The organism is Desulfobulbus alkaliphilus (genome assembly GCF_016918545.1).
Taxonomy (GTDB): domain Bacteria; phylum Desulfobacterota; class Desulfobulbia; order Desulfobulbales; family Desulfobulbaceae; genus Desulfobulbus; species Desulfobulbus alkaliphilus.
This window is the reverse complement of the sequence record NZ_JAFFQC010000005.1, coordinates 115344-158033: the sequence shown is the minus strand read 5'-3', so window position 1 is coordinate 158033 and position 42690 is coordinate 115344. Positions and strand designations below refer to the sequence as shown.

Sequence of the window (42690 nt, the reverse complement as noted above, 5' to 3'; positions counted from 1 at the left end):
ATGTATTGGCGGCCCGATGATCGGGCACCCGCTGCAGATCCTTACGGATGATGGCAAAGAGGGCATCGGCATTGAGATGAGCACGCATTTTGATTCGACGGAATGTTTGGGTTTCCTGGCGGGTACGTTTGACGATTTTTTTGACGGACATGGCGCTTCTCCTTTGTAAGTGTTTGATTTTACAAAGAAAAGGCGATTCGACCTTTTATAGATTGTCAAGAAAAATCGACAAGCCACCGAAAAAAATAATGATGTAATTTTAATATGTTATAATAGCCCTCCTCCTTGGCGGGCTGGAAAAGTTTGCGAAAACTGTTTTAAGGAACCACGTATTCACTGGGGTTCAGGACAAAGCGGGAACTGCTGGGTGGAAGTTGAACTCAATGAATTCAGCGGGGATAAACAGTTCTTCACCATCCTCGCCGTTGCCACCATCAGTGATATCGACAAGAAGAGCATCGTCTCACGAAAATCTTTTCGACAGGCGCTGACCATGGACACCCCCGATTACCCAGGATATGTGGACGCCGCTTCCCGGGCAATCGCCAACCTGAGCGAGGAAATCGCCACGGCTCTCCGGACCGACCATCAGTTGGCACAAAAGAGCGATGATGCTTCTGAACAAACCCTGGATCCGTGAGCTGATCAACACTCGGATCATCAGTGATACGCGCCGAAGAGAACCAATTCGTCGCTCATCTGAACAGTCACAGAGTTTTTAGTCGTGTAGCTGCATCGTTGATGTTACCGGCTGGTTTTGACGACAACCTTTTTGCAGGAAACCATGCATTTTTTCCGTCCCCTTCTTTTACTGCTGCTGCCGCTCGCCCTATTGATGCAGGGATGTTCACTACCGCATCCCATGTCCCTGACCAGTACAGAGAGACACCAGGCTGTTCTCAGGATCGGAATCGCCCCGGATGCCCCTCCCTATGTGTATCGCAAGGATGGCAGAATTACCGGCCTGGAAATCCAGTTCGCCGCTGATCTGGCCCGTTTCACCAACTCTTCACCCGCTTTCATCGAACTGCCCCGCTCGGATCTGTTCCAGGCCCTTGCCGACGGCACCATTGATATCATCATGTCCGGAATCACCACCGATGAAGCTCAGGCAAAGGGAGGACGCGCCACTGATCCGTACCTGGCATCCGGCCAGGTCGCATTGGTCCGCGTCACCGATTTCACCCGGCTCGGCCTTGATTCGCGTCATCTGGGTGACAGGGACGTCCGTCTCGGTGCTGTTACCGGCACCGCTGGCGAACATTTTGTCAATACCCTCGACCGAAAGGGGAGAACCTTCATGTTCCCCAGCGTTCCGGAGGGGGTCCAGGCCTTACTCAGCTATTCCATTGATGCATTCATCCATGAAATGTCCACCAATCTGTACTACGCTTCACTCCATATCGACCGAGGCCTGACGTCCGGGTGGACACCGATGACCAGTGAGAAACTGGCCTGGGTCGTCCATCCGGACAATGAAGACCTGCTGCAGGCTGCCAGAAGCTATCTGCTGGACCTGCGGCAAAGTGGTGAACTGGGACCGCTGCTTGAACGTTTCATCCCTTTGTATCAACATGCCGAGGACGGTTCCGGCTCGTAAACCCGATCGGGCGGCACAGTCTCCTCTTCCGGCCCACGTTCACCAGGGGCAAGCAAGAGGCTGTCTGACCTGTGCCCGCCAACCGTGCGGTGGTGCCTTGCCCGGGGACGTGCTCATCCCGCATCCTGCGTATCCATCTTTACCAGCCGGTAGTACAGGGATTGATGTCGCATCAATTCATCGTGGCTGCCCTGTTCCACGATTTGCCCCTGGTCAAGAACCACGATCCGGTTCGCGCGGCGTATGGTGGAGAGACGGTGGGCGATCACCAGGGAAGTCCGCCCGTGGAAACCAGCCTCTATCGCTCGCTCGAGCATATTCTCCGATTCGGTATCAATGGAGGCCGTAGCCTCATCCAGCACCAGAATGGCGGGGTCGCGATACAGAGCCCGGACAAAGGACAACAATTGCTTCTCTCCCAGGGAAAGGTTGAGAGCACCTTCACCTATACGGGTTTCCAAGCCCTGGGGCAGTCGGTCGACGAAGGTGTTCAAACCGGTTTGCGCCAGGATCTGATGGAGTTTTGTTTCATCGGGCAAACCGTCAAGTACGATATTTGCCCGCACCGTATCAGGCAGGATGAAAATATCCTGCATAATGATACCGACATGCCGGCGCAGGGTCACCAGGGGCAGCGAACGAATATCACTGCCATCAATGGACACCGTGCCCTCCTGAGGATCATACAATCGAACCAGAAGGGAGATAAGCGTCGTCTTTCCGGATCCGGTCGAACCGATCACGGCAACAGTTTCTCCCGGGGCAATCGATAAATTAATATCCTTGAGTACCGGTTGATCCGGCTTGTACCCGAACCGCACCTGTTTGAATTCAACCGCACCGCTGCGGTTCAGAGGTTGCGATGAATCCGATGCAAGGACGGACATATGAGAACGGGTATCCAGGGTTTGAAAGATACGCTCTGCCGAGGCCATGGCCGACTGGACAATCGAATACTTCTGGGAAAGTTCCCGCAGAGGTTGAAAAAAGAGCCGCATGTAAAAGAGAAATGCCGCTAATTCACCAATGGTCAGTTGACTGCGGATGACCTCGCCGCCCCCGTACCAGAGAATGAGGGCTATGGCTACGGAACTCATCAATTCGGTCAAGGGCATGAAAATACCGAAGACCCTGATCTGACCAAAGCTGCGCTGCAGGTATTCGTCGGTCAAGCCACGGTGATCCGCACTGCTGTGTTTTTGGCCGCCAAAAACCTGAATTACACCGACACCAGCCAGAGATTCGGCCAGAAAAGAGTTGATTTTTGCGGTCTGGGTACGGATTGCCCGAAACTTTTCCCGGGCGAAACGGGAGAAGATAACGGTGACCACCAGGGCCAGGGGGACAAAGACAGCCATGATCAGGGCCAACCGCACGTTCATCAGGGCGAGAAAACAGAAGATGCCCACCAGTTTGAGACCGTCATTGAACAGGGTGACCATGACCGAAGTGAACATTTCGTGCATGTTCTGGATATCGTTGGTCAGCCGGGTGACGAGGCGTCCGGCGGGCTGGTCATGAAAAAACACGAGATCCAGGGTGAGCAGGTGAGCAAAGAGATGCTGCCGCAGGCGGTGCATGATTGATTGCCCGATCCATTCCAGCAGCACCATCTGGCAAAAGGTCGTGAAAAAAATCAGACCTATGAGGAGCCCATACCACAAGGCGATCCGACCCAGTCCGGCCACACGTTCGACACTGCCGAGGGCATCAATGACAATATATTGGTCGATACCCATCTGCATCAGTCTCGGCAGACTCAGGGTGGCAACGGTGACGATCAGAGAAAGGAGCACCGCTCCGCTCAGGCCGAGAACATGCCTGCGGCTGTAGGCCAGAATCCGCTGCCAGAGGCGGACATCGCTTATGGATGTGACCTGCCCTTCTTCCGAATAGCCGAAATTATGCATCGCCCTGCTGTTTCTCCGTCATGGCGCGATAAAATGAATGGTGGAGGAGAGCCTCGTGGTTTCCCTGGCCGACGATTCTCCCGGCATCGATGAGGACAATCCGGTCGGCGTGGCGCAGCACATTGATCCTATGAGAAACAAGCAGAACTGTTTTTTTCTGGAATAGGGAAAGAATGCCCTGCAGGACCTGTTGCTCGGTTTCAACATCAATGGCGGATAGAGCATCGTCGATGATCAGCATGGGCCGATCGCACAGCAGGGCTCGAGCCAAGGCCAGCCGCTGCCGCTGGCCGCCGGAAAGCTGCACGCCCCGTTCACCGATAACGGTCTGATACCCATCGGTAAAGGCGCGGATATCGGCGTCAATGGCTGCGGCACGCGCCGCGGCCTCTATCTCCTCCTTCGTTGCCTCCGGCCTGCCAAGGGCAATATTTCTCTCAATGGTCTCGGCAAATACCACCGGTTCCTGGCCGACATAGGCCAGACAATTGCGAATGTCGGCCTGGGCGAGGTGGTTGACGTCCTGCCCGCGAAAGAACAGGGTGCCATCGGCCACCGGGTACAAACGCAGGAGCAGTTTACAAAGCGTTGATTTACCTGACCCGGTTCGACCGGTTACGCCAAGGATTCCTGGCCCGATGTCCAGGGTAATGTCACTGAGCGCCGGCTGGGTGGCGGATGGATAGGTAAAGTGCAGACCTCTGCAGGAGTAGGTCGTGGCAGGCGTCGAAGGCAGAGGCAGAGTCGGGCCGGTGTCGACCACCGGCTGTTGTTCAAGGAGATGCTGAACCCGCCGCAGACTGGTCATACCCCGCTGAACAAGATTGGCAACCCAGCCTATAGCCATCATCGGCCAGATAAGCATGTACAGATAACTGATAAAAGCGACAAAGGAGCCAATGGTGAGGCGGCCCTCGATGACCAGGGTACCGCCGTAATAGAGAATGAGTAGCATGCCGATATTACCCACCAGGGTGGCAATGGGAAACAGCAGCCCCTGGATGACAGCGACCCTGAGATTGCCGCGCACATACTGTTCTCCCAGGACCTGAAATCGGCCTTCCTGAAACCGTTCCAGCGCATACCCCTTGATGAGACGAACAGACACCAGGGTGGTGCGGGCGAACTCGGTCAACAGCGAAAACTGTTCCTGAACCAGGTTGAAACGGTGATGGAGACGACCGGAAAGAACTCTGGTGCAGATTGCGAGCAGGGGCATGGGCAAGAGAGCGATCAGAGTCAACTTGACATCAATGGCAAGCATGAATCCCAAGGCCGCTGTCGACATGACAAGGGCATCGGCCGCCGCCACCAGCCCCATGCCGCAGGCCATCTGGACCGTTGCCATGTCGTTGCCCGACCTGGCCATGAGGTCGCCGACCGTATAGCGCTCGAAAAAGGGCTGGTCCATGCGCAGGACATGGGCAAACAGCCGATCACGTAGCTTCTTCTCGAGAATCCTGGAAAAACCGATGATCAGATAGCGCCAGATGAAGCGAAGAACAGCAACAAAAATCGCTACCAGGCAGACAGCGAGGCTGAGTTTGAGCAGCTGCGGAGAGGTGGCCGTTCCTGCCGCGAGTTCGTCCACCGCTGTTTTGACAAAAAGGGGAATAATAAGTTGGAGAAAATCCACTGCCACCAGGGCAAGCAGCCCCAGAGTCAGACGAAACCAGTACGTCCGAAAAATGGGCAGCACCACCTGCAGCGGGCGCCCTTGATCCTGATCGCCGCTGCCGCCGGGAGTAGAATCGGTCATGGAAGAGAGGGCAGCAGTTCATTATAGGCAGCGGTCAAACGGATAAACTGCTCGCTCTCGCCACCTTTGTCGGGGTGCAATTCATGGGCTTTGCGACGATACAGGCGGGTAAGATCGTTTTTCCGCAGAGCGGCTAGTTGAGTGCTGCTGAGTCCGAATATTGCCATGGCCTGCTGGCGGGACATCCCACCAGTGACAACTACGGAATGGAATGTCCGCCGTGAACGTGGCCGGGTAAATCCGGCCCGAAAAACCGGTCCATCCGGGGCGGCATCAAAATACATGATCAGGTAGCGGATCAGGTAGGCAGGCAAAGAGTCTCCCTGCGGGAATCCCTGCCAGAAATCCTGGTCACGGGCCAGGCGGCAGACAGCATCGACAAACAGGGTGTCAAGCTGCTCCCGATTAAGGGCTTCAGGCATGGAGCGGGCATAACTCTCCTTGAAATGTCGATGCAGATCAAAAACAGCGAACAGGTACTGCTGGTATTCCCTGGCCGGAAGGGCTTGTTCACGCTGCATGATCAACTGTTCAATCTCATCCCGTGATTTATCCAGGAGGACCGCATACATGGCCGGTGTCTTGGCAATCGTTTCCGCTGAGGTCCGGCCTAGACGGAGAAAATGCAGCCGCCTGCGATCAATGACGTGGGTCTCGGCCATGGCCCGTTCGCGCAAACGACTGCCCACCGGTGCCCAATTGCGGTATCTGTTCCGATGACGGAAAGGCTGCAGCCGGTTCTGGATATAGGGATCGACAAAAGGAAAGAGCAGGTCTTCCAGTTCGGTGTCCGGAACCTGGACCCCCTCATGCCGCAAGCGTTGCAGAAAATCCTCATCGATCATAAAGGAGGTCTCATCACTATAGACGATGAAACGCGAAGGATCGCGACCCAGATCAGCCAGGTCGCGAAAAACATAGACATCTCCCAGACGATAGGATTCGCGCAGTACATAGCGGTAACGCCATAACCCGGCGCCTGTTCTGGCTAAATACATGATACCAACCAATGGAAAAAAAGAACCGCTTACCTGCACTCCCTGTCTCCCGCTTCTTGTGGAGTACGCAGGTGGGAGGTGCCGGTAAACGTGCTTAAAAAACCCCTGAATCATCCGTGACAGCTGGACGTTTGTTTTGCATTTTCACTACTGTAATCATCATATAATTTCAGCGAAATGCTTGAAAACAACTTTCACTAGCCGCACTTGGGGGCGTGCGGATGGATGCTCACGGATCGAGAAAACCCGGTGCAACTCCGTCGGTCCACCTGCACCAGAAAAAACGGGGAGGAAAAAAGAGGGGCCACTTCGGTCCTCTTGCGGCCATCCCGACACGACCGCAGGACCCACAATCAGAGAAACCGCCTGATAATATCCTCGACAGCGTCAATGGAAAAGGGTTTCGCCAGGGCATCGGCAAACGGATACGCGGTGTAATCCTGAATGACCTCATGGTCGGTATCGCCACTGATGGCGATCATGACGGCTTCCGGATCGATTTTTTCAATGCAGCGGGCGACTTCCAGGCCGCCCATGCCCCCGCGAATCCGGAGATCAAGCAGGACCAGATCAAATCGTTGACCTGCTTCGATCATATCCCGATACAAGGCCTCGGCTTCCTCACCGTTTGCAGCCAGGCTGACGCGACACCCGAAATACTCAAACATTTTTTTGTTGATAAGGCGCATCATCTCATCATCATCCATAACCAGAACACGGCGGGCGGCATCCTTACCTGTTCCTGAAAAATAATCGGCATTTGTCATAAGGGGAGGATAACGGGGGAAATAGAGAGAAACCGTACAACCCTCGACTGACGATTCGATACGGACCCGGCCGCCATGTTTTTTCACAATGGCATGGACTATGGTCAACCCCAATCCCATTCCCTTTTGCGCCCCTTTCTGTTTGGTCGAAAAATAGGGATCAAAGACCTGATCGACAATACGAGAATCGATACCGGGGCCGCTATCATGAAAAGTCACCCGAACAACCTCTCCAGTGGTCTGGGGCAGACCAGAACGGGCTGATTCAGCCGCGCCATCAACCCTGTCAATTCGGACCGTAACCTGGCCGCTGCCTTCCATCGCATCCATGGCATTGCGGACCAAATTGACAAAAACCTGACGCATCTGAACAGGATCAAGGGAGATAGCCAGGTCTCCCTGCTCGGATTCTATATGATATTTGATATCGGTTCCCTTCAGTTCGTGCTGGAAAACATCCTCGATGAGATTGCCCAGAAGGACTTCGGATTTCCGCGGGAGGTAATTGTCGGAAAACGTGGTGAATTGACGGATCAACTGGACCGTCAGGTCGAGGGCTTTGGCGGATTCGTTGAGGAGTTGGGACACATTGTCGTCGTGGCAGACATACCGAGCCATCTCGATATTCCCGTTGATTATGGTCAACAGGTTATTGAAATCATGGGCAATACCGCTGGCCATCAGTGACATTGCATCCATTTTGCGGATTCGCTGCAGTTCTATTTCCAGTTGGCGCTGACGCTGCTCCAACATCTTGCGTCGGCTGACATCCTGGAGAATGCCGATGATGAAAAAACTGTCATCCTCGGCCACAGGGACCAGATTACAGGTAATGACCCGATCCTCCAAATGGATGGGATCATCATACCCGAAGACCAGCGGCAGATACTCAAACGAGGCTGCGCACATTTCCATCCAGTCGGCAAGCCGTTGCTGTGCCGCCTCCGGCAGAAACTGATCCAGGGGGCTCCCCAGAATCCTGGCCTCGGGCCGTCCGAAAAGGGTCACGGCAACACCGTTGGCCATAACAATCCGGCCCTCATGATTCAGTTCCACCACGCCCTCGGTCATTTTCGCCAGAATGATATCCCGATGTTTTTTACTGACCAGCAGTTCGTGGGTCACCTCACGGGGAAACAGCCCATCCAGACCTCGGATGCTGTTGTCACCAGGCCGGCCGCTACGATATTGCTCCAGAGCAGCCAGGACATGAGTCTTCATTATCCCGGACTGTCCCTTGGCAATGCAGATGTCAGCTCCGGTCTGCAGGGCATTATCATTATCCTCCAAGGCGACACCGGAAAGAACGACAAGAAAAATGTCTTTCAGCTCAGGAGAATGTCGGACAATGTAACAGAGTTTCTCGCCGTCGATGCGGGGCATGATCAGATCGGTGAATATGATATCAGGACGCCGGCGGGCAATGCAGTCCAAGGCATCGAGACCATCTTCAGCAACCTGGACTTCACAACCCTCGGCCTCGAGAACATACCTGAGAATCCTGCGGATGACAGGACTGTTATCGACAACCAGAACATGGGTTTTAGTCATTGAGCAGCTCCTGAACCGCATCCACCAATTGACGGATATCAAAAGGTTTACAGAACACTCTGTCCGCCCCCAGTTCACGGGCCGCCGGCAAGTAGGCATCCGGACCGATGCGTCCGCCACCTGAAATAGCGATGATCTTGATATCGGGATATTCTCTTTTTAACGTAGTGATGGTTTCCAGCCCCTCCTGTTCGGGCATGATCAGATCAGTGATCACCAGGTTGGCTGGCTGCTGCCGCTGTTTGAGCATTCCTTCACGGCCGTTGCCGGCCTCGCTCACCTCATGTCCGGCCCATTCCATCATCTGTCGCAGCAGGATCCGGATCTGTTCATCATCATCAATAACAAGAATCCTCATACTCCTTCCTCTTTCTGGTTCCGCTCAGGCAGAATTTCCCGAATGGTCATGGCGAGCATCCGCATGTCCACCGGTTTGGCGAGAAAACGGCTCACACCCGCGTCATGAGCCTCTTCCGGAGTCACCGCCTCACTGTAGCCGGAACACAGGATCACGGGGAGATCCGGTCGTCTGGCATGAACTTCTGCAGCAAGCTGCAATCCGGTCATCCTTGGCATGGTATGATCCGTGACCAGCAGATCGATCCTCTCATCCTCCTTGGCCAGATACGCCAGAGCCTGTTCCGGACTGGTCGCCGGCAACACTCGATAGCCCAGATATGTTAACATTCTCGTCCGCATCTGCACAATGTCTTCTTCATCGTCGACAAAGAGGATAGTTTCACTGCCCTGCGGCATGGTGTCCACATGATTTTCGTCCATCGGCTCTTTATCCTGAACCCTTGGAAAAAAGACCGTGAACACCGATCCTTTACCAACCTCCGATTGCACGTCGATAACGCCTTCATGGGAAACTATAATCCCATGGAGAACAGCAAGGCCCATGCCTGAGCCCTCCCCGACATCGCGGGTGGTGAAAAAGGGATCAAAAATTCGCTCGAGCATCTCGGCGGGAATACCTTTGCCTGTATCCTTGACGGTCAGCACGACATACCTGCCTGGGGTCAATTTGTGATAGCGAAGTTCTTCACCCTTACCGGTCTCAATTTCCCGCAAGGCAATTTCTATGACTCCGCCGGTCCGGGTGTCGATGGCCTGAGCGGCATTGGTGCACAGATTCATCAGTACCTGCTGGATCTGCGACGGGTCGGCATGAATCATGCCGAGTTCCCCGGCCACCGAGACTTTGAGTTCTATGGTCGCCGGCAGAGAGGCTCGCAACAATCGACAGGCCTCCTTAACCACCGGTCCAAGGAGGAGATTTTGGCGCTGGTTAGTGGATTGACGGCTGAAGGCCAGAATCTGGCTGACCAGATCCTTGGCCCTGTTACCGGCTCGCTTGATAGCCTGAACATGCTCGACTATCTCCTCGGGAGTTACAGGTGGTCCGATAGTCGGGCTGTCTGCAGTTTTTTTCGAGGGTAATCGATAGAGCAACAGATCAGCATTCCCAAGGACCGCCCCGAGAATATTGTTGAAATCATGGGCAATACCTCCGGCCAGGGTGGCGATGGCTTCCAGTTTGTAGGCGTGGACCAGTCGTTTTTCCAGGTTGCGCTGGAGGCTGATGTCCTTGGCTGTATAGACATAGCCGACAATCTTCTGCTCGCGGAGAATCGGGGAACAGGAAACTGAAAAGGTGCGGCCAAGGAACCGATGATAGATCTCCCGGCGCACAGGTTGCTGCTCCCGGCGGACAGAGGGTATGGGACAGAGTCGGCAAGGGGACTCGATACCCGCAAACAGCTGGTGGCAGGTTTTTCCCTCGATGGAGCCGTTATCCGCGGAAAGCAGTTCCACGGCGGCCCGGTTACTTTTGACAATGGCAAGATCGAGATCGAGAATGACAACCGGATCGAGAATAGCGTCAAAGGTGAGACGCCACTCTTCAGCCGGCAATTCACCGGCAGATTGCTCGGCAACCGGAGTCGGATCCGGTTGAGGAGATACCTGTTCTTTCGCAGCACCCTGCTCGGCAAGGCTTCGGAGCCGGGGGCGGATGGTGACCAGATAGAGAACAATGGTGACTGCCGCATAGCCAGACAGGAGGAGACAGAGAACCGTTAATACGGTGATGGTCATGTATTGCTTCCACTAAGCAGAGGGGGAGATTGCCTGAAGACTCTTTCCCGAAAAAAAGTGATCATCGCCCGACGGCGGCCATAAATCTTCGCCTGTTCAGGGATCAGATCGGAGACCGTATGACGCATGATGGACATCTTGTATTCTATATTGGGGGCAAACCTGTTGTCCAGATACCATGCGTAAAAAAGACCGAAAAACAAGCCCGGCGGGGTAAAACCCTCGTTAAAATTAATCGCCCGGGTGTATAACCGCTCTTGCGGCCGCAGATTATGCATGCGGGACAAACGCAGGTAGGTGTCAATGTCATCATAGGTGAGAAAACTCACCAGCAGCTCTGGTTCCGTGACCCACAACTGGTACATCCTGCCAACGAGATCCGAACCGGACAGGAGGTCGGTCATCTGCTTTTCCCGGGCATAATTTCCCAGCAGCGACTGGCCCAAAGCGACCAGAAAAACCATTTCGAACCGGTTGAGGTTTTCCGCCTGGTCACGGCGGATTTTGATCCGTTGATCATTCGGATCGTAAAAGGAGAAAATATTGTCCCATTGCTGACAGCGTTTCCAGGATTCCGGTGCAACGAGTGTAATACCCTGAATGTATTGCAGATGCTCAAGGGGAATATCCGGATGCAGCCAGATGATCTCGACAACCCTATCCAGCAGCCTTTTCCGCTCCGCTTCAGTCATTTTAACCATGGTGACAGATCCGGCGGACATCAGCTCGGTGCTCAGGTAATGAAGCAGGGAACGGATTTTCTCGTAGCGCTGGCTGGGCGTGGATCGGGGAAAATATTTCCTCCGGGAGGGGAAATCGGCATCGGGCAATGTCTCCCTGCGATCCGGCTGATCGAGAAACCCGGTCTGCTTCAGAGCCCAGAGGCCGCGTATCGCCGTTGCCAGAGCATCAGGGTCATGCTGAATAACTCCGCGTTGCCGCAACAGGTCTTCTGAAAAAATTCTCCCTTCCACCGAGCCGAAGCCAAGGCCGCGGATACGCCCACGGTCAACGTAGATCGGCGCTTTGTCTTCCAGGGCGTACCGTTGCAGAACAGAACCCGGTATATCGCCCATGTCGATGGACACCACATGAGAAAAAAGATGATCAACCCCGCCGGGAATATTGAGATGGTAGGCTCGAATCAGGTCGGAGACATAAAATTTTCTCTCCGGAGCATCGCGGGTTGCGTCGGTTTCCCCCTTCTGCACCCAGATATTGGCGACCAGCACCTTGAGAGCGGTCTGGTTACTTCTGATCACGTCCGCCAGCCCCGGGATCTGGAGAATGGGAATGATCGAGGTATACAGGCTGCCTGGTGCAAAAAGTATGATATCAGCCCGCTGGACCAGCTGCACGACCTCCGGCTGGAGAAAAGGGGCGCGGCTAAAATCCACCAGCACGCGGTCCACAGGGTACCCGCGCCGGGCGCGGCTGGATTTATATTCACTGGTGACCAGGACACCATTGCCATACAGCATCTGCAACTGAGAAAGCGTGGTGGTACAGGGCAGCACCGAATTGGGCTGCACCCCCAGCCGGGCCGACAACTCGGCCAGGCCCCGGATGGTGGCGGTGCGAACAATCTGGTGCGAGGCCAGCAATCGGGAAGTGGTCAATGAGCCATCCAGCTGCTTGTATATGGCTGATGCCAGCAGCAGATTTCCCAAACACTGGGGCCGGTACAGCGTTGGCGTCAGCCGGACATCGGTGTACAGCCGGGCGGTCAGCGCTTCGAGATATGCACCCAGGGAGGGAGGAAGGTCACCGGGGTCCATACCCGTATCGGCAAACATCTGTTGTGAAGAAACGGGGCAGGAGATGAAACGATAATTGAACAGGGTGTGCAGTGCGGCTGCTGTCTGTGCTGCAGTTGCGGCGTCAAGACCGTATTCCCTGGTCAGGTTTTCCCGACGAATGGATGATATCAGCACATGACGAAGATCACCCAGGGCGATGAGCGGTAAATCCTTCTGCAGCTCACCGGTGGAACCGCCGTCATCGGTGACGCAAACCACTGAATGGACCAGAGGGAACACCTGTTTCAGGCCGGTAAAAGGCTGCTCCGCCCAGCTCAATCGCCGGGAATCCCCCCCGATTGCATTGGACAGGCCGGTACCGCCTCCGAAGACCACGACCCGGGTTCGACTTGTATCCAGATTATTTATCCGATTTTTAAGGATATGGAACAGAGAAAATACTGTTGGCGCAAGCGAATCAGGGGCTCGACCCATGAGTATAGCTATGATTTTTTCCGCCAGGCTGCTTTCAGGCAAAACATCAAGAACGGAAAAACCCTGCGAGGTCAGTTGCTGCAACTGGGATCTGAGCTGCTGTTGTCCTCCCATATCCTGCGGTATGACTCCCCTTGGTACGAGGTTTTATCGATGTTGATCGATGGAACACTCGCTGATGCCCATCGAGAAAAGGCTCCATCCCACTGATTGTCGGTTGCGCTGGCAAATGTGCTCCGCGGCGGAGGACCTCTATGTCGGCGGAGGCATTTGCCGGTGCGCCTTGATGCAGTATGCAATATCCCCTTTGTGGGTAAACACCCGCAAAGGCCTCATAACCCTGAGAGCAGCTTTTTCACCCTGAGAAGATCGTCAGGGGTATCGACCTCCACGGAATCGTGATCGGACAGGACGACCCGTATGGTATACCCGAATTCAAGAGCACGGAGCTGCTCCAGCTTTTCGAAACGCTCCCATTGTCCTTCGGGAAGACCGACAAAGGTCACGAGAAAGCCTTTCCGATAGGCATAAAAACCGAGATGTTTATAATACGTCGGTTGAACTCCCGCACCGGGATCACGCTGGAAAGGAATCGGCGACCGGCTGAAATAGAGTGCGTTATGATGACAATCAAAAACAGTTTTCACATGGTTTGGATCACTGATTTCTTCCGGTCGGACGATTTTATAGATCAGGGTCGACATGGGCAGAGCGGGATCGTCAACGAGGGGACGGGCGACCTGTTCGACTATTTCCGCTGGAAACAGGGGTTGATCCCCCTGGATATTGACAATGATTTCCTGATCAGAGATATCCAGCAGCAGGGCAGCTTCCGCCAATCTGTCGGTGCCGGTGGCATGATCACCTCGGGTCATGACCCAGCTACCTCCAAAGGAGGCCACGGCGTCGGCAATTCGTTGGTCATCGGTTGCCACCACGACCCGGGAAAGGAGTTCGACCTGCAGGGCGCGTTCCACCACATGCTGAATCATGGGCTTTTCATTGATCAGCGCCAGAGGTTTGCCCTCAAAACGATTCGAATGGTAACGTGCCGGAATGATAGCGGTGATTCCGGGAGGCTTTGTGCTCATAGTCCACCCTGCCCATGGGATTGACAAAATACGGGCATGCGTTGTCTCAACGTATACAAATATGATACAGTGCAAGCTGATAAAAGGCAATCAGCAAAAAAACCATTCACTTAGACCTGAATCCGTGAGCGGCTGGCGAAAGGTATGGTCAAAAATTTTACTGTAATTACAACCTGATTACAGCAAGATATACCCAAAAAAACCCAGCCTTCACGGATTCAGGTGTGATCCTCGTCGCCACCAGCTCGACTCGCCCGTTCAGAGCGGACGCCAGGTGATTGCCAACCCGGCAGGCCCGGAAACAATTGCTGCCAGGAAATTTCGCATGCCCGACACCTTTTCACCCCTGACACCTGATGTACCGATTCCCCTGTATATCGACCCCCGCTGCTCCTGCCAGCACCTCGATGCACTGAACGGCCTTGTCAATCTGCCACGTACCGATGATCGATTCCATCAAGGCCTCCTGCTCAGACTCACCCCTGGCGGACTTGAGTTGTGCCGACCGGATGATCCGGAATTGGCCGGTGGTCTTCGGGTCGATTTCGAGACACCGCATTTTCGGCGACGATGGCTGTCTCCCGGCAGGGAGCTGCTGGTCCGGGCGGTTAAAATTCATCACCATGCCGCACCGATGATTATCGATGCCACCGCTGGCCTGGGCCGTGATGCCTTTCTGCTCGCCGCTGCGGGATACCGTGTCCACCTGTTTGAACGCCATCCCATCATTGCCGCGCTGCTGCGTGATGGCCTGCAGCGGGCAGGTCGTTCCCCACAGGTTGCAGCCATCACCGCACGCATGCATCTGACTGTTGGCGATGTTCTTGATTATTTCTCAACAACGGGTGAACAGCCCGAGGTTATTTACCTGGACCCGATGTTTCCGCAACGTTCCAAATCGGCCAAGGTTAAACAGGAACTTCGCCTGTTACAGCTGCTGCATGACCGGAAAAAGGATGCAGAGCATCTGTTGCGGGCGGCCCTGGCGCTTCAGGTGAAAAAGGTGGTGGTCAAACGGCCGCTCAAGGGACCTTTTCTGTTGACTCTTCCCCCGACGTATTCCCTCAAAGGAAAGGCTGTCCGTTTTGATATCTATGTGGGAAAAATACAGGGTGCACCACCGCTCTGAAGTGCTGAACTCGGAGAGCGACTCAAAGCGGTGTATCGTGGACAAGGACGGCGGCTACATGCTACACCCGGGCGGCTGCCTGCAGGGCTTTGCTGGTGCGTGTTTTCATCTCTTCAGTCATCACGACAGGCACCTGGTAGGTCAGCGTACGATCCATAATCGCCGCCGAGGCCGGCAGGGCCGCGGCATCGTAGACAACCCGGCGTTTGCCATGGACCGCTAGCGGCCAGCCGCTGTGGCACAGGGTTTTACCGGCCAGGAGATGCTCCCAGTTAGGATAATAATGCCAGGTGTTTTCACACCAGTGAACCGCACCGGCCCCGCTGTCACGCAGAACCTGTGCCACCGCGATGGCCTGCTCCCTGTCAGGCAGCATAAAGGTGAGAAAGGTGGCGGAGTCCCCTTCGGGATCAAGAATTTCCCGGAAGCTGACACCGGGCAGAACACCTGCAGCGTCCTTGAGGAAGTTTTTATTGTTCTTCTGCGCTACAACCATACTGTCGAGTTTAGCCAGCTGAGCCAGACCGATGGCCCCCTGAACCTCCATCATCCGATAGTTGAAACCGATAAAAGAGCGGCCCTCACCACCGCGTCCTCCGGGATTGGCCACATGATCATGGCCATGATCCTGGTATTCGGACATACACCGCCAGAGTACTTCGTCGCTGGTGATACACATCCCTCCCTCACCGGTGGTCATGGTCTTGACCGCATCAAAAGAAAAGGTGCCACAGGCACCAAAGGTGCCGAGATGTCTTCCCTTCAGGCGCCCACCAGCCGCCTGGGCAGTGTCTTCAATCACCGGTATGCCATGACGATCGGCAATGGCCTTGATCTCTTCAATCCGGGCCTGGGCCCCCAGCATGTGAACCGGAATTATGGCCCGGGTTTTGGGAGTGATTTTTTTCTCCAGGTCCGTCGGATCCATATTGAGGGTCAGGTCGATTTCGGTGAAAACCGGCACAGCCCCGCAATCAAGGATTGCCTCCCAGGTGGCGACAAAGGTGAACCCCTGGGTGATAACCTCATCGCCGGCCCCGACCCCCAGGGCCATCAAGGCCACCTTCAGAGCAGCGGTTCCTGAACTCACGGCCTGGGCATACCCGGCACCGGTATAGGCGGCAAAAGCCTTTTCAAATTCAAGCACCTTGTACACACCCTGACGTTGGGCGGCAAATTCGTAGCGAAACAGCACTCCGCTGTCCAGCACCTCGAGCACCTGTTGCCGTTCTTCTTCCCCAAAGACTTCAAAACCGGGCACGTGTACACCTCTTCATGGCATAATGTTTGTTCGACTGCACGTCTGTTCCTGGTGCAGCTCGGTCGGCAATGGTCATTCCCCGGTACGAGGCATGACATACCCATTGTCGATCAGACGGACCTTTCCGTCTACATGAACGGCCAGGGCCAGGACCGTCCGTTCATCAACCCTGGTCACCGGTTCCAGCGAGTCACAATCAACGAAACTGACATAATCGATGGCCGTTGCGGAGAAAGAAAGAATATAGTTCTCCAGGGCTTCCTGCAGCTCCGCTACCGAGGTCTGGCCACGACCGGCCATTTCTCTGGCCATCCGCAGAGCGCCAGACAGGCTGAGAGCCGCCGCCCGATTGGCCGGATCAAGGTTGGTATTGCGTGAACTCATGGCCAGACCGTCAGCTTCCCTGACGATGGGATGACCGATGATTTTAACCGGGATGTTCAGGTCGCTCACCAGCCGACGAATGACCGCCAGTTGCTGAAAGTCTTTTTCACCGAAAACCGCGCCGTCGGGCTGGACAATATTGAACAGTTTAGTGACGACGGTGGTCACACCGGCAAAATGATGCGGACGACTTCGACCGCACAGATGCGTTGTGACAGTGCGCACCTGCACTTCGGTCTGAAATCCGGGAGGATACATTTCCTCGGGTGTCGGGGCAAACACCGCCGCCACCTTTTCTCCCTTTAACAGAACCATATCACGTTCAAAATCGCGGGGGTATCTGTCCAGATCCTCATTGGGGCCAAACTGGGTCGGATTGACAAACAAGCTGACAACCACAAGATCATACCGGGAGGCGGCCAATCGCATCAAAGCAATATGGCCTTCATGGAAGAAACCCATGGTCGGCACCAGGGCTATGGTTTTCCCGGCCAGAGTCTGTTTTCTTGCCCAGGCATGCATTTCACCTGGTTCTTTAAATATGTTCATTGGTTTTTCAATTGGTTGAGTCTGAATTCGATCATCTCCCGTACCGGATCATCCAATTCCTGACCGGTCGCTGTCATGGCCAGGTATTGCTCGTATATGGCCAGAGCTTCAGGAAGATTCCCCTGTTGCTCGTACACCCGCCCCAGGGCCCGGAGTGCTTCAGCTTCAAACCCGGCCTGGGCACCAAGAGCTCTGTATACTTCAAGAGCACTGTTGAAGTTCTCGGTATTTTCATAAAGGACCCCCAGTTTGCCGAGAACCAGCGGTTTAAGAGGCGACTTGGCATCGAGTTGTGATCGGATGATTTCAAACTGCGAGATCGCCTCTGCAAGGTTGCCGTCACGAATATCGTGCAGGGCCAGATCAACCCTGGCCCATATTCCGGAGGGAGTGGCGCCGTAATGCCTCACGACCTCTTCAAGCTGCGGCCTGTTATCGGAACCGGCCCGCTGGGCTGCATCATAAGCGGCTTGGCCCCTGGAGAAACGCTGGTCCTGGTATGAGGTATAAGCAGCATAACTGATACCGATGATCACAATTCCGGTCACCACCACCCAGATGACCCGCTGATACTGATAGAGAAAATTGACCAGAGCAGGTGGTAGATTGAGTTGATCCAGCAGTCCCTGTGAATGGGCCATGCGCGGCGGCTCAATATTTCTACGGTCAAAAGGACTCTGTTCCGCCATACACTGCGTGCTCCTGTGGACAGAAAAGGTTGATTCCAAGGTCGGCGCGAAGCAGGGAAATATCGTTGCACCTGCCTTGAGAACAAGGTACAGAAGGACCGGATCGTGCTGCGTGCGGCGCTTTGAACCGGTATGGGATAAAAAACACTATCCCGGATGACACCCTGAATGCGTGAACGTCCGGACGGACGCCCCGCAGGGCAACTGGTGCAGGTTATTATCAAGTATTTCACTACAATTATAATGTTATTACAGCAAAATACAACCAAGACAACAATCCAGCCGTCACGGATTCAGCAATACAGAAAACAGCAATTATACAGAGACCAGCAAAAAAAGCATTAAACAATGCACACTCAGAGTGGAAAAGCCGCTTCCCGGCCGCACCTCACAGACCCAGGAGGTTCACTTTGAACATGATATCCCACAAAGTATTCCATGACTGAACAGATAATTCTCACTGTTGCCGAATTGAGTGGCTCTATTCGCTCCTTACTGGAAAAACGGTATCCTTTTGTCAGCGTTATCGGCGAAATCTCCAATCTGCACAAGCCCTATTCCGGCCACCTGTATTTTACGCTCAAAGACCACAACGCGCAGATCCGGGCCGTCCTCTTCAAGATGCAGCAGCGGTACCTCCAGGAAACACCTCGAGACGGGGCCAGGGTCATCTGTCGAGGGAGAATAACCGTGTACGAGCCCAGAGGCGAGTACCAGCTGATTGTCGACGCCATTGACTTTCAGGGCACCGGAGATCTGCTCCGCCAGGTTGAATTGTTAAAACAAAAACTGGCGGCTGAAGGACTGTTCGACGAGCATCTGAAACGACCGCCCCCTTCTGTACCCCGCCACATTACCCTGATCACCTCTCCTCGTGGCGCCGCGGTTCATGACTTTATCCGCATCGCCACCCGCCGTTTTCCGCCCCTGGACATCGCCATCTATCCGGTGTCCGTGCAGGGTGACCGTGCCGCCGCGGAAATAATCCTCGCCCTGGAAGAGATCAATGCCCGGGTCGTCACCGATGCTGTAGCCCTCTGTCGAGGAGGAGGATCCTTCGAAGATCTGCAGGCCTTCAACAATGAGGAACTGGCACGGGCAATTCGTCGTTCCTCGCTGCCGGTGATCAGTGCCGTTGGCCATGAAATAGACTTCACCATCGCCGATTTTGCCGCGGACATGCGGGCACCGACTCCCAGTGCGGCCGCGGAAATACTGATTCCTGACATGGTTGCCCTGCGACGGCATGTGGCCAGTGTCGGCACTCGCCTGCAAAGAGCCCTGGCCGGCTGTATCAATCGCCAGGAGCAGCGCCTGGCTCTGGCCCGGCAGCGGATTGAATCCGCCTCGCGACCATTGGACAGACTGACCCTGCGCCTCGATCAACTCAGTCTCAACCTGGAATTGGCCATGACGAGTTTGCTGGCCGATAAAAAACGGGACCTCGACATGTTGGCCCATCGGCTGCAGCGACATAGTCCCGTCCATCGGCTCAACCTTAATGAGCAGAGGCTGCTGGCCCTGCACGGCAGGATGATTCAGGCGATCAAATCATTCCTTCAGACCCGGGAAGATCAGTACAACCGTATGGCCGGCGTCCTGCATGCGGTCAGCCCTCTGGCCACTCTGGCTAGAGGATATGCAATAGTTCGAAAGATCGGTCAAAAGCAAACCGTGGTCACCGCTGAAAGCCAGGTTCAGCAGGGCGAGACAGTGGAAGTGCTCCTGCACAAGGGAAGGCTGACATGCCGGGTTGAAGAGAAAAAATAATCAGCCGCACTTCCTGTTCAAGGCGGCCATAACCGCAACCCGGTCTGAATACTTTTTCCCCGCAAACAAAAGAGCTGAAAAAAAGAACCACCCACTCGAAAACAAAGCGATCATTCCGCCCCGCTGACTCCAGCTTCACTGAAGGTGGCGACCTCTGTGAGGATCGCCACCGCGGCATCGACCAGATGCATGGCCAAAGCAGCCCCGGTCCCCTCTCCCAAGCGAAGATTGAGATCGAGCAGAGGACGGCGGCGTAGCTGGTTGAGAAGGACCCCATGGCCGGGTTCGACACTCTGGTGGGCACAGATCAGGTAATCGCGGACAAAAGGTTCAAGACTCTGGGCGATCATCGCCCCAGCGGTGGAAATAAAGCCGTCGACCACCACAGGCTTGCGGTTGGCCGCCGCCCCGATGATCAGGCCGGCAAGCGCTCCGATCTCAAAGCCGCCCACCTTAGCCAGGACATCGAGGCCGTCTTTGGGATCAGGTCGGTTTCTGGCGATGGCTTTTTCTATAACCTCGATTTTATGACGTAACCGCTGATCATCGATTCCGGTGCCCCGTCCGGTCAGTTCCTCGACCTTGCGGCCGGAAAGAACCGCTGTGATGGCGGCGCTTGGCGTGGTGTTGCCGATACCCATTTCTCCGGTGCCGAAAATGTCGACTTCCGGGGCCAGCAGGTTGGCAACCTCGATCCCAACCTCAACCGCCATGACAGCATGGGTCCGGGTCATGGCTGGTCCGTAGACCATGTTGGCTGTGCCCCGACCGACTTTTCTTGCAACTACCGATCCGTTGGCAACCAGTTCGGGAAAATCGTCCACCGCCCCCACATCGACAACGCACACCTCCGCCCCGGCCAGACGGGCCAGGGCATTGATACCGGCACCGCCACGAACGAAGTTATGAACCATCTGGGTTGTCACCTCGGCTGGATATTGCGACACGCCTTCAGCGGCAACCCCGTGATCGCCGACCATGACCACCACTTTTTTTCGACCCACCGGCGGCCGCAGGGAACGGGTCATCCCTGCCAGATCCACCGCCAGATCCATCAGATCGCCCAATGCCCAATGCGGCATGGTTAGCTGATTGAGACGCTCCTCGGCCTGGAGGCGAAATTCCAGGTCCTGGGGGTATATGCCGCGAAAAGTCGCATCGAGAAAACTCAGGGCGTTTTCAGTGTACATGCTCTGATCCTTTGAGGGGATGAATTGATTGAAGTGAATGGTTCCAATGCTCAGCCTGAATCCATGACGGCTGGACGTTTTTTGGGATATATCGTGCAGTACTCATCTTGTCATTGCAGCTAAACCCTTTGAAAAAACTTTCACCAGCCGCCCTTCGGGACATCCATGCGCGTCCAGCCGTTACGGATTCAGGTCTTATTCACTGCCGGCCAGGGTCCGGTCATACAGTTTGCCAACACCATATTCCTTACGGCGCTGAAATTTTTCATAGGGCGGACCAATGAGCTGCATTTCCGGGTACTGCTTCTGGATCTGCATGGCGATTTCCATCTCTTTGGTGCAGCCCGTGGAATAGGTGGCATCTTTCCCGGTCCATTCCGGCGGTACCTTTCTGCCCATGAGTTCAAAGGACTTGACAACATCGTCAACACTCTGAAAACGCCAGATATCGATGCTTCCGGACCGTTGAAAAATCTCCCACATATACATGATATCATCGGCGTCCATGCCTTCGACAAAGTGTTCTCCAGGATTGATGATCACCACATCGTTGAGGGAGGAACGGAGGTGCTCGACAAAGATGTTGAGTATCTCCTTGGCCGTCTTCAGTTGACCGGGGATGGAGCCGACAATGGCCGAATAAAACATGATGGCTTTGCCCTGGGCTTTTTCCCGTTTTGTCATGTCGATGAGTGCTTCCGCCCGGCGACGGAGATTATCGCGGGAAAACCGAACGGCCTTGGGATGATGCGGTTTGAGCAGGATATCGATCTGGCCGTCGTCACCTGGAACAATGGACAGGATGTCACGGGTGAATTGGAAGTGGTTGGTGATGGTTTCCCGCCCACCGGGATTGCGAAAAACAACCAGATCAGCCTCCTTGAAGGCACGGGCATAGGTGACCGAAGTCAACAACGGATTGAAGGGTTCACGGGTCCCGTCGGAAATGACCAGCAGTCGGTTTTCGCTGTCCAGGTGCCGCAGCAGTTGGTTTTTGGAGATCTTGGCATCGGCGATGACATCGGCATCCTCGAGCAGATCGTTGAGAACAGGATCCTCGAGCAGATCGACAAAAGAGACCCGATGGTAGAAAAATCCTACTTTGACCGCCAGAATCACCTTGATACCGATTTTCATCAGAATACGCAGAATGGCGATATCAAAAACAATCTCTCCGGAACGACCACCGACCCAGAGAATACAGGGTCGCCTGCGACCGGAGATCACATCCCGCAGCCAGTTGCAGAACCATTCCCATTCCGGGGTCTCAAAGGGCGCGTTGATCACCTTGCGGATAACTTCAGCGTCCGGTGGATCGTCCTGTCGCCAGATGGGACGCATTGCTGAAAGCAGGAGCAAACGGCGGAGCTTGAGCAGATGCAGATTAAGATCAATTTCCGTTAAAGTGCTGTCATCCGTGATGTCCAGTCCTTGCGGGGAATTAAACAATTTGTCAAAAACATCGGATTGGAGAAAGGCCGCGGCCCGTTTATTTTCCAGTTCTCGCTCCACGGCCAGAGGTCGGTCGATCTCGCTGATGGTGGTGAAAATACCCAGCAGTCTTTTTTCCACCCGGCCGGGCAGCTGCACCTTATGAGCGATCTCATGATTGAATTTAATCGTCAGCAGGCTGAGCAGGTAGCGCTGTTTGTACGAATCAATGACCACCTCATGCACCAGTTTTTCCAGTCGAGTCCAGATACCGATATACGCGGAGGTCAGGGTTGTATCCGCCCGTTTTTCCATAATGGCGTTGAACAGTTCATCGGAACAGGGATAGTACATGTCCTCCTCGTCGAGATGGACCATGAATTTCAGTTGTTCCGGAGAGGCCACCATGTCGGGATAGGCTTCATAAGCAAGATGGTTCTCGGTAAAAAAATTGGTGAGCCAGGCATCCCGGTCCGGATCCTGTCCTCTGACATATCGCGGTACTTGGTTCATAGCAGTGTTCCTCTTTTCAATAGCCTTTCGACCTGTTCCAGACCTTGCCGGCACTCATTCTTTCCTGCCGGGTGAGATCACGGTTCAGTCCCTCTGGCCTTGGCTCCCAGGTCTGAAATCTCGTCGCTCAACCGGGTAAAAGACTGGCCCGGACAGTAAGAAAGGGACGGTTGACCGCTGCCTGGAGCAACTCTCTGGGACTCACGGGCTCGTGGTCCAGAAAAAGGGCTGCCGGTGGTTGCAGCAGTGCCTCACGGTTGGCGGCAAAAGCAACCAAAGAAAGACCGGTCACACAAATCCCGTGTTTCAGTAAATCGAGAATGCGGTCTGCGGCAATCATATTGAATAACTTCAATGTGATATAGCCGGACTGGCCCGGTGGGGCAACCGGCTTTTCCGGGGTTTGGCTGCGCAGGGATCCGTGCAAACCCTGACGACGAAAAATAGCACCTGCAAGTCCGGGCATGGCTGCGGATAAAGCCAGGGTGCTTCCCGGGGGCAGTTCACGGTCGAGACTATCGGCGGCCACCCCGTTAATGAAAATGGTCTGCACGGTCCTTTCGATATATTCTTTGGAAAAACCTGGAAGATCAAGAAGAAAAGGGACAAGATCCACCGGACGGTCTCTGTGGAACACTATCCCGTACTGTAGCAGGGAGGCAAAACCGGTAAGCGCTTGCTCGGTCTGTTTGATCAACAGAACGGAACAGGAAGGAGTGGGCATGGATTCACGGGGTAAGTCAATGTTCTCGTGGCTGACAGTTCAACTCAAAAGCACACTCCTACCACAGGAGCACAGAAAAGTGAACTGCTAAACCGACTGCCCACATCCTCCCGGGCGGTGTGAAAATTTCTTTGCTGGCACTCACTGCCCGTGAAACTGCTCCCCCGCAACATCAACATCATGGATCCGTAGGACCTGTCCGTACGTCAGGTCACGTCAGCCGTCACGGACTCAGGCTGCACACAGGTTCTGACAAGGGGCTTGCATTTATTATTCTATGCGAGTATATTTTATATGTTAAACATATATTGTATAATCAAGTGAAGCATCATCTATCCTTCCCCCCTTTGTGACCGTGCAAACGGCTCCAGGTCCAAAGTCATGGACTTTTGATTTTACACCCGGTGAGCGATTCTATCTGTGCTACCAATCTGATGTCCTGTTTGCTGCCGGGGACAGGAAGCCCGAACCAGCCATCACAGATCCGGGGAACCCCCATTCATTACGGAGGGAGATTTGATTGAATACGAATCCGTTACCAAAATCTACGGCGCCGGCAGCAAAGCGGTAACCGCCACCAACAATGTTACATTCACCATCGAAGATGGTGAATCCGCTGTGTTTCTCGGTCCTTCCGGGTGCGGCAAAACAACCATGCTGCGGATGACCAACCGGCTTGAATCCATTACCCGGGGAACTATCAAGGTCAATGGCGAGGATATCATGTCCATGAATCCTCAGCAGCTCCGTTTGGGTATGGGATATGTGATCCAGCAGATTGGCCTGTTTCCCAACAAGACCATAGCCGAAAACATCGCCGTGGTTCCTCGGATGCTTCGGTGGGACAAGGCCAGAATCAAGGCACGGATCGATGAGATGCTTAATCTGGTCAATCTCGACCCCGGAATCTACCGAGACCGCTATCCGGTCGAGCTTTCAGGCGGCCAGCAGCAGCGGGTCGGCGTTGCCCGCGGGCTTGCGGCCAATCCAAGCATCCTGCTCATGGATGAACCCTTTGGTGCCATTGATCCCATTAATCGGGACCAGATCCAGGATGAATTTCTCCGGCTCCAGGGTAAACTCAAGAAAACCATTGCCTTTGTGTCCCACGACATCCACGAAGCCATAAAAATGGCCGATAAAATCGCCATTTTCAAGGACGGGCTTCTGGTGCAATACGACACCCCGGAAGCCATCCTGATGCGTCCGGCCAATAAATTCGTGTCCGATTTCGTGGGGGCCGACCGGGCCCTGAAGGTCCTGGGACTTCTGCGCATCAGGGACGCCATGAACCCCGCTCCGAAAAATCTGCTCCAGGCCAATGAAGAAGCCCCGCAGGCCTTGCGGATGATGGAAGAACGGCGGTTGCCCTTTGCTTTTGTGATCAGAAACAGCAAGCCCATCGGTTATATCACACCAAAAAATTTGAAATATGAGCAGGGCAGAGTGGGAGAACTGGCGGAAAAATTTCCCGAAACCCTGGGAACAAGAGAGCCGGTGCGCGATGCTCTGGCCGCCATGCTGATGCATGACCTCAGTGCCCTACCGGTTATCGATGACAACGGCGACCTTGCTGGAGCCATCAGTTACAGGAATATCCAGAAATCGATCCTTGAACTGTACACCGAAGATCAGGACGATTAGCCCTGGCGGCAAAGGGCATTCGTGTTCCACCGACCGGGATATTCACCTTGATCGGTGTCTGACCAGAAACGAAATCATTTTCCCTGAATCACAGCGCGTTGGCGGATGTAACCGCGGGCATATAACCACGATCCCGAGGTTTACATTGAACAGCCCGACAAAGAGCCAGGAAACTGGAGCCGCTTCTGAAGAGATACTGATAAGCACCGGGAGATCCATTGTATGAATCTGATCACCTTTCTTCAGGATAATTACGCACAAACGCTCTTTCTGACCTGGGAACACATCTGGATGGTCAGTCTTTCCCTGCTGATCGCCATGGCCATCGGCATCCCGGCCGGCATTGTTATCACCAAAAACAAGGTTTTGGCGCAAAAGGTTCTCGGCGGTGCCAATGTCATCATGACGGTCCCTTCCATCGCCCTGTTTGGTTTGATGCTGCCAATCCTGGCCGTGATCGGACACGGCCTCGGCAAGGTTCCGGCGGTCATCGCCCTGGTTCTATACTCGTTGCTGCCCATTATCCGTAACACCTACATTGCCATTAAAAATGTTGATCCAGCCCTGGTCGATGCGGGCCGGGGTATGGGCATGTCCAAATTCCAGCTCCTGCGGGAAGTGGAAATTCCCCTGGCGGTTCCCGTCATCCTTGCCGGCCTGAAGACCGCGGCTGTCATGAATATCGGCATTGCCGCCATTGCCGCCTATGTCGGCGCCGGCGGCCTCGGAGTCTTCATCCAGCAGGGAATCGCCAGATCCCATGAAACCATGATTCTGGCCGGAGCCCTTGCCGTCTCACTATTGGCCATCATTGTTGATCTGGCCATGAGTACGCTGGAACGGCTGGTGACGCCTAAAGGGCTCAAGCTCTAGGAGGATTGGTATGCAGACAACCCTGGTAAAGAGCTATCGCTTTTTTCTGTTTTCCCTGCTTGTTATCCTGGGAATCGGCGCCGAACGGGTTGGTCTGGTGGCTTACCTTTCCGACCCCTGGGAACAGGCGTATGTATTGTACCTTATCCAACAGCATCTGTTTCTCGTTACGGTGAGCATGGCCATGGCCATCTGCACCGGACTTGCCGCCGGTATTCTTGTTTCAAGAAAAGGTTTGCAGAAATATTCCGGTATCGTCATGTACGTCATTGGACTCGGTCAGACCATCCCGTCCCTTGCTGTCCTGGCTCTTACCATGAGTTTTCTCGGCATTGGCTCAAAACCGGCTATTTTCGCCCTGTTCGTTTATTCGACCCTACCCATCGCCAGAAACACCCTGGCAGGTCTCCTGGCGGTTTCGCCCGCCATTATCGACGCTGCCAGGGGCATGGGGATGAGTCCGGCCAGAATCCTGTGGCAGGTTGAACTGCCTAACGCGCTCCAGGTCATCCTGACCGGCATTCGGGTGGCGGTGGTCATCAACATCGGTACCGCGGCCCTGGGATATCTGATCGGTGCGGGAGGGCTGGGTGATCTCATATTCACCGGAATCAATCTCATGCAGCCGGATAAACTGCTTGCCGGCGCCCTGCCGGTCATTATCCTGGCGTTGCTTGCCGATTACCTGATTGAAGTATTCGGCAGGATCGTTATTCCAAAAGGAATTCAGCTCTCGGAATAGATGCATCTCGTTTCCGGATGAACGTAAGCGATCACCAACACCCCATCTTTGCCCAGACCCCGCCACCCGCGGAGAGGGACTGCAGCAATCAGCCAAGTCCGCGCAAATCCAAAGCACCCGTGTCACAAAACCCGTGATCGGCGGTTACGGATGGACACCATCAAGAGGTTCCAGCAGCCTCGTCACTTTCAAGGAGGGAGTATGATGAACAATTTCTATCGAATGGCGATAACAGCCATCCTGGTCCTCGGCATGCTGGCAGTGGCAGCAACGCTCAACGCCCGGGAAAAGGCCATCACCATTGGAGGCAAAAACTTTACAGAGCAATATCTGCTTGCCGAGCTGGGCAAACTGCTCTTGGAAAACCAAGGGTTCAACGTCACCTTGCGCACCGGTGTCGGCACCGCCATTGCCCGGCAATCTCTGGAAACCAGCCAGATCGATATGTATTTTGAATACACAGGAACCGCATATACGGTCTTTTATCAACAATCCGACCAGGACGTCATGACCGATCCCGCCAAGGTCTACGACTGGGTACAGACCAGGGATGCTGAAAAGAACCTGATCTGGCTCGAACCGGTCACCTTCAACAATACCTATACCATCATGATGCGGCGTGAAGATGCGGAAAAACTGGATATTACAACCATCTCCGATTTCGGAAAACATGTTGAAAGCAATCCCAGGGATATCACCTTCGCCCTTGAAGCCGAGTTCTGGGAACGGCCTGACGGTTTCAGGGCCCTGATGCAGCTGTATGACTTCAATATGCCGGTTCGGGCGATCAAGCGCATGGATATGGGCCTGACCTATCTGGCCCTGCGCAACAACCAGGTTACCTCGGCCATGGGTTTCTCAACCGACGGCCGTATCATGGCCTTTGACCTGGTCAATCTGGAAGATGATAAAAACTTTTTCCCGGTGTATAATCCGGCGCCAGTGATTCGAAAGGAAACCCTGGAAGCATTTCCGGAGATTCGGGATATCCTCAAACCCCTGGCCGAAAAACTGGACACCGAAACCATGCAGCGCCTCAATGCCGAAGTGGACGTCGAGCACAAAAATGTCACCCGGGTCGCTGAAGCGTGGCTGCGCGAGGTGAACCTGCTGTAAACCGCTCCTCCTGTCCGGGAGTGCCGAGTAGCCCGCTGGTCAGACGGTAGCGGATTCGTCACCCCGGCCGCATTGACCTCGACAACTGAAAGCAGGAAAAGCGTGTTCCGAAGGGACACGCTTTTCCTGTTCCTGGATCCGTGAGCGTTCATCCGCACCCGATGAGCATGTTCGTTTCTGGATCGTTTACCACCCGATTGCACCGCCCGGCATCCAGCACCAACGCCACCGGATAGAGGACCACCATGCCCTTGCACCATATCTTGACGCTTGGCCTGCTTTTCACAGTCTCCGGTGCCGCCGCCTTGATCTATCAGGTACTGTGGGTGCGTGAACTGGGACTGCTGTTCGGATCGACGGCGCAGGCAGCGTCTCTGACCATTGCGATCTTTTTTACCGGTATTGCTCTGGGTGGCTGGTTTTTTGGGAAACGGGCCGAGCAGATCAAGCAGCCTTTGCGTGCTTTTGGCTGGGTCGAAATTGGGGTGGCCTTGACCGCCCTGGGCCATTTTCTGGTGGCTGATATCTATTTCGCCCTCTATCCAACCCTGTACACAGCCGTCGGTGGGCAACCGCTACTGGAAACTCTGCTCAAAGCAGTGGTGGCGGGGACGATCCTGCTGCCATCGGCTATCCTGATGGGTGGGACGCTGCCCCTGATGGGTCAACATGTGATCCGAGCCCGGGATGACCTGGGGCGGCTGGGATCGGCATTGTATGCGTTGAACACCGCCGGCGGTGCTGCCGGGGCGCTGGCCGCCGGCTTTGTCTTGCCGATATGGCTCGGCTTTTCTGGTGCTTACCTGCTGGCGGTCGGGATGGACCTGACGGTGGGTCTGACTGCCGTGTTCATCGCCCGCTCTGGATCATCTCAAGCGATGCATGGGGCAGCGCTCTCCCCCCCTGCCCTTCGGGTCAATCCGGCACTCTGGTTTGTTGCTATTGCCTCCGGTTTTGCGACCCTGGCGGTGGAGATCATCTGGACCAGGCTGTTTGCTCAAGTCTTACAGAATTCAGTCTACACCTATGCACTGGTGTTGACAGTGTTTCTGACCGCTCTGTCCGCGGGAGCTGTGCTGGCAAACCGACTGAATCGGCTGATGCTGCGGCCGGAGATCGTGCTGGCAGGGCTATTGCTGACGTCCTGCGCGCTGGTGGCGGGGACTCCGTACCTCTTCCACCATCTCACCGATGGTCTTGCCTACCTTGGAGGGCAGGCCGATTTCCTGGAGTATGTGATCGAGGTAGCCCGAGTCGCCGTGCTGACCATGCTGATCCCCGGCACCCTGCTGGGCGCGGTGCTTCCCTACCTGTTGCGGCTGATGCAGACAGGTGCGGCGCCAGGGGCGATACTGGGCCGCCTGATTGCGGCAAACACCACCGGCGCTATTTTTGGTGCCCTGGCAGGGGGCTTTGTCATTCTGCCCCTGTTCGGTGCCTGGAAAGGATTGTGGCTGTTGGCCGCGATCTATGCCCTGATGGTATTGGTCCTGATGGGCACCCAGGCAGGCTGGACGATTATGGGAGCACGAACCGTCGCCTTGGGGGCTGCCCTACTACTGCTCACCCAAACCCCGAATCTGAGCATGATCCGCCTGCATGCCGGTGAGCATTTGCTCGCCATGCGTGAAGGCACAACAGCCCATGTTGCCGTAGTGGAACGCGGTCAGGCGCGTTTCATTCGGGTGAACAATTTTTACACCCTCGGCGGGTCCGGTGCCTTGATACCCGAACGAAACCAGACCATGATCCCGTTTTTGATCCATCCCGATCCGCGCGAGATTTTTTTTCTTGGCATGGGCACGGGGATTTCAGCAGGTGCGGGCATGTTCATCAACCCCGATCGTATCACGGTCTGTGAACTGGTGCCCGAGGTGATCGACCTTGCCCGCGACTATTTCCGGCCCTATGTCAACGGGCTCTTTGACGACCCGCGCGTCACCATCCATGCCGAGGACGGTCGGCAATGTCTGGCCCGGTCCCGTGACACCTACGACATGATCATCGCCGATCTCTTTACACCCTGGCGTGCCGGGGTGGGCAATGTCTACACCGTCGAACACTACCAACTGGCCGCGCGCCGTCTCAAACCGGGTGGCGCCTATGTGCAGTGGGTACCGCTGTATCAGGTATCGCGGACTGAATTTGATATCCTCGCTAACACCATGGCGCAGGTCTTTGCTGAATTGACACTGTGGCGTGGCGACCTCTATCCAGAACGTTCAATCCTGGCACTGGTGGGCCGGATGGAACCGACACCGCTTGATCCCGCTGTACTGGCCCGTCAATGGCAGGCAATGACCGACAGCACGACGGATCCGGAAATCCTGACCCTGCAGGCCCTGAAATTCTATGCAGGCAATGCGGCATCAGGTCTGTTCGCTCAAGCCTTGATCAATACCGACGATTACCCCCTGATTGAATACCTCGCACCCCGAACCCATCGCGCCGTGATTGCAGGCCAGGAACAATGGCTGACCGGAGCAGAGCGCGATACCCTTTATGCCGAACTTCTGGATGCTCTCCACCCCGAGGCCGATCCTCATCTGGCCCGACTGAACGGAGCCGAGCGCGACATGGTTCGCGCTGGCCAGGTCTATACGCAATGGCGCGGCCTGCGAACACGCAAGGAGCGGAACGCCAGACAGGCCTGGGACCACTTTAAAACACTGTCCCCAACCCAGGCACAGGCTCCTGATTCGCCCGCCGGCCAGGTGGGCAGCGGCGGCATGGCTTTTGGTGACGACGGCAAGTAGTTCCTCCTGTCATCAGGCGCAGGTCCTGCTTTGTCCTTTCGACTCGCACGCCAATCGAATCAGAAGAGGAAACCAAGCACGTACCGCCCACCGGTGAACAACAGGATACAGGCCAGCAGCCATTTAATCACTGTGGCCGGAACAAATTTCTGCATCCGGGCGCCGACATACATGCCAATCATACCGCCCGTCCCCATGAGGATCCCCAGCATCCAGTCAGGAGCAACAGCCATGTGAGGATAGAAAGGGGCCAGAATCTGGAAAAAGCCGGCGGCGACCAGGGAGGTCAGGAACGTTCCCATCAAACAGGCCCCGGCAATGGTATAGACCGGTAAATGAAAGACCGCGACAAAGAAGGGGGCGATGATGGCGCCGCCGCCGATACCATACATGCCGCCCACGACCCCGACAATGGCGCTCAGCATGAAAATGCCCATGGTCGGCGCACTGATCGTCTCGCCATAAAAAGAATAGGTGATTTTCTTGAGCCCGAAATGATCCACCGTGACCCTGGGGAGTGGTTCCCGAGATGCCGCTTCTTGCTTATGAAACCTGCTGACCAGTTCCTGGAAGCGTTTTTCCGAGGAAGCTTTATCCATTCCCGGTGCTGGTTTTTTCACCAGGGAACGAACCATGGTACCACCTATATATAAAAGGACACATCCGGCGAATATTTTAAAATGGGTCGGATCAGGCAGATAGCGGACGCGGAAAATGACACCAAGAAGAACGCCGGGCACGGTTCCGGCAATCACCACCCAGGTCAGGGGCCAGACCATGCGCCCTTCCCGGATAAAACGATACACGCCACTGGGAATGGCGACGATATTGAACAGATGGTTGGTGGCGCTGACCGCCGGGGTGACAAAACCCAGCACGCTCATCTGGAAAGGCAGCAGCAGGTTGGCACCGGACACTCCGCCCATGGAGCAGATAAAAGCCACGGCAAAACCGGCGACAAAGGGGATCCAGGGGGCAACTTCTATTCCGGCAACAGGAAAAAGCATGGGCTGATCTCCTCATGTGTTAATCCTAATTTTTTTTATTGTATCGTATCCGATCAATGGTTGCAATCAGGCAACAATTCCCCACGCCATTCTGGTGGCGACTACATAGAGAAAAAGGGCAAAGATTCTCTTGAGTTTATCCACCGGCAGGGCGTGTGCCAGCCTGGCCCCCAGTGGTGCGGTCAGAACGCTGAAACAGACTATGAAAAACAGGGCGGGCAGATAGACATACCCGAGACTGTACTCCGGTAACCCCGTGGCCTGCAGGTTATTGACCACGTACCCGAAGGCTCCGGCGATGGCGATGGGAAAACCAATAGCCGCCGAGGTGCCGATGGCTCGATGGGCGGCTATGTTGCACCAGATCATGAAAGGGACCGACATGGAGCCACCACCGATACCAACCAGGGCAGAAGCCACACCGATACCATTGCCAACGCCGAACAAGCCGATGAAGCCAGGCATCTCACGGGACGCCTTGGGCTTTTTGTTAAGAAGCATCTGGGTGGCCACCGCATAGAGAAACACACAGAAAAAAGCCTGAAGAAAACCGGTGGTCAAGCGGGAAGCGATCATGGTACCAAGAAAGGTTCCGATGAGGATGCCGGGGACGATCCGCCTGACGATCCGCCAGTCCACCGCGCCACGACGATGATGGGACAGAGCGCTCGAAATCGAAGTGAAGATGATGCTGGCCAGGGAAGTCCCCAGGGCAAGATGCATGATCACTTCAGGGGTCACCCCCTGTTTGATGAAACAGAACACCAGCATCGGCACGATAATCAGACCACCACCAACACCGAGCAGGCCGGCAAGAATCCCGGCGACCAGACCGACAGCCAGGTACATCAAGGCAATCTCAACAGACATTCTCTCCTCCATGGCGACTGCTTGCACCACACTGCAATTGTTTCGAAAACAAGCCGAATACACATTGATTTTCGACGATCGGGACAGTGCCCGGTAGCCAGGGTCTGGAATATCTGACGAGGACTGCCGCGGAAAACTCCAGGAATTCTGCCAGTCTCCGTTCCGGCGATCAACGGTCACCGGACGCCAGGCCCCCGTTTCGGACCATCCCCTGATCTACTCAATAATCAGGGGATAGGTGTGCTTTTGTCTTCTCGAGCTTGCATCACTGGCGCTGGTTCCACACAGGGTTAATTCGCCCGACCAATATTCAAAATATGGAAAATCGTCAACATTTTTCTTATTAAATCGGTTAATTGAGAAAAACAGGTTAACCAGTATTTGTCCACAAACAATCTTATTCTCCTGACTCTTGGTTGCGCCGGCAAAGGGTCGCCTCGGAACAGGACCTCCACGCCTGCGTGTCCATTCACCGGCGTGCCTCGATTCAGGAAAAAACATCTCGTTTCTGCATGGACATCAACCAAGCTTACCTGGTAGAATTTTATCAGTTCAAGGTTACTGTGCAGCCTGCACCCCGGAATCGAAAAACCTGAATCCGTGACGACTAGACTCTTGTTTCTGATATATCTTGCTGTAAACACATTATAATAAAAATGGAATCCTTGATAATAACCTTCACCAGCCGCCCTTCGGGGCCCATGAACACTTGTTCCCCCTGAATATCTTTCAAAAAGGCCGCCAGCAATGACGCCCACTGTTCTGATTATCGAAGACGACGGTATCCTTGCCACCCACCTCAAGACATCGGTTCTTGAACTCGGATATGCGGTCCTTGGCCCTGTAGCCACCGGTGAGGCAGCCCTCGCCATGATCCAGGACAATCAGGTCCATCTGGTCCTCGTGGACATCGAACTGGCCGGCAAACTGAATGGCATTGAAACCGCCGGCCACATCACCCGAACCTCCGACGTCCCGATCATCTTTCTCACCGCTTTTTCCCAGGACCATCTACTGGAACAGGTCAAGAGCATCAAACCGTATGGGTATCTGGTCAAACCGGTAGGTGAGCGGGAACTGGCGGCAACGATCAGCATGAGCCTGCATCGGCATTCCCTTGATTGTCAGCTCAGACAAAGCCGGACAGCCCTGGAACAAAGCGAGAAAAGATACCGACGTCTTTATGAAGGAGCGCCCATCGGTATTTTCCGCACCACCCTTCCCGGGTTGATATTGATGATGAATCAGGAAATGGCCCGAATTATTGGCTGTGCCAGTGTTGAGGAGGCCCTGGCCTCGTATAAGGACCTGGAAAATCAGTTCTGGGTGAGCGCACAACAGCGACGCGATTTTATCAATCAGTTGCGGAAAACCGGCATGGCGAAACAGTTCGAGTGCCGTGCCAGGAAAAAAAATGGCGAAATCATCTGGTTGTCAATGGATGCCCGGCTGGCTCCCCCCACCGAGGCCAATGGCCACAGTCCCGAACTCATCATCGAAGGATTTGCCACCGATATCACCCAGCGAAAACAAGCCGAGAAGGCGCTGCGGGACAGTGAACAGAAAACCAGTAATGCCAAGAAATTACTTGAACTGGTACTGGACACCATCCCGGTCCGTCTGTTCTGGAAGGATCGAAACCTCAAATTCCTCGGCTGCAACCGCCTGTTTGCTCAAGATGCCGGTCACCAGCATCCGGACGAGCTGATCGGTGCCGATGATTTCAGCATGGCCTGGAATGAGCAGGCCGAGATGTACCGTCAGGATGATCTTGAAGTTATGAGGACCGAGCAGGCGAAATTGCAGTATGAGGAAATTCAGACCACGCCCGATGGCCGCACAATCTGGTTATCCACTTCCAAGGTACCGCTACGGGATGCGCAGGAAAACGTGATTGGGATCCTGGGGAGCTATGAAGATATCACCCAGCGCAAATGGGCTGAAGAGCAGTTGAAAGTAGCCAATGAAGACCTGGAACGTAACGTTGAACAGCGAACCCTGGAGCTGCAGGAGACCCAGAAGCAGGTCCTGCATGCGGAGAAACTGGCCGCCATCGGCAAGCTGTCCGCCTCCATCGCCCATGAATTCAACAATCCTTTGCAGGGCATCCTCTCGATCCTCAAAGGGTTGCGCAAAAGAGCCGTGTTGGAAGATGAAGACCGTTACCTGCTGGAAGCGGCCATTACCGAGGGTGATCGTATCAGGGACCTGATCCGTCATCTCCAGGATTTTAACCGGCCCTCATCGGGGAGAAAGGCGATGATGGACGTACATAAGTCGCTCAACTCCATCCTGCTTCTCCATAAAAACGACTTCAAAAGCAAACGGATTACCGTGGTCCTGAATTACGCCGAGCAATTGCCGACCATCCTCGCCGTTCCCGACCAGATCAAACAGGTGTTTCTCAATCTACTGACCAATGCCGCCGATGCCTGTCAGCAGCCAGGCGGGGTGATCACAGTGCGTACCTGGCAGGAGGAAGACCGAATTGCGGTCGCTATCCACGACACCGGTATCGGCATCAAAACCGAGGAGCTGGAACTGCTTTTTCAGCCCTTTTACACCACCAAGCCCGAGGTCAAGGGTACCGGTCTGGGGCTTTCGGTCAGCTACGGTATTGTCAACCGACACCAGGGAGAAATCCGGGTGACCAGCCAGGCCGATGAAGGGACCACATTCACCGTAGTGCTGCCGATCAAGGGCGAAGGTGTCGCCAGTATCAATGGCTGCCCGAGCGCTGTTGCGGAAAACTCTCCCCAGAACTCTGATCGCGCCGGCGAGAGTGCTTGAGAGGCCTGTATTCATCGGCAAAAAAACTATGCTTCTCAGCAACCTGCCTCGATTCCGATGGCTTTGGGCGATCACCCTATTGATCCCCCTGCTGTTCGGCACTGTATTCCTCGTCCTGCCCCTATTCCTCAACAGCAATTGGCTGCAGCACCAGATCTCTCAGCACACGGGGCTGACAATCACCTGGCAGGAAGCTGATTTGTCCGCACAGGGTCGCCTCAGCCTGCGGCAACTCACAGTGGACCAAAACAGCAAGCAGGGCGATTTCAGCCTGATTCTGGCCGATGCCGCCGTGACCCTTGAACTGACGTCGCTTTTCCGGCACCGGCAGATGCGCTTCCGTGACCTGGACGCCAGGGGAGTTGAAACCTTGCGTATCGGCGAGTTCCGTTTCGTTGGTGAAGGCGGCCTGACCATCGAATCACTCCGGTGGCATGATCACATCGATCTCACCGGTATCCGCCTGCACTTGTCCGACGCCTCGGTCTTCCGCCAGGATACGCTGCTGAGCCGTGACCTCACCTGCATAACCCGACTTGATCTCCATGGTTTGGTTTTTCCTCAACCACTTATAGGCAACCTGATCCGCCGCCTTTCGGGGGCGTTGTCTTTTGACGCCCACGCCGATGCCTGGGACCTGTTGAACGACTATCTGCGTGGAGTACCCTGGTTGCGGATAGGCGGGCATGGCCGTCTCAGTGCCCAGTTGAACCTGGATGAGGGGGACCTCCAGCAAGGCAGCTCCGTCCGCCTGGATTCGCCACAACTCCGTGTCTGGCTGCATGAGGCCGACTTGCCTCGGGACAGCAACAGTGACATGCAACGGGAAAAAACAGGGCAATCGGTGCAGGCCGCCGGCATATTTCAACTGGAAGGGGCAGGCAGAGTTGAACTGGCCGTGTCTTCCCTGGCAGAGAGCTGCATAGGTACGACCTTGCAAATCACCCTGCGCGATGCCTGGATGCGTGAAACAACCGAGGATCAGTTGTTTCTTTTCAGTCCCCTCTTTTCCCTCAACAGTGTTTTTCCCGGTGCTGATCTGATCCACCCGGTTCAACCATTGGCCACGACCATAGAATGGCAGGCCGCCGTGATGCCAGACATTGCCGTTCTGTCGAGGTATCTGCCCCCTTCCTCTCCCCTGCAGCTTGAGCATGGCCTGGCTGAACTCAACGCCCGCATTGACCTCGAGCAGGACAACCTCCAGGCAACTTTTCGTCTTGACGGCAAGACAACCCAAATAACCTTGTTGGACCAATCTCTCCAGGGCGAGCTGCGCCTTCACCTGCCCATGAAAATCGATTTCGCCCGGCAGCGCCTTGATCTCAGCGGTGGAACCCTCCATCTATCGGCCTTGACCAATGAGGATCCGGGCCTTCGTCAGGCCCCTCACCAGCCGACGGTTTCCCTGATTCTCGAAAAAGCCTGGCTGCAGCTGACCCGACCCTATGGCGATCTTTTCCCCGCGGCATCAACATCCGATGCCATGACGATGGCTCCGCCCGCCCACCCACAACAGCGCTTTCCCGATCCCCTGCCCGTGGATGGTCGGATAGTCTTGTCGGCATCCTTGCATCGTCTCGATGTCCTTGACACCTTCCTCCACCAGCTTCCTGACCAGCGCGGTATGCAGATCTCGGGTCAAGGCCGGATACAGGCGGATCTTATTCTGACCCAGGGAGAAGTTGCCGCAGGCAGCCAGGCTGATATCATTGCCGATGACCTCGGTATCCGCTTCATGGATCTGCATGTCAAAGGTAAGGGAGCCGTGGTGGCCCAACACCTGCTGCTCGATGATCAGTCCCTGCTGCACCTGCGGGCCGATTTCAGCGAAGCGAACCTGAACCAGGGTCCGGACGCGCGACTCCTGCTTGAATCAGCAGCACTCTCCCTTGCTCTGCAGGCCCCTCTCAAAGGGATGCGTATGGAGGCGGAATACGCCCGAATGTCCCTGGAGTGGACCAGAGCCCGGATACCTGACCTCAGTGTCCTGCAGTATTACCTGGCCGATGATTTCCCTTTGCAACTGCTGTCAGGATCGGCAACCAGCGAGGCCCGCTTCGAATTCGACCGCCGCAACGCTACCGGTTGGTTATCAACTCGTGGCGAAGCCATTACCACCCGTTTTTTTGATCAGGTTTCCCTGGGCGAACTGGTCTTGGACATCAATCTGCGCAACCTCGCCTTCGATGGTGAAAAACTCGATCTTTCCGGCAGCCGTTTGACCCTTGACGCCGTTGCCGAACAGGGAGGAGAGGCTTTACACACCGCTCTGGCCTTTGACAAGGTTCAGGTTCGCAATTGGCTGCAGATCAACAAACAACCCAACCCGGATCTGGAGGCTGACCTGATTGTCCGCGGCGAAATCGGGCAATTGGGCTTCCTCGACTCCTTTATGCCCCGGGAACAGGACATCAGAATCCGCGGCAGCGGCACGCTCCATGCCGACCTCAAACTGCGCCGGCAACAATTGGCACCGACCAGTCGCATCGCCGTGCATGCTGAACATCTCAGCGTCGACTTTCTCAAATACCGGGCAGCAGGGGCCGGTATCCTTGATCTGCTCAGCCAAGGGAGTACGGAAGCGCCCGGCGTTCTTTTGAGCGTGCAACTGCCTTTTTTTGATATGGGAAGGCAAGCGGACGAAATCGATTATGTCACTGGTCAGGGTTTTTTCCTCGAGAGTTCCCTGCCGGAACTGAACACGCCCCCTGAAGAGGCCCTCTTCCAGACCAGAACCAAGATCTCTCTCCACCACGCCGAAGTCACCGATCTTCGCGTCTACAACGCCTACCTGCCGGTGGATGCGGGCATCGAACTGACCGGTGGTCAAGCATGGGTGCAGGCTGATTTCACCCTCGAGAGCGACCAGGCCTCAGGACAGATTCTCCTGGAGAGTATGGATTCCGTGGTGCGAATCGATGAGCAGTTGCTGACTGGCCGCTTATCGGTCAAAGCGGTCTTGAACCGAGGTGATGTGCGGACCATGCGCTTTGACGCATCCGGCACGCAGATCCGGCTTGATCAGGTCACTCTCCAGGACGCGCATGAACTGTACAGCGAGGATTGGTGGGCAGAATTGTACCTGTTCAACAATTCTCTGCACTGGGCGCAGCCATTGACCCTGAAATCCGACCTCAGTCTGTACATGCGTGACACCGGTCTGCTGGCCCAACTTTTTATTCAACAAGCCAGAGGGGATCATTGGCTTGGCCGCATGCTCAATGTGGCCAAGGTTGCGGGAGGGGCCCATATTGCCATGACGGCCAAGAGCCTGCATTTCCAAGCTGTCCTCCATGCCGGCAGCATTGAACTGGACGCGGATCTGTTGCTTGCCGGTGAACAGCTCAATGGTGAACTCTTCGTCCGTCGCCGTCCCTTCAGCGTGGCCGTCACCCTCAAAGACAATATTCCTTCGGTGCGGCTCTTTGGCAGTGGCCAGTGAGGCGTGCCCATGCTCATCCGCTCCCCTCAGGCCGCACAAATTCCATATCGGGGCAGCAAATCATTGATGACGTACAATCGATGCGCCTGCAGGGCATCATGAAACAGCTTCCAGTTGCTTTTGAGAAAACCGGGATCCCATCGATAGAGCGGTTGATCCAGAGCACTGCCCAGAGCCTGCTCTTTCCAGGAACCAGGACCCTTACCCGGATAGGCCACTTCCTCGGCGCCGAAACTAAAAGGGTTTTCGGCAATGGTCCGGATCCAGGCCGCATGTCGCTTACTGCCGCTTCTTTCCTTAAGTCCGGTGAACAGATTCCGGATCTTGTCCATATCCTGCTGTTCGATTCCACCAACCTCGGCAAATGGATCGCGGAGCAGGTAGCGTTTCATAGCCCGGTACATCCATTCCGCGGCCTGGCAGAACTGCTCGGCATTGTTGCGAACGATGAGTTCCCTGTGACCATTGCGATACTGCCACTCGAGAAAGGGAATATCAGGAAGGACGTTGGCCCGGGCATGCCCCAGGGGAGGAACCGTCCTGTTGAGAACCTCGTTTATAAAGGAGGCAAGACCGGAGGAAAAAACCCCTGAATCACCGGTCTCCCTGGCATAACTCACCCTGTTGATTGTATGCAGCACCCCGGCAAAACCCTGATGCGACCAGGTGTCGGCATACACATGCATGGCCACCCCCAGGCGATGGAGACCGTAGGGTCGATCCTGATCGACAATGGTCTCGCGGACCATCTGGCGGGCCACCGGGCTGTCCGGTCGACAACCGTGACGGCTGGATGAACGCTCACGAATTCAGGAACAGAGAAGCGATACAGACTGAGCCCCTGTATTTTGTTCATCATTTTTTCCTCGTTACAAGAGCATGGACCGTGTATTTTACCCGATAACTTAGTACAATTGCAAAATGCACAGTCCATGAAATATTGTAAAAAAACAGAAAGATACAGTATGCACGAAACCAGCACACCGGATGTCCATTTTTTTCATAGTACCGAACTCTGAAACGACTCCACTGTGTTGCAACCAAATCAGGAGAACACCATGACCGACACCAGCAAACCTCTGTTTTACGAAAAGATTCGCAAACAATTTCCCGAAGTTTTCCAAGCGGTCGAGCACCTCGGCACCACGCTGCGCACCACCGGTCCCCTTGATGAGAAGACCACCCAGTTGATCCAGTTGGCGGCAGCGGCAGCCAACCATTCGGAAGGATCGGTCCGATCACACACCCGCCGGGCACTACAGGCCGGAGCACGTCCCGAAGAAATCACCCACACCCTGCTGCTGCTTGTGTCAACCATCGGGTTTCCGCAAAGCATGGCGGCCATATCCTGGGCCCAAGACATCCTGGAACAGGAATCCGCAGGCCGCTGAGACCGGCTTGAACCCGGCACGGAGTCCTGCCGCACATGCAGAACCCCACCGCCAGGCCATTGCAAATGAAACAGACTGATCACGACAAGCAGCAGCGGTACCGAGCCGGAAGACTGGCCACCTGGGTGGGCATTATCGGCAATATAGTGCTGGCTCTGTTCAAGGGAGCTGTCGGGGTTGTTTCCGGCAGTATTGCCTTGATTGCCGACGCTTTTCATTCCCTGTCCGATGTCATGAGCTCTCTGGTGGTCCTCGGTGGTCTGAAATACTCGCAACTGCCGGCGGATGAGAACCACCACTACGGCCATGCCAAGGCCGAGTCAATTGCCGCGAAAATTGTTGCCATCATGCTGATGGCCGCGGCGGTCGGGATTGCCTGGACTGCTTATCAGGTCATTCAACAAGCGGAGATCAGCATTCCCACCACCGCCGCTCTCTGGGCGGCGGCCCTCTCGATTGTGGTCAAGGAAGGGATGTACCACTACACGATTCGGGTAGGGAGACGGATCAACAGCGTTGCCGTCAAAGCGGACGCCTGGCATCACCGCACCGACGCCCTCTCCTCCATCGCCGCTCTGGCCGGTATCGGCGGCGCCCTGCTGGGGTATCCTTTCCTTGATCCCGTCGCCGGTATCATCGTCGCCCTGATGATTGCCTGGGCAGCAGTGGGCATTTACTGGTCAGCAATCAAAGACCTGATGGATCAGGCCCCTAAACAGGAAATGATGGACGATATCGAAAAAACAACGGCAGCGATTCCCGGCATCATGGAGGTTCAGGAGGTGAAAGGCCGTCTGCACGGCCCTGTTGTCTATATTGATATGAAAATCAGTGTTCGCCGTGATATCACCGTGGAGCAGGGCCACCACCTGGCGAACCGTGCCAAGCAGACAATTATCGAGCAGCATCCGGAAGTGGAAGATGTACTGATCCACGTCAACCCCCATAAATCTCCACAGACCTTAAACCCTTATCGATGAACCAAGGGCGGTAAACCGGCCTGCTCAGAACCTTTCGGCACAATCCACCAGCAACGACCGAGAAGCTCAACAGAAGAACAAGGAATAAAGTTGCTCCGTCCTTTTGGACAATCAGCCCTCCAGTAATCCCCGTTTTACTTTTTTACGCAAAGCAGGTATATAAAATACCCTTTAAATACCTATTAATACTTCATTGATATCTCCTGTTTTTTTGTGAATATTACTATCGTTCAAGTGTAAACTTAAATATTCAAAACCCTGAATCCGTGGGCGTGCGAACGGACGCCCCGAAGGGCGGCGGGTGAAGGCGTTCTATGAAAAATGTATCTTCACTTATACCCTGATTATTTATCCACAACATGATCGCCGCCGTCACGGATTCAAGGGAATCGTTTTACAACTCATTGAAGACGCAGTATAGCGTGTCCACGTCCATAGCTGCCACGCCATTCCGCCGCCAGCACCGGGCAATCGGCGGCTTTACAGGAGAATCCCATACGAATGACTTCCGCAAAAAAGCAGGACAAAGAGTTTGCCGCGCTGCGCGGGTCCATGGAAAAGAGCCTTGGGGAGGGTGGAACACATTCATCTGAACAAGCCGATGCATCGACGCCCGAAGAAATGCGCTTGACCTTCCATGAACTGGCCGCATACCAATTAGAACTGGAAAAGCAGAACGAAAAATTACGTCAGGCCCAGGCGGAACTTGATGATTCGCGGGCTCGTTATTTCGACCTCTACGACCTGGCACCGGTGGGTTACTGCACCCTCTCGGGCCAGGGACTGATCCTGGAAGCCAACCTCACGGCCTGCAATCTTCTGGGAATTGCCCGCGACACTATGTACAGCCAACCCTTTATCCGCTTTATTTGCGAACAAGACCGGGACATTTTCACCTTACGCCATAAACCGGAGGCCGGCTCCTGCGAACCCGACGAATGCGAACTGCGCATGGTGAAGGAGGATGGTACGATTTTCTGGGCGCACCTGGCAACCACGGACGGTGGCCGGAGCCGCAAGCCCCGTGAGTGCCGGGTGGTGTTGACCGACATTACAGAACGAAAGGAAACCGAAGCCGCGCTCCGCCAAAGTGAAGCGCGATACCGCGAGATTGTCAACACCGCCAGGGAAGGCATCTGGGTTTTGGATGGAGACTGGCTGACAAGTTTTGTCAATCCGTATATCACCGAACTGCTTGGCTATGAACCCGCCGAAATAGAGGGACGCCCTTTTGATCATTTCATCTGGCCAGAAGACACAGACGACCATGCCCAACTCATCCAGGAACGTCAACGGGGTCTGAACGGCACCTATGAGCGCCGCTTACGCCACAAGGATGGACATATTGTCTGGACTATTGTCAGCGCCACCGCGCGCAAGGATGATCTCGGCAGAGTGGTCGGGTCCTTTGCCATGCTCACTGATA

The 42690-nt window shown here is 55.0% G+C and carries 31 protein-coding genes (1 of these 31 cut by a window edge); 14 read left to right on the top strand and 17 right to left on the bottom strand.

Going from position 1 to position 42690, the window contains the following annotated elements; genetic code table 11:
* Window positions 1-211: 211 nt before the first annotated feature.
* Window positions 212-640 (top strand): ABC-type transport auxiliary lipoprotein family protein, encoded by a 429-nt coding sequence (locus JWG43_RS04595; RefSeq protein WP_338033232.1) that lies wholly within the window; start codon window positions 212-214, stop codon window positions 638-640.
* Window positions 641-784: 144 nt separating this feature from the next.
* Window positions 785-1600, top strand: a complete 816-nt coding sequence (locus JWG43_RS04590) for a substrate-binding periplasmic protein (RefSeq protein WP_205241643.1) — start codon at window positions 785-787, stop codon at window positions 1598-1600.
* 113 nt (window positions 1601-1713) lie between these two features.
* Here JWG43_RS04590 and JWG43_RS04585 read toward each other — a convergent pair whose 3' ends face one another.
* The 8 genes from JWG43_RS04585 to kdsB form a co-directional block, all read right to left on the bottom strand.
* A complete protein-coding gene (locus JWG43_RS04585) occupies window positions 1714-3510 on the bottom strand; it encodes an ABC transporter ATP-binding protein (RefSeq protein ID WP_205241642.1) in 1797 nt (598 codons plus the stop codon).
* Window positions 3503-5269, bottom strand: coding sequence for an ABC transporter ATP-binding protein (locus JWG43_RS04580; RefSeq protein ID WP_205241641.1), 1767 nt, complete (start codon window positions 5267-5269; stop codon window positions 3503-3505). Before JWG43_RS04580 ends, JWG43_RS04585 begins: the two co-directional genes overlap by 8 nt.
* Window positions 5266-6267 carry a J domain-containing protein gene (locus tag JWG43_RS04575; RefSeq protein ID WP_205241640.1) on the bottom strand — a complete coding sequence of 334 codons (1002 nt, stop codon included), beginning with the start codon at window positions 6265-6267 and terminating at the stop codon, window positions 5266-5268. The genes JWG43_RS04580 and JWG43_RS04575 overlap by 4 nt, the downstream gene beginning before the upstream one ends.
* A gap of 353 nt (window positions 6268-6620) precedes the next feature.
* Window positions 6621-8585 (bottom strand): hybrid sensor histidine kinase/response regulator, encoded by a 1965-nt coding sequence (locus JWG43_RS04570; protein ID WP_205241639.1) that lies wholly within the window; start codon window positions 8583-8585, stop codon window positions 6621-6623.
* The gene (locus tag JWG43_RS04565) at window positions 8578-8943 is read right to left on the bottom strand and encodes a response regulator (RefSeq protein ID WP_205241638.1); all 366 of its coding nucleotides are present in this window, start codon (window positions 8941-8943) and stop codon (window positions 8578-8580) included. Before JWG43_RS04565 ends, JWG43_RS04570 begins: the two co-directional genes overlap by 8 nt.
* Window positions 8940-10685, bottom strand: coding sequence for a hybrid sensor histidine kinase/response regulator (locus tag JWG43_RS04560; protein ID WP_205241637.1), 1746 nt, complete (start codon window positions 10683-10685; stop codon window positions 8940-8942). Before JWG43_RS04560 ends, JWG43_RS04565 begins: the two co-directional genes overlap by 4 nt.
* Entirely contained in the window at window positions 10682-13033 is a 2352-nt protein-coding gene (locus JWG43_RS04555; RefSeq protein ID WP_205241636.1) for a gluconeogenesis factor YvcK family protein, read from the bottom strand. The genes JWG43_RS04560 and JWG43_RS04555 overlap by 4 nt, the downstream gene beginning before the upstream one ends.
* A 218-nt stretch (window positions 13034-13251) precedes the next feature.
* The gene (gene kdsB / locus JWG43_RS04550) at window positions 13252-14010 is read right to left on the bottom strand and encodes a 3-deoxy-manno-octulosonate cytidylyltransferase (protein ID WP_205241635.1); all 759 of its coding nucleotides are present in this window, start codon (window positions 14008-14010) and stop codon (window positions 13252-13254) included.
* Window positions 14011-14335: 325 nt separating this feature from the next.
* Between kdsB and JWG43_RS04545 the strand changes: the two genes are divergently transcribed.
* Window positions 14336-15139, top strand: coding sequence for a class I SAM-dependent methyltransferase (locus tag JWG43_RS04545; protein ID WP_205241634.1), 804 nt, complete (start codon window positions 14336-14338; stop codon window positions 15137-15139).
* Window positions 15140-15200: 61 nt separating this feature from the next.
* On the opposite strand, the gene JWG43_RS04540 is transcribed toward JWG43_RS04545, so the two are convergent.
* The 3 genes from JWG43_RS04540 to JWG43_RS04530 all read right to left on the bottom strand — a co-directional run bounded on the left by JWG43_RS04540 (window position 15201) and on the right by JWG43_RS04530 (window position 18022).
* A complete protein-coding gene (locus JWG43_RS04540; RefSeq protein WP_205241633.1) occupies window positions 15201-16400 on the bottom strand; it encodes an aminotransferase class I/II-fold pyridoxal phosphate-dependent enzyme in 1200 nt (399 codons plus the stop codon).
* A 72-nt stretch (window positions 16401-16472) separates the two neighbouring features.
* Entirely contained in the window at window positions 16473-17333 is an 861-nt protein-coding gene (gene panC / locus JWG43_RS04535) for a pantoate--beta-alanine ligase (RefSeq protein WP_205241632.1), read from the bottom strand.
* Window positions 17330-18022 (bottom strand): YfgM family protein, encoded by a 693-nt coding sequence (locus JWG43_RS04530; protein ID WP_205241631.1) that lies wholly within the window; start codon window positions 18020-18022, stop codon window positions 17330-17332. The genes panC and JWG43_RS04530 overlap by 4 nt, the downstream gene beginning before the upstream one ends.
* A gap of 438 nt (window positions 18023-18460) precedes the next feature.
* On the opposite strand from JWG43_RS04530, the gene xseA reads away from it, so the two are divergent.
* Entirely contained in the window at window positions 18461-19792 is a 1332-nt protein-coding gene (gene xseA, locus JWG43_RS04525; RefSeq protein ID WP_205241630.1) for an exodeoxyribonuclease VII large subunit, read from the top strand.
* Window positions 19793-19902: 110 nt separating this feature from the next.
* Here xseA and cobT read toward each other — a convergent pair whose 3' ends face one another.
* From cobT to JWG43_RS04510, 3 genes are all read right to left on the bottom strand, one after another.
* The gene (gene cobT / locus JWG43_RS04520; RefSeq protein ID WP_205241629.1) at window positions 19903-20982 is read right to left on the bottom strand and encodes a nicotinate-nucleotide--dimethylbenzimidazole phosphoribosyltransferase; all 1080 of its coding nucleotides are present in this window, start codon (window positions 20980-20982) and stop codon (window positions 19903-19905) included.
* 195 nt (window positions 20983-21177) lie between these two features.
* Window positions 21178-22926 (bottom strand): ARMT1-like domain-containing protein, encoded by a 1749-nt coding sequence (locus JWG43_RS04515; protein WP_205241628.1) that lies wholly within the window; start codon window positions 22924-22926, stop codon window positions 21178-21180.
* Between the two features lie 127 nt (window positions 22927-23053).
* Window positions 23054-23650, bottom strand: coding sequence for a hypothetical protein (locus JWG43_RS04510; RefSeq protein ID WP_205241627.1), 597 nt, complete (start codon window positions 23648-23650; stop codon window positions 23054-23056).
* Between the two features lie 516 nt (window positions 23651-24166).
* Between JWG43_RS04510 and JWG43_RS04505 the strand changes: the two genes are divergently transcribed.
* The 5 genes from JWG43_RS04505 (at window position 24167) to JWG43_RS04485 (ending at window position 30781) form a co-directional block, all read left to right on the top strand.
* Entirely contained in the window at window positions 24167-25294 is a 1128-nt protein-coding gene (locus JWG43_RS04505; RefSeq protein WP_205241626.1) for an ABC transporter ATP-binding protein, read from the top strand.
* 222 nt (window positions 25295-25516) lie between these two features.
* Window positions 25517-26167, top strand: a complete 651-nt coding sequence (locus JWG43_RS04500) for an ABC transporter permease (RefSeq protein ID WP_205241625.1) — start codon at window positions 25517-25519, stop codon at window positions 26165-26167.
* 10 nt (window positions 26168-26177) lie between these two features.
* On the top strand, window positions 26178-26909 hold the full coding sequence (locus JWG43_RS04495; RefSeq protein ID WP_205241624.1) for an ABC transporter permease: 732 nt from the start codon (window positions 26178-26180) through the stop codon (window positions 26907-26909).
* Between the two features lie 201 nt (window positions 26910-27110).
* Entirely contained in the window at window positions 27111-28025 is a 915-nt protein-coding gene (locus tag JWG43_RS04490; RefSeq protein WP_240193380.1) for an ABC transporter substrate-binding protein, read from the top strand.
* 245 nt (window positions 28026-28270) lie between these two features.
* Complete coding sequence (locus JWG43_RS04485) at window positions 28271-30781, top strand: fused MFS/spermidine synthase (protein ID WP_205241623.1); 2511 nt, start codon at window positions 28271-28273, stop codon at window positions 30779-30781.
* Window positions 30782-30840: 59 nt separating this feature from the next.
* On the opposite strand, the gene JWG43_RS04480 is transcribed toward JWG43_RS04485, so the two are convergent.
* Window positions 30841-31788 (bottom strand): sulfite exporter TauE/SafE family protein, encoded by a 948-nt coding sequence (locus tag JWG43_RS04480; RefSeq protein ID WP_205241622.1) that lies wholly within the window; start codon window positions 31786-31788, stop codon window positions 30841-30843.
* 66 nt (window positions 31789-31854) lie between these two features.
* Window positions 31855-32658, bottom strand: a complete 804-nt coding sequence (locus JWG43_RS04475) for a sulfite exporter TauE/SafE family protein (RefSeq protein WP_205241621.1) — start codon at window positions 32656-32658, stop codon at window positions 31855-31857.
* A gap of 747 nt (window positions 32659-33405) precedes the next feature.
* Here JWG43_RS04475 and JWG43_RS04470 point away from each other — a divergent pair.
* Entirely contained in the window at window positions 33406-35448 is a 2043-nt protein-coding gene (locus JWG43_RS04470) for an ATP-binding protein (RefSeq protein ID WP_205241620.1), read from the top strand.
* Window positions 35381-38893 (top strand): hypothetical protein, encoded by a 3513-nt coding sequence (locus JWG43_RS04465; protein ID WP_205241619.1) that lies wholly within the window; start codon window positions 35381-35383, stop codon window positions 38891-38893. The genes JWG43_RS04470 and JWG43_RS04465 overlap by 68 nt, the downstream gene beginning before the upstream one ends.
* A gap of 26 nt (window positions 38894-38919) precedes the next feature.
* Here JWG43_RS04465 and JWG43_RS04460 read toward each other — a convergent pair whose 3' ends face one another.
* Window positions 38920-39702, bottom strand: a complete 783-nt coding sequence (locus JWG43_RS04460; RefSeq protein ID WP_338033231.1) for a DUF6765 family protein — start codon at window positions 39700-39702, stop codon at window positions 38920-38922.
* A gap of 249 nt (window positions 39703-39951) precedes the next feature.
* Between JWG43_RS04460 and JWG43_RS04455 the strand changes: the two genes are divergently transcribed.
* The 3 genes from JWG43_RS04455 to JWG43_RS04445 form a co-directional block, all read left to right on the top strand.
* Window positions 39952-40284: a carboxymuconolactone decarboxylase family protein gene (locus JWG43_RS04455; protein ID WP_205241617.1), complete on the top strand. Its 333-nt coding sequence runs from the start codon at window positions 39952-39954 to the stop codon at window positions 40282-40284.
* A 35-nt stretch (window positions 40285-40319) separates the two neighbouring features.
* Window positions 40320-41264 (top strand): cation diffusion facilitator family transporter, encoded by a 945-nt coding sequence (locus JWG43_RS04450; RefSeq protein ID WP_205241616.1) that lies wholly within the window; start codon window positions 40320-40322, stop codon window positions 41262-41264.
* 501 nt (window positions 41265-41765) lie between these two features.
* Window positions 41766-42690, top strand: partial view of a PAS domain-containing hybrid sensor histidine kinase/response regulator gene (locus JWG43_RS04445; RefSeq protein ID WP_205241615.1) — the 5' end (the start) only. 1580 nt of this gene lie beyond the right edge of the window; only the first 925 of its 2505 coding nucleotides appear in the window; its start codon is at window positions 41766-41768; the stop codon falls past the right edge of the window.

Excerpts from the sequence above, each read along its gene's own strand:
- JWG43_RS04485 (WP_205241623.1), top strand. The coding sequence starts at position 28,271 with ATGCCCTTGCACCATATCTTGACGCTTGGCCTGCTTTTCACAGTCTCC.
- JWG43_RS04470 (WP_205241620.1), top strand. The coding sequence starts at position 33,406 with ATGACGCCCACTGTTCTGATTATCGAAGACGACGGTATCCTTGCCACC.
- cobT (WP_205241629.1), bottom strand. The coding sequence starts at position 20,982 with ATGTACACTGAAAACGCCCTGAGTTTTCTCGATGCGACTTTTCGCGGC.
- JWG43_RS04570 (WP_205241639.1), bottom strand. The coding sequence starts at position 8,585 with ATGACTAAAACCCATGTTCTGGTTGTCGATAACAGTCCTGTCATCCGC.
- JWG43_RS04555 (WP_205241636.1), bottom strand. The coding sequence starts at position 13,033 with ATGGGAGGACAACAGCAGCTCAGATCCCAGTTGCAGCAACTGACCTCG.
- JWG43_RS04465 (WP_205241619.1), top strand. The coding sequence starts at position 35,381 with ATGGCTGCCCGAGCGCTGTTGCGGAAAACTCTCCCCAGAACTCTGATC.
- JWG43_RS04455 (WP_205241617.1), top strand. The coding sequence starts at position 39,952 with ATGACCGACACCAGCAAACCTCTGTTTTACGAAAAGATTCGCAAACAA.
- JWG43_RS04500 (WP_205241625.1), top strand. The coding sequence starts at position 25,517 with ATGAATCTGATCACCTTTCTTCAGGATAATTACGCACAAACGCTCTTT.
- JWG43_RS04590 (WP_205241643.1), top strand. The coding sequence starts at position 785 with ATGCATTTTTTCCGTCCCCTTCTTTTACTGCTGCTGCCGCTCGCCCTA.
- JWG43_RS04475 (WP_205241621.1), bottom strand. The coding sequence starts at position 32,658 with ATGTCTGTTGAGATTGCCTTGATGTACCTGGCTGTCGGTCTGGTCGCC.
- JWG43_RS04585 (WP_205241642.1), bottom strand. The coding sequence starts at position 3,510 with ATGCATAATTTCGGCTATTCGGAAGAAGGGCAGGTCACATCCATAAGC.
- JWG43_RS04565 (WP_205241638.1), bottom strand. The coding sequence starts at position 8,943 with ATGAGGATTCTTGTTATTGATGATGATGAACAGATCCGGATCCTGCTG.
- JWG43_RS04530 (WP_205241631.1), bottom strand. The coding sequence starts at position 18,022 with ATGGCGGAACAGAGTCCTTTTGACCGTAGAAATATTGAGCCGCCGCGC.
- xseA (WP_205241630.1), top strand. The coding sequence starts at position 18,461 with ATGACTGAACAGATAATTCTCACTGTTGCCGAATTGAGTGGCTCTATT.
- JWG43_RS04575 (WP_205241640.1), bottom strand. The coding sequence starts at position 6,267 with ATGTATTTAGCCAGAACAGGCGCCGGGTTATGGCGTTACCGCTATGTA.
- JWG43_RS04495 (WP_205241624.1), top strand. The coding sequence starts at position 26,178 with ATGCAGACAACCCTGGTAAAGAGCTATCGCTTTTTTCTGTTTTCCCTG.
- JWG43_RS04580 (WP_205241641.1), bottom strand. The coding sequence starts at position 5,269 with ATGACCGATTCTACTCCCGGCGGCAGCGGCGATCAGGATCAAGGGCGC.
- JWG43_RS04560 (WP_205241637.1), bottom strand. The coding sequence starts at position 10,685 with ATGACCATCACCGTATTAACGGTTCTCTGTCTCCTCCTGTCTGGCTAT.
- JWG43_RS04515 (WP_205241628.1), bottom strand. The coding sequence starts at position 22,926 with ATGAACCAAGTACCGCGATATGTCAGAGGACAGGATCCGGACCGGGAT.
- panC (WP_205241632.1), bottom strand. The coding sequence starts at position 17,333 with ATGAACATATTTAAAGAACCAGGTGAAATGCATGCCTGGGCAAGAAAA.
- JWG43_RS04545 (WP_205241634.1), top strand. The coding sequence starts at position 14,336 with ATGCCCGACACCTTTTCACCCCTGACACCTGATGTACCGATTCCCCTG.
- JWG43_RS04480 (WP_205241622.1), bottom strand. The coding sequence starts at position 31,788 with ATGCTTTTTCCTGTTGCCGGAATAGAAGTTGCCCCCTGGATCCCCTTT.
- JWG43_RS04490 (WP_240193380.1), top strand. The coding sequence starts at position 27,111 with ATGATGAACAATTTCTATCGAATGGCGATAACAGCCATCCTGGTCCTC.
- JWG43_RS04450 (WP_205241616.1), top strand. The coding sequence starts at position 40,320 with ATGCAGAACCCCACCGCCAGGCCATTGCAAATGAAACAGACTGATCAC.
- JWG43_RS04510 (WP_205241627.1), bottom strand. The coding sequence starts at position 23,650 with ATGCCCACTCCTTCCTGTTCCGTTCTGTTGATCAAACAGACCGAGCAA.
- kdsB (WP_205241635.1), bottom strand. The coding sequence starts at position 14,010 with ATGAGCACAAAGCCTCCCGGAATCACCGCTATCATTCCGGCACGTTAC.